Raw genomic sequence first — 57,671 nt, 5'->3', positions numbered from 1 at the left:
GGCATCAGCAGGCAGAATCTCTTTTTCCCCAGACCAGGTGAAACCGCCATCCGCAGATGAAATCACATTTAAGGAAGACGGACCTTTATCGTACATTTCTTTTTCAAACACATAGTATAAAATGCCATTTTCATACAAAATGTCCCCGTCCTCTAAATTGTTTTGACAGGTAAGAGTGTCAGAATGATATTCCCAGTTTTTTAAATCTTTTGAAGTATAAGTATGTACCGTGTAAGTTCCATTTGCTGCATTGGAATCGGCGTTTCTGGATAATGGTAGGGTCAATCATAAGGTTTTCACTGGTAAAGAGGGTCTGGTATTCCGACAGATTTCCGTCTTTATCCAGAGAAAAGGAACAGATTTCTTTGTTAAAGTTTCCGGCAATTATGAAATTGGAGTTTTCCAGAGGATAGAGCCAGTTGACTTTCACATCTGGATATTCCTGAAGCAACTGGCCATTTTGGTCAAAAATAACTAGGTGAAAGAAAATAGAACAGAAAGCAAAATAGGGGTAAAAAATAGACCTTTGTTTTTCATAGTTGATTCCCCTGTTAAAATAGTAATATGATAGAACAAAAGTATTATTACACCTTTAAAAGAGAAAAACAAGTAGAAAGGAAAACACATCATGAAATTTGTATTTGCACCCGATTCCTTTAAGGGAACTTTGTCATCAGAACAGCAGATTGGTATTTTAAAACAAAAGGCACAAGAAATTTTTCCGGAAGCAGAAACCGTAGGAGTTCCCATAGCAGACGGAGGAGAAGGCACTATGAGGGCAATATGGAATACGGCAGGAGGAAAACTGAAAAAATGCCGGGTAACAGGGCCGTTAGGGGCAGCTGTAGAGGCGGAATATCTGATTTTGGACGAAGACAGGGTCTTCATTGAAATGGCGCAGGCCTCAGGCATTACCCTGATTCCCTATAAATCCGGAAATGCAGGAAAGACGACTTCCTATGGTACGGGGGAGCTTATCCGCAATGCTCTGGAAGCGGGATACCGGAAAATCACGGTTTCCATTGGCGGAAGTGCGACAAATGACGGTGGAGCAGGTATGCTGGCTGCTCTGGGAGTAGAGTTTTACAGCAAAGACGGAGAAAGGTTTATACCCGTTGGAGAGACGCTGGGAAACATAGAAAAAATAGATTGCAGCGGTATCCTGTCTGAAATGCGAAATGCTTCCTTTTGTGTCATGTGTGACGTGACGAACCCTCTTTTGGGAATCCAGGGTGCAACCTATGTTTTTGGGCCGCAGAAAGGCGCGTCAGACAGGGATTTGGAGATTTTGGAAAGAGGAATGGTACACTATGCTGAAAAAATAGAAGTGCTTTGCGGCCGTAAAGTTTCTGAAATTCCGGGTGCCGGTGCAGCAGGAGGTATGGGTGCTGCCCTTCTGGCTTTCTGCAATGCCAGACTGCAGTCAGGAATTCAGACGGTATTGGAGATGGTGGATTTTGAAACTATGATTGGGGATGCGGATTTGATTATTACCGGAGAGGGCAGAATTGACGGCCAGTCTGTCTGCGGAAAGGTGCTGGATGGAATAGGAACCTGTGGGAAGAAAAAGGGAATCCCGGTGCTTGCACTTGCGGGAGCCATGGGAGAAGGTGCAAAGGCAGTTTATGATTGTGGAATTGACAGTATTATGACAACGCAAAACAGTCCTATGTGTCTTGAAGAAGCTTTGAAACAGGCAGAAATGCTGTATGCAGATGCCGCAGAACGTCTGTTTCGCATTTTAAGAGCAGGAATTACCATAAATAAGAAGAATATACAATAAATGGATAAAAAATAATCTTGCCAAAATCTCTCCGATATGTCATCTTAGGATGGCATGTCAATTATTTAACAAATGAAAGTGACTGGAGGAAGACAGAACATGTGGAAAAAGAAGAAAAGCGGATTCCCCGGAGGAATCCACCCCACAGACGGTTATGACAAAGCCATGACCATGAATCTGCCTGTCCGTGAATACTGGCCTGAGACAGTAACCATTCTGACAGAACAGTCCTTTGGAGGCAAATGCTCTCTGCTGGTAAAGCCAGGGGATAAAGTTCTCAAAGGAAGTCAGATTGGAAAGCCGGAGGCATTTATGGCAGCACCTCTTCACGCAAGCGTCAGCGGAGAGGTATTGGACGTGAAAGAAGTGCGTCAGCAAAACCGCATGGTTTTGAGCTGCATAATAAAAAATGAAGGAGAAAAGGGGAGAGAGGCTCAAAAGTATGAGACAGAAATGGTGAGCCTGGAATCCTATTCCCAAGAGATGATTTTGGCAGGAATTCGGGATGGCGGTCTTACCGGTATGGGAGGCGCGGGATTTCCAACTCATAAAAAATATGAAACGGATAAATCCATTGACAGTCTTTTGATAAACGGTGCAGAGTGCGAACCTTTTCTGACCTGTGATTACCGATTGATGTTGGAGCAGGGATATGGAATTTTAAATGGTATCTGTCTGCTTTTAAAGGCTTCAGGAGCCAGGAAGGCGTATCTTTGCATTGAAGATAATAAGCCGGAGGCCATCCGCAGTCTTCGCAGAATTTTAGAAGCTGCAAAACAGAGCGGAAAGATAGAGGAAACCCAAAAACTGGAAATCAGAGAACTTCCGGCAAAATATCCCCAGGGTGGTGAGCGTCAGCTCATACAGGCGGTCCTGGGACGAGAAGTACCCCAGGGCGGACTGCCGGCAGATGTGGGCGTGATTGTTTCCAATGTGGGAACAGCGAAGGCCGCTGCCGATATGATACTGGGAGGGATGCCGCTGATTCAGAGAATTGTCACCGTTACCGGATGTGTGAAAGAGCCGGGAAACTATTTGGTGCCTGTAGGTACTTCTGCAAAAGAACTGCTGACTCTTTGCGGCGGTGTGACCGCAGAGAAAAACAGAATCATTGCCGGAGGCCCTATGACAGGACCCTGCGTGGCATCGGACTGGACGGAAGAAGAGGAACTTTTTTATGTGACAAAGAATACCTCCGGTATTCTGGTGCTGCCGGACAGCCGGCAGGAGGAATCGCCCTGTATGCGCTGTGGCGGTTGTGAAAACGTGTGTCCGGCGGGTCTGACTCCCTATGCCATTGATTTTGCCTTCCGTGAAGAGGACTATGACTTGTGTGAAAGTCTGTATGCCAGTGAGTGTATTGCCTGCGGCTGCTGTTCTTATACCTGCCCGGCAAAAAGGGAACTTTCTGTCAGTACCAGAATGGCAAGAGATATGGTGAAACAGAGAATGAGAGAAAGGGCGGTGCAGAAAGCATGAGTGAAGCAAGAGTGATAAACGGACCTCACATCCGGACACAGAGAACCACCAGAGCAGTCATGATGGATGTAGCCATTTCTTTGGTACCTGTGCTTTTAGGAGCAATTTACTATTTCGGAATCCGCGCGCTGTATCTGGCGGGGCTTTCCGTGGCGGTCTGTGTATTGACCGAGTATATCTGGCAGAAACTGGCGAAAAAACCAGTGACAGCGGGAGATTTCAGTGCTGTGGTAACGGGACTTTTGCTGGTATTTAATATGCCTGTAACCGTACCGCTATGGGTGTTGGTTGCAGCAGATGTTTTCAGTATTCTGCTGGTGAAGCAGATGTTTGGCGGACTGGGGAATAACTTCGTAAATCCGGCGCTTATGGGAAGACTGCTGGTTATGGTGGCATGGCCCCAGGCAGTCATGCAGTATGTGGTGCCCAAAACCGTTTCTGTGGACGCAGTTTCCGCGGCAACCATACTGGGCAGTGTAAAAGGGGGAAATACCCCGGAATACAGTTATTTACAGATGTTTCTGGGAGAAATGCCAGGCGCTATGGGCGAAACCAGCAAGCTGCTGCTTCTGGTGGGCTTCGGCTATCTGTGCTATAAGGGCGTGGTGAATGCAGAAGCGGCCTTTACTTATATTGCTACCGTAACGGTACTGACTTTTATATTTGGACCGGAAGGTCTTTTTACAGGAGATATTTTGCTGAATCTCTTTGGCGGCGGGCTGATTATGGGCGGCTGCTATATGCTGACAGATTATGTATTTGTATCCAGAAGGGGAAAACTGCTTTATGCAGCCACAGCCGGTGTGATTACGGCTTTCATACGAATTTTCAGTGTGTACCCGGAAGGTATCTGTTTCGGTATTTTAACAGCAAACTGTATGGCGGGAATGTTGTCCCTGCTCTATAAAAAACATGTATACGGCATCAGGAAAATTAAGGCTTAACGGAGGAAAAGAGATGAAAAATAAAAATGTAAGAGGAATTCTGGCACTGGCAGTTGTGACCGCCCTTTCTTTTGGTGTGATTCTGGGCTCCAAGGCTCTGGCACAGGACACCGAAGGCGAGAGCGCAGAAGCAAAAGTTACGGAAGAACTGGATACCAAGGGTGCAGAAGGCATTGAAAGCGCCTCTAAAACAGAAGACGGCTATCTGGTATCTGTAAAGACAAAGGGATACGGCGGAGATATTTTCCTAAACGTTTCCTTTGATAAAGCAGGAAAGAAAATTACAAAGGTGGAAGTGACCGAGCAAAAAGAAACAGAGGGTCTGGGTGCCAAAATTGCCGAATCAGAATTTCTGTCACAGTTTGAAGGTGCAGAAGCCCCGGTATATCTCCCTGGCATGAGTCTGGAGGAAAAAGAGGAGATTTCTCTGGAAGATAGGACATTGGCCGATGGAGATTATGAGGCAAAAGCAGATGGCCCGGATAATAACGGATTTACAGACCAGGTAACCATGACGGTAAAAGACGGAAAAATCACAGCTGTAAACTGGGAATCTGTAGGAGCGGATGGCAGTAAGAAGAGTGTGCTTTCCGAAAACGGCGAATATGTGATGACAGAGGACGGCTTTACCTGGAAAGAACAGGCAGAAGCGCTGTCTGCAGCCCTTATTGAAAAGCAGTCCCTTAGCTTTTTAAATGTGAATGAGCAGGGAAAGACAGACGCAGTATCTGGTGTCAGCATTGCAGTAGGCGGCTTTGTAAACCTGGCAGAGCAGTGCTTGAATCAGGCAGCAGGCGAAGAAACTGAGACACAGGAACCACAGAACGGCACACAGGTAGATGCAGTAGCAGGAGCAACCATTTCCTCTACTGCAGCAGTGGAAGGTATCAATGCTGCTTATGAGTTTCTGCAGTCAGTAAAATAGAAAGTGGAGGACAGGATTTGATGAAAATAAAATATCCGGCGGAAGCCTTTGCCCTGGGTATGGTACTGTTTTCTGCCGGCATGAAGGAAGCGTTTGCGGCGGGTATTCTGGTGATTCTGGCAGTTGTGTTTGCAGAAGTGCTGAAAAACCTGCTGGAATCCCGGATTCCCCGCTGGAGCCTCATGGGCTGCGTGTGCGTGGGGACAGCAGCGATTAGCTCCAGCGCCTTTTTGCTGGGCTTTTCAGCTCTTGGTCTGGAAATGGAATGGGGAACCTGGCTTATGACCCTGATTCTGGGACTGTTTGCGGCAAAGCATGTAATCTCAGAGAATATAGATGCAGAGTATGGAGAACTGCTGTGGGAATCTGCAGTCTGCTGGGGATTCTGGATACTGTTTGCCATTGGCAGAGAATTTTTCGGGACAGGCGAAATCTTTGGCAATTTGATTATGAAAGCAGAATTTCAGTCTGGTATTTTCCAGGACGTTATTTTCGGATTCCTCACAGCGGGAATTTCCCTGGCTTGCGCGAACAGTGTGCTGAAGAAGAACCACACAGATACGAGAACCCTTTGGCTGGTCATTCCGCTGGCTCTCTTTATGCGTCCCTTTGACATGGAGAGTTTTGGACAGGTGGCAGGTCTTATCTGGACGGCAGCCGTACCCGTGGTGTTGTTCTGGTCTGTACAGAAAACACTGAAATTTGCCAATACAGGGAAAGCCTTCCGGGGCCTTCCGGTGGAAATGCTTTCCATGGGATTTATTTATATGATACTTAGTATTTATTGAGAAAAGAAAGAAGTGCTGCAGGCCGGAAAATCACCTGTGCACTTCTTTCTTTTGAGTTATGCTGTTATTTTTCTATTTTACATCGGCCATAGAAATTTCTTCTTCAAATCCGTCGCTGTAATGCAATTCATAATCATCTGTGATAAACACGGCTTGTACATCCGGCAGGCTGTTGATGAGTTCCATGCCTTTGTCCAGTCCCAGTGCAAAGCAGGAGGTGCTCAGTCCGTCCCCATCCACGGATTTATCGGAAATAATGGTGACGGACACCAGATGGTTGTCATAGGGATACCCCGTAGCAGGATTTAAAATATGGTGGTAAATTTTCCCGTCCTTTTCAAAATATCGTTCATAAATTCCGGAGGATACCACAGATTTATCTGAAATATTCATAACTGCAATGGTTTCGCTGCGGTCTGAAAAGGGCTTCTGGATACCGATTTTAAATGGGGTGCCCTCTGGCTTTTCTCCTACACAGAGAACGTTGCCGCCCAGGTTGATGGTGGCGCTTTTTACGCCCTGTTCCAGAAGATAATCTTTGATGCGGTCTGCAATATAGCCCTTGGCAATGGCGCCCAAATCCAGTCCCATGCCTTCTTTGGCAAAGGTCAGCAGATTTCCGTCAAGCTGCACATCTTTGTAATTGACCAGAGGCAGGGCCTTTGAGATGTCTTCCTGAGAAGGGATGTCCTTTTTTCCGGAAGTAAAATCCCAGAGAGAGGATACGGGTTCTATGGCAATGTCAAAAGCTCCGTCAGAAACTTTTCCGTATTCCAGTCCTTTCTGAATCAGTTTTGCAGTTTCCTCGCTTAATACAAAGGCATTTCCCTCTTTTGGCAGAGTACCGTGGTTCAGCTGATACAATTCGCTGGATTCCATCGTGCGGCTGAACAGCTTTTCGTATTTGTCGCACAGAGCTACGGCTTCATCTGCCAGTTTCTGATTTTTGGAATCGTAAATGGTTACTGTGACAATGGTATTCAGTTTAAAGGCCGTTGCGGATATTGATTCTGCCTGCTTTTCTTTTTTCTGGTAGAAGACGGCAAAGGCTATAAGCACCGCCAGTCCCAGCAGACAGCAGACAACAGTCATAGTTTTTCGATTTGTCATAAACGCTCCTTACTTTTTTTGTCAAGATTCAAAAATATTGTAATGGGAGGGAAAGATTCTGTCAAGAGCAGGATTCTGCCTGCAGAAGGATTTCCAGCGAAAATAAAAAGAAACACTGCATATATTATTATAGAAGAAAGAGGATAGGCAGAGAACGTAGAATATGAAAAAGTGGATAACACTCCTGTGCATGCTGTTATTTCTGGCAGTTTTGGGATATGCAGGAAATGGAATGGAAAAAGCCAGGGAGACGGCAGGGGAGCTTTTGGATCAGGAACACCCCCGGATTGCGCTGACCTTTGATGACGGCCCTCACAGCGTTTATACAGAAAAACTGCTGGACGGATTAAAGGAAAGAGACATTCGCGCCACCTTTTTCCTCATTGGGAAAAATATTGAGGGAAATGAGGATGTTGTGAAGCGTATACAGGAGGAAGGACATCTGATTGGCAATCACACCTATCACCATGTAAATCTGAAAAAACTTTCGGAATCCCAGGCAGAGGAGGAAATTCTGCTGACCTGCAATAAAATTTATGAAAATACGGGAATTTGTACCTCCTTTGTCCGTCCTCCTTTTGGCGCGTGGAAAAAGAATCTGGATTTTGAAATTACCATGATTCCGGTGTCCTGGAATGTGGATTCTCTGGACTGGACAACGGAAAATACAGAAAAAATTGTGAAAAGGGTAGTGAAAGATGTGCAGGAAGGTGATATTATTTTAATGCACGATATTTTTCAGTCCTCTGTAGATGCGGCTTTGCAGATTGCAGATATACTGAAAAAGCAGGGTTATGAATTTGTTACAGTAGATGAACTGCTGTTGGAATAGGAGAAGCGTATGGATTTATTTGATTATATGAAAGAACAGACTCTGGAAAATGAATCTCCTCTGGCGTCCCGCATGCGGCCGCGCACCTTAGAGGAGGTGGCAGGGCAGGAACATATTATCGGAAAAGATAAACTGCTCTACCGTGCCATTAAGGCGGATAAACTGGGAAGCGTGATTTTTTACGGTCCGCCGGGAACCGGAAAAACGACGCTGGCCAAGGTCATTGCCAATACCACCAGTTCCCGGTTTCAGCAGATTAACGCCACAGTTGCCGGAAAAAAAGATATGGAGGAAGTGGTGAAGGAGGCGCAGCAGCACCTGGGTATGTACGGAAAGAAAACCATTTTGTTTGTAGACGAAATTCACCGATTCAATAAGGGACAGCAGGACTATCTGCTTCCTTTCGTAGAGGACGGCACGTTGATTTTAATCGGTGCTACCACGGAAAATCCCTATTTTGAGGTAAATGGAGCTTTGATTTCCCGTTCTATTGTCTTTGAACTAAAGCCTTTGAAAAAAGAAGACATCTGCAAACTGCTGGAGAGGGCTGCCACAGATACGGAGCGGGGAATGGGAAGCTATGGCGCTGTATTGGAGGATGAGGCCAAAGAATTTCTGGCAGATATTTCAGGAGGCGATGCCAGGGCGGCCTTAAACGCCTTGGAACTGGGAGTTTTAACCACGGAAAAGAGCGAAGACGGGAAAATCCATATCGATTTGGAAACAGCGTCTCAGTGTATTCAGAAACGGGTGGTGCGCTACGACAAGACAGGGGACAACCATTATGACACCATTTCTGCTTTTATTAAAAGTATGCGGGGCTCTGACCCGGATGCAGCGGTATTTTACCTTGCTAAAATGCTGTACGCAGGGGAAGACATTAAATTTATTGCCCGCAGAATTATGATTTGTGCGGCAGAGGATGTGGGAAATGCAGACCCTCAGGCACTGCAGGTAGCAGTAGCGGCAGCTCAGGCCGTAGAACGCCTTGGCATGCCGGAGGCACGGATTCCCCTGGCTCAGGCAGTCACTTATGTAGCCAGTGCGCCTAAGAGCAATGCGGCTTATCTGGCCGTGGACGAGGCCATGGAAGCAGTGCGCTCTGTGAAAACCACCGTGCCGGTCCATCTTCAGGATTCTCATTACAAAGGGGCAGCCAAAATGGGGCATGGAATAGGATACCAGTATGCTCATGATTATCCCAATCATTATGTAAAGCAGCAGTATCTGCCCTCTGAATTAGAAGGCAGAGTCTTTTATCGTCCAACAGACAATGGGTATGAGCAGGAGATACAGGAATATTTCCGAAAGATTCGGGAAAACAGTTGAGTTTCCCAGACTAAAGTGATAAAATCTATTGTTATAAAAAAGAAAACGAGGGCAGAAATATGAGAACATTTCAGAAATCATCAAAACTGGACAATGTATGTTATGACGTAAGGGGACCGGTTCTGGACGAAGCGAACCGGATGCAGGAAAGCGGAATTGATATTTTAAAACTGAATATCGGCAATCCTGCGCCGTTTGGGTTCTCAGCCCCGGAAGAAGTCATTCTGGATATGATTTATACCTTGAGAGAAAGCCAGGGATATTCTGATTCTAAGGGGATTTTTGCAGCCCGAAAAGCCATTATGCAGTATTGTCAGCTTAAAAAGATTCCCAATGTGTCTATCAATGATATTTATACAGGAAACGGCGTCAGTGAGTTGATTAATATGGCTATGCAGGGATTGGTGGACAGCGGAGACGAAATTCTGGTGCCTTCCCCGGATTATCCCCTCTGGACCGGCTGTGTGACTCTGGCAGGCGGAAAAGCGGTACATTATATCTGTGATGAGCAGTCGGAGTGGTATCCGGATGTAGAGGATATTAAGAGCAAAATTACAGATAAGACAAAGGCCATTGTCCTGATTAATCCAAACAATCCTACTGGAGCAGTGTATCCAAAAGAAGTGCTGCAGAAGATTGTAGACGTGGCAAGAGAACACGAACTGATGATTTTTTCAGACGAGATTTACGACCGTCTGGTTATGGACGGCATTACCCATACCTCCATTGCGTCTCTGGCGCCGGATTTGTTCTGCGTAACCTTAAACGGACTTTCCAAATCTCATATGATTGCAGGTTTCCGCTGCGGCTGGATGGTGTTAAGCGGGGCAAAGGAAAAGGGAAAGGGATACATAGAGGGCTTAAATATGCTTTCCAATATGCGCCTGTGTTCCAATGTGCCGGCCCAGGCAGTGGTGCAGACGGCTCTTGGCGGTTATCAGAGTGTGAACGAATATCTGGTGCCGGGAGGCAGAATTTATGAGCAGAGAGAGTTTATTTACAATGCTATTAAAGACATACCGGGACTTTCTGCTGTGAAGCCAAAAGCGGCTTTTTATATTTTCCCCAAGATTGACACAGAGAAATTCAACATTCATGATGACGAGAAATTTGCCCTGGATTTGCTTCATGAAAAGAAGATTCTCATTACCTGCGGAAAAGGATTTAACTGGGGACAGCCGGACCATTTCCGCATTGTGTATCTGCCTAATGTGGAGGTTCTTGGAAAGGCGGCTGATAAACTGGCAGACTTCCTGACTACTTACCGGCAGAAATAAAAGGTTTTTGAGATAGGAAGTGGAAATGTGGGTACAAGGGTAAAAACTCTGCACAGTGCAGAGGAACATGATTTTTCCAGAGGAAGTATGTTGGGAAATATTTTTCGGCTGTCTCTTCCTTTGATTCTGGCACAGTTTATCAATGTGCTTTATAATATTGTAGACCGGGTTTATATTGGCCGACTTCCGGGAGCCAGTGCGGCGGCCCTTACAGGTCTGGGGGTGGCGTTTCCTGTCATCACCGCCATTACGGCTTTTTCTTACCTTGTGGGAACCGGGGGAGCGCCCCTGTGTTCCATTGAAAGAGGGCGAGGAAATATGGAGAAGGCCGGGCGTATTATGGGGAATTCTTTTCTCATGACGCTTGTTATGGGTGTCCTTCTCACGGTGGTGGGATTTTTGATAAAAGACCCCCTATTGTACACGCTGGGAGCCAGCAGGGATACTTTCGGTTATGCGAATGACTATCTGAGTATTTATCTGCTGGGAACCGTCTGCGTGATGATAACCTTGTCCATGAATGGCTTTATCAACTGTCAGGGATTTGCCGGAACCGGTATGTGTACAGTGCTCATAGGCGCGGTCATAAATATTATTTTAGACCCGGTTTTTATTTTCGGTTTTCACATGGGGGTAAAGGGAGCAGCAGTGGCTACGGTGATTTCTCAGACAGTGTCAGCTTTATGGGTGGTATTTTTCCTCAGGGGAAAGAAGACGCTTTTGAAACTGCAAAGACGGTATATGAAGCCGGATTTTGGCTGCATGAAGGAGATTCTGGCACTGGGGCTTTCCGGGTTTATTATGGCGGCAACCAACTGTGCCGTACAGGTGGTCTGCAATGTTACGCTTCAGTCCGTTGGCGGAGATGTGTATGTGGGAATTATGACGATTGTTAATTCTGTGCGAGAGGTGTTAAGCGTGCCTTCTCAGGGATTTACCCAGGGGGCACAGCCGGTGCTGGGATTTAATTACGGAGCACGGGAGTATGGAAGAGTACGGACAGGGATTAAGATTATGTCTGTGGTATGCATGGCATACACTACGGTGGTCTGGATTTTTACTATGCTGTTTCCGGCTGTGTTTATCCGTCTTTTTAACGGAGGGGAAGAACTTTTGAAGCTGGGCGTGCCGTCCATGCGGATTTATTTCTTTGGATTTTGCTTTATGTCTCTGCAGTTTGCGGGACAGAGTGTGTTTACCGCATTGGGAAAAGCAAAGCAGGCAATCTTTTTCTCGCTGCTTCGCAAAGCGGTGATTGTCATACCGCTTACCCTGTGGCTGCCCTCTGTGGCAGGACTTGGAGCCAAAGGCGTTTTCCTGGCAGAGCCCATTTCCAATTTTATCGGTGGAACGGCCTGCTTTGTCACCATGCTCTGTGTAGTGCTGCCGGAGCTGTCAAGAGGAGGGAAACGCCCTTAGAGCGCATGCAGGATATCCTCACAGATTTGCCCAATATTTTTATTGTCAGTGGAAATAACCAGATCAGCAGCAGCCAGATATTTTTTCTGGCGTTTTTCCATCAATTCGGCAATATCCGCAACGGTTTTGCGATTTTTTAAAATAGGACGGGAATTGTCATACTTCACCCGATTCAGAATGGTCTGGGGTTCGGCTGTCAGCAGTATGACTTTTCCGTTTTTTTTCATTTCGGCTACATTTTCTGCACGAAGGGCAGCGCCGCCGCCGCAGGAAATGATTTTATTCGTTTCTTTTTGTAATTCTTTTAAAAGACCGGTTTCCAGATTCCTGAAATAGGCTTCTCCCTGCTGCTGAAAGATTTCAGGAATACTCCTCTGCTCCCGCCGGACAATTTCTTCATCCATTTCAATAATTTCCATAGCGCATTTTTTCCCTAAACAGCGGGCAACCGTGCTTTTTCCTGTTCCCATAAAGCCGATAAGTATGAGATTAAAGGGGAGAGAGCCTTTGTTCTTTGTCTGTGACATATGAAATCCTGCCTTTCTAAATACAGATACTTTTTCGAGTTAAACTGTGAAAATGTTATACTTATTATAACAGGACACACACACGGGTGCAAGAGCGAAATGATACTGTTAGATGACTAATTAATTTTTTGGGAGTAATTTCTAAAAAAAGTGTAAAATATAAAAATGTGACTTGCAATTTAGTAAAATGTGACATAATATAAGTTAGTCGACTAACTAAGAAAGGAGAATCGGAATGATAGATATGGAAAAAGAAGACAGCATTCAGGCAAGAGTTGTAAAGCTGACGCACCTGTATTTCCGCAATACTTTCTGTCTTCTCAGCGAAACAGGGATTCATCCCAAGCAAATGCCCTTGTTGATGCAGCTGAGCAGAAAAGAAGGGATGAGCCAGAAGGAAATTTCGGAAAATCTTCATATCAGCGCGCCTACGGTGGCAGTTTCTATGAAGCGTCTGGAAAAAAGCGGTCTTATAGAGCGGAAAAGTGACGAACAGGACCAGAGAAGAATCCGCATTTATCTGACCGAACGGGGACGAGAACTCATAGAAAAGGCCCAGCGCCAGGTAGAGAAAAGTGAAAAAATCATTTTTAAGGGCTTTTCCGAAAGTGAAAGGTGTCTGATGAAGCGTTTTTTTGACCAGATGATTGCGAACCTGGAGGCGGAAAATAATTTAGAAGGTGACAGCCAGCAAAGGAGGACTTTATGTTAAAAATGTTTCATTATATGAAGGAACGGTGGCACTATATTGTCATGATTATCCTTCTTTTATTTGTTCAGGCATTTTGTGATTTATCTCTGCCGGATTACACATCCAAAATTGTCAATGTGGGTATCCAGCAGAAGGGCATTGAAGACGGAGTGCCGGAAACCCTGCGAAAAGAATCCATGGAGCAGGTCTGTCTGTTTATGGATGAAAAAGATGCCAAAAAGGTAAAAGATTTTTATAAAGAAGATGGAGATGTTTACCGGTTAAAAGATGTAACAGAGGAAGAACGGGAAGACTTGAATCAGATTCTGGGGATTCCCGAAATGGTAGTCAGCGGACTTTGGGATGATTCCTCTGCAGAAGTAACCAAGATAAAAGAACAGCTGCAGGTACCAAAGGAGACCAATTTACTGGAACTGTTTTCTCAAATGCCAAAGGAGCAGCTGCAGGCCATGACAAAAGGCATGACGGAGAAGTTTGAAGACATGCCGGAGTCTATTATCACCCAGAGTTCCGTGCTTTTTGTGCAGAGTGAATATGAGGCGCAGGGAAAAGACCTGGATGCCATGCAGACACAGTACATTTTAGGCAGCGGATTGAAAATGCTGGGGCTGGCGCTTCTGGCAATGGCAGCAGCAGTTACGGTAACGTTCCTGTCTTCCCAGGCTGCGGCAACCCTTGGAAAGAATCTGAGAAATCAGGTATACAGAAAAGTTATTTCCTTTTCCGGCGGGGAACTGAATCATTTTTCTACAGCTTCCCTGATAACCAGAAGCACCAATGATGTGCAGCAGGTACAGCTTTTGTTCACACTGCTGTTCCGTATTGTACTGTATGCTCCCATTCTGGGACTCGGCGGTGTGTATAAGGTATTTCAGACCGACGCATCCATGACATGGATTTTAGGACTGGCAGTGGTATTAATTATACTCTTTGTGGCCTTTTTGTTTAAAATTGCCATGCCCAAGTTTACGAAGCTGCAGTACCTCATTGACGAATTGAATCTGGTAGCCAGAGAAATTCTTACCGGTGTGTCTGTTATCCGTGCCTTCAGCCGTGAGAAACATGAAGAAGAACGTTTTGAAGACGCCAATGTAAAACTGATGAAGACCAACCTGTTTGTAAACCGCTGCATGACCTTTATGATGCCGGTGATGATGCTTTTGATGAACTGCGTTACGGTATTAATTGTATGGAATGGTTCTCATGCAGTGAATGACGGTACTATGCAGGTAGGTAATATGATGGCGTTTATGCAGTACGCTATGCAGATTATTATGGCGTTCCTGATGATAACCATGATGTCCATTATGATTCCGCGTGCAAAGGTATCTGCAACCCGTATCAACGAAGTGCTGGAAACCGAAGTCAGTATTCATGATGCAGAGGAGACACAGGAAGTCAACACAGAATTAAAAGGAGATGTGGTCTTTGAGCATGTGGGATTTACGTATCCCGGTGCGGACGGGGCTTCTTTAACCGATATTGATTTTCACGCCAAAAAGGGTGAGACGGTGGCTTTTATCGGAAGCACGGGAAGCGGAAAAAGTACCCTGGTAAATCTGATACCGAGATTCTTTGATGTGACTTCCGGACGGATTCTGGTAGACGGTGTGGACATACGGAAGATAAAACTCCATGACTTGCGGCAGCGCATTGGCTATGTGCCTCAAAAGGGTGTGCTTTTCTCAGGAACCATTGATTCCAATATCCGTTACGGAAAGCCGGAAGCCACAGAAGCAGAAGTAAAAAGAGCAGCAGAGATTGCCCAGGCCTGGGAATTTATTCAGGATAAAGAAGATGGTATGGATTCTGCCATTGCCCAAGGAGGTTCCAATGTATCCGGCGGTCAGAAACAGCGTCTCTCCATAGCCAGAGCCATTGCCAAAGAACCGGAAATTTATATTTTTGATGACAGTTTTTCTGCTCTGGATTATAAGACGGATGTAGTTTTAAGAAGAGCCTTGAAGAAAGAAACAAAAGACGCCACAACCTTGATAGTAGCCCAGAGAATCAGTACCATTCTCCATGCGGATAAGATTCTGGTTCTGGACGAAGGAAAAGTGGTTGGACAGGGAACCCATAAAGAGCTTTTAAAATCCTGTGATGTCTATCGTCAGATTGCTATGTCACAGTTGTCAGAGGAGGAATTGGCAGATGAGTAATGCAAGACCAAGAGGGCCTATGGGCGGACATGGCGGCGGCATGTCTGCAGAAAAGGCAAAAGACTTTAAAACAGCTATGAAAAGACTGCTTTCCTATATGAAAAGGTACCGCATACAGCTTATGTGCATGATTGTGTTTGCCATTGGAAGTACCGTTTTCAATATTATCGGACCGAAGGTGCTGGGAAAAGCTACCACAGAACTGTACAGCGGCCTGGTATCGAAAATCAACGGAGGAAGCGGCATTGATTTCGGAAAAATCGCCTCATTTCTTTTGTGGGCGCTGGGACTGTACGTAGTCAGTGCGCTGTTTTCCCTGATTCAGGGATTTATTATGACGGGAATTTCCAATAACGTTACCTATAATTTGAGAAAAGATATTTCAGGAAAAATCAACAGAATTCCTATGAAATATTTTGAGAGCAGAACGCATGGAGAAATTCTTTCCAGAATTACCAACGATGTGGATACCCTTCAGACCAGTATCAACCAGAGTTTTACCCAGCTTATTACATCGGTGACCACTCTTATCGGTGTGTTCATTATGATGCTGTCTATCAATGTGTGGATGACCCTGGCAGCGCTTTTGATTCTGCCGGTTTCCATGCTGATTATCGGAAAGGTTATGAAACACTCTCAAAAATATTTCCAGGCACAGCAGAAATATCTGGGTGAGGTTAACGGACAGGTGGAAGAAATCTACAGCGGCCACAATGTGGTAAAGGCCTTTAACAAAGAAGAAGACGTTATCCGTACCTTTGAAGAAACCAACGAAAAGCTGTATACTTCCGGCTGGCGTTCTCAGTTTTTCTCCGGTATGATGATGCCGATTATGCAGTTTGTGGGAAATCTGGGATATGTTATGGTAGCACTTCTGGGTGGTTTTATGGTCATTAAAGGCGATGTAAAGGTGGGAGATATTCAGGCGTTCTTCCAGTATATCCGAAACTTTACCCAGCCCATTCAGCAGATTGCCCAGGTGACGAATATGCTGCAGTCTTCTGCAGCCGCTGCAGAGCGTGTCTTTGAATTTCTGGATGTAGAAGAAGAAGACCAGACTGTGGAAAATCCTGTGGACATCAGCAGTATTGAAGGAAACGTGGTAGCAAACCATGTAGCATTCGGTTATAATCCGGAACAGATGATTATTCACGATTTCAACGGCGTGGTAAAAGCAGGACAGAAGGTGGCTATTGTAGGACCTACAGGGGCCGGAAAAACTACGATGATAAAACTGCTCATGCGTTTCTATGACGTCAATTCTGGGGAGATTCTCATTGACGGACACAATCTGAAAGACTTCAACCGAATGGATTTGCGGGAACTTTTCGGCATGGTACTTCAGGAAACCTGGTTGTTCCACGGCACCATTATGGAAAATATTCGTTATGGAAGACTGGACGCTACAGATGAGGAGGTTATCGCTGCAGCAAAGGCAGCTCATGCCCATCACTTTATTATGTCTCAGCCAGGCGGTTATCAGATGGTATTGAATGAAGAAACCAGCAATATTTCCCAGGGACAGAAGCAGCTGCTCACCATTGCCAGAGCCATTTTGGCAGACAATAAGATTCTGATTCTGGATGAAGCAACTTCTTCTGTGGATACCAGAACCGAAGAACAGATTCAGGCTGCTATGGATAATCTCATGAGGGGCAGAACCAGCTTTGTCATTGCCCACAGACTGTCTACCATTCGTGACGCAGATTTGATTCTGGTTATGAAAGACGGCGATATTATTGAACAGGGAACCCATGAATCCCTGTTGGCCGCCAACGGCTTCTACGCAAACCTGTACAACAGCCAGTTTGAGAAAGCTGAGGCTGTTTAAAGGAACAGCCCTGGCGGTCAGAAAACATGGAAAAAGAGATAATACAGTTTTTTTCTGGGGGAGCAGGAAGCAAAGAATAGCTTCCTCTCCCTTGCATAGATATGACGCAGTTTGCGGATATCCTGTTTTTTAGGTGTGTCCGCCCCGAAACAGAAGCATTCGGCCAAGGTGTAAAGCTGGTCAAAGAGAATTCGTGTCTCTTCCGGCAGTTTCTGGCCGAAGAGGACAGGAAATTCCGGCTGCTGGGGATTCAGGGCAGGAATGTGGAACCGCACTTTCCATAAATCCAGAATACTGTTAAATACACAGAGAAAGCATGCTTCCCGGCTGCGGCAGAAAATGCCCATCCGTTTGCGGAAGAGAAGGATTCGTCTGAAATACAGCAGAAAAAACAAAAGAGCAGCAGTTATAAAAAATACCATTGCAAAAAAGAGGATTTTTGTCAGAACAGGCAGAAAGCCTCTTTTTTCTGTGTCTGAGGATGGGGAAGGCTGGTCTTTTTTGCTGTCTGGGAGGTTCTCCTGTTTTACCGTCTGCATATTCTCCTGGCGGGCTGTCTGTTCTGTCTGTACGGTCTGAGATGTGTCCGAAGCAGCCGGGGTGACCTCCACGGGAACCCAGCCTCCTTCACCCAGATAGATTTCTGTCCAGGCATGGGCACTGGAATCCGGCACGGCAAAGGAATAGCCGCCTTCGCTTTCTTTCTGTAAATCTTCAGGGGTAATGACGTATCCGCTGACGTACCGGGCCGGAATACCGTACATGCGGAAAAGCAGGGTTCCGGCTGTGGCAAAGTGAACGCAGAAGCCTTTTTTCTGTTCATAGAGAAAGTTGTCCAGCAGATTGCTGTCTGCGGGAACAGGGGAGAGCTGCAGACTGTAGGAGGCATGGCTGGAGAGGAAACTTTGAATTTCTCCGGCTGCCTTCAGCACCTGGTCATAGGAAGGATTTTCCGGCAGAGAGGAATATACTGGCAGGTGCTGTATGTCCTCCAGAAGCCGGGCTGTTAAGTCTTTGTCATACCAGGTATAGGTGTTTTGCACAAATTCCCTGTATAGACCTTCTGCAGAGGTTTGTGCGGAAGGAAGAGAAGGCGCTCTTAAAAATGGAGAGGAATCCAGGGAAAGAGGATAGCAGTCAAAGGTCAGCCTGGAAGGAAACTTTTCTGTCAGCACATTGCCATCTCCAGTGCTGAACCCCTTCGGTATGTCAGCCCCGTAAGGCAGATAAGTAAAGGAAGGGGAAAAGGCAGGCTTTAGGCTCATTTGTGCAGAGGCAAGAGAAGTCTGTGCTTTTCCGGCTTCATAAGGAATGGAAGGAAGCTGCTTCTGCAGTTCGTCTGACAGTCCGTAACTGCTGCAAAAAGACTTCCACTGCTTTTCGTCCAAAGCTTCCCAGACCCCGTCTGTGTAGGTGAATCCGGTAAAGCCGCGCAGGTAAACAGGTGTGTCAAAAATCCGGCTCGTGTGGAACGTAAACATAGTCTGATTGCTGTAAACAGGGGCTGTATTGTCCAGAACTTCCTTGTCTGTCTGTGTGGAAACCGTATTTTGATTGCTGTTTCCGGATGCGGTAGGACGGGTTTTCGATGTACGCGTCGCTCTGTCAGCGGAATTTGCATGAAAAAGGGCGCCAAACTTTGCAGAGGCCTCATTGACCGTCTGAAATAACGAAGAAGTGGATTGGAAAGCCAGAGCAGAAAAGCCGGGGGTCAGCACAAGGGCGCAGAAACAGTAAAGCCCGAAAAGAAGTCCGGTCTGAAGGAATCCAGAGGAGGTTTCCTTTGCAGACAGACAGTCCCACAGGAAAAAGCAGACCAAAAAACAGCCGGCGGAAAGGAAAGAAGGACGGATTTCTGTAACAAACTGTGCCACCGGTGCCAGCAGAAGCAAGAAGAGAAAAAGTACTTTTTTTCTGTACCATAGGGTGAGGCAGACCAGAATCAGGAATAACAGGGTACAGAAAAAGAAGAAAAGGGAGTTATCCGCAGCAGAGCCGGAAAAATCCGAAAATAGGGAAATACCGTAAAACCGTTCCAGCCGGGCGTGGAGATAGCCCAAAAAAGAGCTTCCCTGTGCCAGCAGAGCCTTTCTCTGAAAGAGAAGAAGACTGCAGAGCAGCCCTCCGCTAAGAAGCAGAGCCAGCCTTTTCTTTTTGTGCAGAAGAAAAAGCCCAAAGAGAAAGGTAAGAAGCAAAGCCACGCCTGCCAGGGGGAAAATCCAGAAAGAAACGGCGCCGGGAACCGCAGACATATCCTTCACACTGGAAAAGAAGCCCAGTCCGCCTAAAAAGAGCAGCGCAAAGCAGCCTGTCAGAGAAAACAGAAGGTTTTTGGGGCGGACGGGGGAATCCGCTATACGGGTAAGAACAGAAATTGTTTTTTCTTTTTTCATAAAGGCTCCATTCCGCCGTCTAAATGGACGGCACAGACTCTAGATTTTCCGGCTGACCGTTTTTATAAAATTCCAGCCGTGTATGGAGTAAAAGCGTGGTGCAGAAGGTATCGGAAGGATACTGCTGCCGGTACAGTTCACAGATATCTCCCGGTACAGGCTTTACATCTTCCAGCAGGAGGCAATAGGTGCAGAGGTCTAAATCCTCTTCCCGGCGAATGGGAAAACGAATGAGTTTTTCCTCCCGGTGATGGTACCAGATTACAAAATGGCGGCACCCCGACTGGAGAAGAGAAAACGATAAGGATACGGCAGTTTCCAGAAAACGGCTGTACGAAGCCGTGAAATCCTTATCCGGCAGAGGTTCAATGAAAAGGAATAAAAGTACAGGAAATCCCTGTTGTATACCCATGTCCCGCACCAGCAGACTGTCCGTTCTGGCACTGAGTTTCCAGTGTATCTGACGGACTCTGTCGCCGGGGCTGAAATCCCGAACCTGGTTTACAGGTGTTTGAAAGATACCGGGAAGAATCTGTTCTTCCTCCCCGCTTTCTGCGGAGAAATATCGGACTTGTTCGCTGACAGTGAGGGGAAGGGATGTGATTTTCGGGTAAAAAAGCAGTTCCTTTGGGCAGTCTTGAGAAAGCTTTCGGCTGAAAAGATGGCCGAAGCTGTAAAGGCGCACAGCCTTCACCAACAACAGGAAACGTCCGCAGCAGGGACTTTCTAAAGTTCCTCCGGGGCGGATTTCCTGCCTGCTTTTGACTGAAAAATACAACTTTTGAGTCTGGCAGACCTGTCCTTGCAAATCCTGGACCGTCAAAAGGATACAGCCTCGGAAGAGGGGAAGGATTCCCGTATTTTTTACAGACAGAGCAAACGCGATTTCCCGGTCCTGGGATTTAGCGGCAGAGGCCTGCAGAATTTCCGTCTTTATTTTCCCGGAGAGATACCAAAGCTGCAAAAAAGAGGCTGTGCCGTAAAGAACCAGAAACAGAAAAACAGCACAGGCAGCTGTACTCTGGTACAGAATCGCCAGATACAGACAGAGAAGGATACCGATTACACTAAAAATATTTGCTGCCATACAGAGCTTCCTTTCTGGGTTTTATAAAGATGTCTTTTTCCGTACAGAAGGCGCCGGAGTGGTCTTCAAAATTTCCTCCAGAAGAGAAAGCGGAGAAACGTGACTGATACGGGCCTTGGAGTTTAAAATCAGCCGGTGTACACAGACATCGGCAAACACAGACTGTACATCTTCGGGAAGCACATGGCTGCGCCCGGAAAGAAAAGCCCCTGCCTGCGCCATTTTCGTCAGTGCCAGAGTGCCTCTGGGGCTGACACCCAGTGCAATGAGCTCATGGTTTCTGGTGGCCTGTACGAGAGCGGCAATATAGCTGTAAATCCGGTCATGGACAAAAATCTCCTGACATTCCTTTTGAAGGGACAGAAGCTGAGTGACGTTCAGTACAGGCCGTACGGTTTCTATAGTGCTCTGGGCAATTCGACCCTTTAAAATGGCAATTTCTTCTTCCATGTCGGGATATCCAAGCCTAAGACAGATACAGAAACGGTCCAGCTGGGACTCCGGCAGAAGCTGGGTGCCAGCAGAGCCGGAGGGATTCTGGGTAGCAATGACGATAAAAGGCTTTGGCACGGGATAGGTACTGCCGTCCACGCTGACCTGCCCTTCCTCCATGACTTCCAGGAGGGCAGACTGGGTTTTGGGCGAGGTGCGGTTGATTTCATCGCCCAGAAAGAGATTGCACATCAGGGCACCGGGATGGAAATAAAATTCTCCGGTTTCTTTCCGATACATGGTAAAGCCTGTCAAATCTGCAGGCAGCACGTCCGGTGTAAAAGTCAGACGCTTTTCTTTCAGACTCAGTGCTTTGGAAAAAGCCAGAGCCATGGTTGTTTTGCCCACACCGGGAATATCCTCCAACAGAACGTGTCCGCCGCTTAAAATAGCCATCATCACTTTGCGAACCCGGTCTTCTTTCCCGATAACGGCTTTTTGTACCTCTTGAATTACCTGATAGGCCAGTTGGCTGCGAAGATTGGTAGTATTAGACATTTGTTTACCCCTCATCTGTAAAAAAATTCTGAAAAATAGAAATAATTCTTCAAATAATTATAATATAAAACGGCTGACATCACAATACACAACCGATTTTTTAACAAAGATTTCAAAAAACACTTAAACGCTTTAAATTGTTAAAATTTCGGTTGACAAATAGGAAAGGCGGTTATATGATAAGATTAGTTTAAAAGAAAGGGCAGGAAGAAATCATGATGCAGAAACAGGCAGTTTTTAGCGGAAACAAGGATTCTTATTACGCTTACCTGGGCTATTTTTACGGCGCAGGCTGCTTTCGCTGCAAAAGATTCTGATTCCTTTCACACAGGAAAAGAGAAAACAGCGGTGTTTGCAGCAGCAGGCATCGCTTTTTTTATGAAAACAGGAGGGCACAGCATGATTGTAGTATTGAAAAAAGGGGCGGACGAAGAGAAAGTAGACGCTTTAAAACAGGAACTTACCCATATGGGATTGCAGCTTCATTTGTCAGACGGGGTGAACACTTCCCTGATTGGTCTGGTAGGAGACACCACAGAAGTAGATGCCGAGTGGTTGTCTGCCCTGGACGTGGTAGAGTCTGTAAAGCGAATCAAAGAACCGTATAAAAAAGCCAACAAAGATATGCATCCCAAGGATACGGTGGTAGATATTGCAGGCAGAAAAATCGGAGGCGGATTTTTCCAGGTAATTGCAGGTCCCTGTTCTGTGGAAACCAGAGAACAGATGACAGAAGTAGCCTTAGATGTGAAAAAAGCAGGAGCAGGTCTTCTAAGAGGCGGTGCTTTTAAGCCCAGGACTTCACCTTACTCTTTCCAGGGACTGGGGGACGAAGGATTAAAAATGCTGCTAGAGGCAAAGAAAGCCACGGGACTTCCCATTGTGACAGAAATTATGAGCACAGACCATCTGCCCCTTTTTGATGAGGTGGATGTGATTCAGGTAGGTACCAGAAATATGCAGAATTTCCAGCTTTTAAAGGAACTAGGTAAGGTGGATAAGCCGATTTTGCTGAAAAGAGGAATGGCCAACACCTTGGAAGAACTTTTAATGAGCGCGGAATACATTATGGCAGGGGGAAATGAAAAGGTTATTCTCTGTGAAAGAGGTATCCGCACCTTTGAAACCTCTATGAGAAACACTTTGGATGTTTCCGCCATTCCCATGCTGAAATCCAAAACCCATCTGCCGGTCATCGTAGACCCCAGCCATGCGGCAGGACTGCGTTTTATGGTGGAACCGCTGACCATGGCAGCTATTGCAGCAGGAGCAGACGGTGTGATGATAGAGGTGCACAACAACCCGGAGAAGGCTCTGTGCGACGGCAAACAGTCTTTAACTCCTCAGGCTTTTTCTGATTTAATGAGCAAGGTGAGCAGGACAGCTGCCTTTTTCGGAAAAGATATGCAGGAGGCTGGCGAATGAAAACACTGGTTTTAGCAGAAAAGCCTTCCGTGGCAAGAGATATTGCCAGAGTGTTGAAATGCAGCAAAAAGCTGAACGGTGCTTTGGAAGGAGAACGCTATATTGTAACCTGGGCCCTGGGACATCTGGTCACTCTGGCAGACCCGGAGGAATATGACAAAAAATACAAAGAGTGGAATATGGAAGTCCTGCCTATGATGCCGAAAAAGATGGAACTGGTGGTTATCAAACAGACTGCAAAGCAGTATCAGGCAGTGAAAACCCAACTCTGGCGCAAGGATGTGCAGGATATCGTTATTGCCACAGACGCAGGAAGAGAAGGAGAACTGGTTGCCCGCTGGATTCTGGAAAAGGCCCAGTGCAGAAAGCCCATCAAACGCCTTTGGATTTCATCGGTAACGGATAAGGCCATCCGGGAAGGCTTTGCCAGCCTAAAAGACGGAAGAGCCTATCACTCTCTCTATGACGCGGCGGTGTCCAGAGCCGAGGCAGACTGGTTAGTGGGTATCAATGCCACCAGAGCTTTGACCTGCAAATACAATGCCCAGCTTTCCTGCGGACGTGTCCAGACGCCCACCCTTGCTATGATTGCGGCAAGAGAGGCAGAAATCCGCAGTTTTAAACCGCAGGAATACTATGGACTGACCCTTCTGGCAGGAAAAAACCGCTGGACCTGGCAGGATAAGAAAAGCGGCAGTATCCGTTCGTTCCAGAAAGAACGCATGGAAGAGAAAAAAGGGGCGGTGCAGTCGGATTTGCTGCAGGTAGTTTCTGTGGACAAGAGCCGGAAGAAAACGTATGCTCCTGGGCTGTATGATTTGACCGAGCTGCAGAGAGATGCCAACAAAAAATTCGGTTTTTCCGCAAAGGAAACGCTGAATATTATGCAGAGACTTTATGAAAATCATAAAGTGCTCACTTATCCGAGAACCGACTCCAGATACATTGGCAGCGATATTGTGTCCACCATTAAGGAAAGGCTGAAAGCCTGCGCGGTAGGTCCTTACCGCTCTCTGGCAGGGTCCCTGTCCATGAAGCCGGTGAAAGTATCCAAATCCTTTGTGGACGACAAAAAGGTCAGTGACCACCACGCCATTATTCCTACAGAGCAGTTTGTGCAGTTGGACCACATGACAAACGAAGAACGGAAAATTTACGATTTGGTAGTCAGACGGTTTTTAAGCGTGTTGTATCCGCCTTTTGAGTACGAACAGACCACCATGAAAGCCTCAGCCGGGGGAGAAATCTTTACGGCAAAAGGGAAAATCGTGAAGCAGGCCGGATGGAAAGAGGTTTATGAAGGCACCTGGACAGAAGAAGAGGAGGAGGAGGATTTCCAGAAGCTTTCCGATATACAGGAAGGTGAGAAGCTGAAAATCGAGAGAGTGGAACTCACAGCAGGAAAAACCAAACCTCCGGCCCCTTTTACAGAGGCAACCCTGTTGTCTGCCATGGAAAATCCGGTGAAATATCTGGAGAATGCAGATGAAAAAGCGGCAAAGACCCTGGGAGAAACCGGAGGTCTGGGAACCGTTGCCACACGGGCAGATATTATTGAAAAGCTGTTTCACACGTTCTTAATGGAAAAACGGGGAAATGATATTTACCTGACTTCAAAGGCAAAGCAGCTTCTGGAACTGGTTCCGGAAGATTTAAAGAAACCCGAACTGACGGCAGACTGGGAGATGAAGCTGTCAGAGATTTCCAAGGGAAAATTGCAAAAAGACTTGTTTCTAAAGGAAATCCGGGGGTATACGGAGGACCTCATCCGGGAAATTAAGACAGGAGAAGGCACATTCCGCCATGACAATCTGACCAATACGAAGTGTCCGGTGTGCGGAAAACGGATGCTGGCAGTGAACGGTAAGAACAGTAAAATGCTGGTGTGTCAGGACCGGGAATGCGGACACAGAGAAACCATTTCCCGTCTGACCAATGCCAGATGTCCCAACTGCCACCGGAAAATGGAGATGTATGTCAAGGGAAAAGAGGACACCTTTATCTGCAGCACCTGCGGTTATAAGGAAAAACTTTCCAGTTTCCAGCAGAGAAGAGCCAAAGAAGGGGCAGGGGTCAGCAAAAAAGAGGTGCAGCGTTACCTGAACAAACAAAAGAAAGAGGCCCAGGAACCTGTCAATAATGCTTTTGCAGATGCACTGGCTAAATTAAATCTGAAATAAATGGTTCATAAATTTTTTAGAAAAAATTTTCTTGTCACCCCTTATCTCATGTGTTAAAATGTTATCATGCTAAAGCGAAAAACAGATAAGGGGGAATCAAAATGTCCGATTTTAATATGAATGTTACTCCGGAAATTGAAATGCTTACGGAAATCTGTAAAGAAAACAGCCGCATAGATGCATCCCTGTATCCGAAATACGATGTCAAAAGAGGGCTTCGTGACATTAATGGAAAAGGTGTTCTGGCAGGTCTGACCCAGATTTCCAATATTGTTTCCAAAAAGGTGATTGACGGTGAAGAGGTTCCCTGCGAAGGCGAATTGTATTATCGCGGAATTAATGTAGAAGACCTGACGAAAGGCTTTCTGGATGAAAAGCGTTTTGGATTTGAAGAAGCTACTTACCTTCTTCTTTTCGGACGTCTGCCCAGCCGGAAAGAACTGGATGATTTCTGCAAGATTCTGGCTGCCCAGAGAACGCTTCCCACAAACTTTGTCCGGGATGTCATTATGAAGGCACCCAGCAAAGATATGATGAATACCCTTTCCAGAAGCGTTTTGACTCTGTATTCTTATGACGAAAATCCGGAAGATATTTCCCTTCCCAATGTTCTCCGTCAGTGTATCAACCTTATCAGCGTGTTTCCCATGCTTTCCGTATACGGTTATCAGGCGCATAAACATTACAATTTGGACGACAGTCTTTATATCCATAATCCTGAGAAAAACCTTTCCACAGCGGAAAATATTCTGCTGATGCTGCGTCCGGATAAGCAGTACTCACCTTTAGAGGCGTCTATTTTAGACCTGGCTCTGGTACTTCATATGGAACACGGCGGCGGAAATAACTCCACTTTTACCACTCATGTGGTATCCTCCTCCGGTACGGATACGTATTCTGCCATTGCAGCAGCCCTGGGTTCTTTAAAAGGACCTAAACACGGAGGCGCCAACATTAAGGTGGTCAGTATGTTCCAGGATATGAAGGAACACTTAGAGGACTGGAGTGATGAAGAGGAAATTAAGGGATATCTGACGAAGCTGCTTCATAAAGAAGCTTTTGATAAGCGTGGGCTTATCTATGGAATAGGGCATGCCGTTTATTCCATTTCTGACCCCAGAGCGCAGATTTTCAAGAAATTTGTCCGCCAGCTTGCAGAAGAAAAAGGCAGAATGAAAGACTATGAACTCTATGCCACCGTGGAACGTCTGGCTCCGGAAGTCATAGCAAAAGAGCGGCGCATTTACAAAGGTGTCAGCGCTAATGTGGACTTTTACAGCGGTTTTGTGTACAGCATGCTGGGACTTCCGCTGGAACTGTATACACCGATGTTTGCCATTGCCCGTATTGTCGGCTGGAGTGCGCACCGCATGGAAGAGTTGATTAACACAGATAAAATTATCCGTCCGGCTTATAAAAATGTGTTGGAAGAAATGTCCTATGAGCCTTTAAAGAGCAGAGGATAATTTGACAAATACCGCCTGTACCTGTTACCATAGAGAAAATGCAGAGTGTTTTACAAAGCGGGTACAGGAAAGGAAGAAAATATGTTTCAGAAATTTTTCCCGGATGAATATCTGGATTCTACTTATCTCATAGATTTCGATGCTCTTTACAAAAAGGGGTACAGAGGCGTCATTTTCGACATTGACAATACTCTGGTTCCCCACGGGGCACCGGCAGACGAAAAGGCAGAGGCTCTTTTTGCCGGACTGAAAAACACAGGCTTTCAGTGCTGTCTGTTGTCCAATAATCAGTATGAGCGTGTCAGCTCTTTTAACCAGAACATTCAGGTACATTTTATTGAAAACGCCCATAAACCTTCCAGGAAGAATTACCGAAAGGCCATGGAACTTATGGGAACTTCTCTGGAAAACACGATTTTTGTGGGAGACCAGCTTTTTACAGATGTTTACGGGGCAAAGAGAACGGGAATTTACAATATTTTGGTAAAGCCCATTCATCCAAAAGAAGAGATTCAGATTGTATTAAAGCGGAAACTGGAAAAAATCGTGCTGTATTTTTATAAGAAAGAGAAAAGAAAGAGAAAAAACAGTTGAAAATTGCCCGGATGTATTATAAAATGAAGTACAGTGGAAAAAACACAGGTTTTCCCAATGGACGAAATAAGGAGGAATATCATTATGATATCAGCAGGAGATTTTAAAAATGGTCTCACACTGGAAATTGATGGTAACGTAGTACAGATTATGGAATTCCAGCACGTTAAACCAGGTAAAGGTGCTGCATTCGTTAGAACAAAATTAAAAAATGTTATCAGTGGCGGAATTATTGAAAGAACTTTCAGACCAACTGAAAAATTCCCACAGGCTCGTATTGAACGTGTGGATATGCAGTATTTATACAGCGATGGCGATTTGTTCAACTTCATGAACAATGAAACTTATGACCAGATTGCAATCGGCCAGGATACAGTAGGCGATTCTCTGAAATTCGTAAAAGAGAACGAAACTGTAAAAGTATGTTCTTACAACGGAAGCGTATTCGCGATTGAACCGCCATTATTCGTAGAACTGGAAATCACAGATACAGAGCCGGGCTTTGCCGGAAATACAGCGCAGGGCGCAACAAAACCTGCAACTGTAGAGACAGGAGCCACAGTATATGTACCTCTGTTCGTAAACCAGGGCGATGTTATCAAAATCGATACAAGAACAGGAGAATACCTGTCCAGAGTATAAGACAGATATAAGAATCCGGGGGCGGTGTCTTTGGCGTATCCGTCCCGCGGATTTGACTTGAAATTCTTTTTACATTTCTGATTTTATTTTTATTCACACACATTCGTGAAAGATTTTTCCAGATACAAACAGGAAGTGATATAAAGCAGCAGCAGGGAAAGTCCGTCTGGCACACCAGGTACTTTTTCTGTTCTGATTTATATAAATAATTATTTCAGAAAGGAAAAATATGTATGGACTATGAAACTTTCAAAACAGAACTATTGGAGGTGCTGCAAAGAGCCGCAGGAGAAAAAAAGGAAGTATCTTTGCACCAGATAGAGAAAAATAACGGCGTTTTACTGGATGGCATTATTATCCGTAAGGAGGGAAAAAACATAGCCCCCACCCTTTATCTGGAAGAACTGTATGAGGCCTGGGAAGAAAACGCCTCTATGGAAGAACTGGCAAAGGAAATTCTGGCATTTGAAGAATTGCAGAAGCCGGAGACAGAGATTTCCATGGAGAATTTTGAAGATTACGGACAGGCCAGAACCAGAATTTATTATAAACTGATTAATTACGAAATGAATCGGAAACGCCTGGACAAAATGCCGCATATAAAATATCTGGATTTGGCAGTGGTTTTTTATTACCGGGTGGAAGGGGGAAACTTTCACGGGGCCACGGTGTTAATCCACAACTGCAATCTGGAAGCCTGGGGCATTACCAGACGTTGTCTGCTGGAAGACGCCGTGCACAATACCAGCCGGAAGCTTCCCTACACACTTCAGGGAATGGAAGCCCTGATTGCAGAGCTTACCGGAGAAAGCCCGGAATTTTCAAGGGAAGAGGAACTGATGTATGTGCTGACCAACAAAGAAAAATGTTTTGGCGCAGCAGTTATCCTTTATCCTCATGTCTTAAGTCATATCGCAGGTCTGCTGCGGGGGAATTTCTACATTCTTCCAAGCAGCGTTCATGAATGTATTCTCGTCCCGGACCGGGGACAGTATTCCCGTTTGGAGTTAAAGAAAATGGTGAGAGAGGTGAATGAAAAACAGGTAGAAGAGGAGGAGATTCTCTCTAATGAGGTTTATTATTATGACAGGAAAAAAGCCGCTCTTATGATGTAAAAGTGGGGGCTGACACCCTGTTTTTGGGATGAACAGGGTGTCATTTCCCAAAAATGCGTATAGGTCTTTACATTTTCCAAAATGTGTGGTATGATAACCAAGATGTAACAATCGCAGGCACTCGTAGCTCAGGGGATAGAGCAGTGGTTTCCGGTACCACGTGTCGGGGGTTCGATTCCCTCCGGGTGTGTTTTGTGCTTTGGGGAGAGCATAGGGATAAGGGAATATAAGGAGGAAAGGTATGTTAGACAATTTCAGAGAATGGCTCTCAGATAATCTGAGGTATATTCTTCTGGGTCTGGCAATTCTGCTTGCTCTTGTCTTATTATTTTTTGGCGTCAAAGCTTTAACCGGAGGATTTTCTGATGAAAAGCCAAAAGATACGGAGAAAAAGACAGAGCAAAAGAAAGATTCCACAGATTCCGATGAAGCAGAGAAAGACGATGCGGATAAGGAAGATGAGAATGCTCTTGAAAAGAATGCATACCCTGAAGTAAATGCCCTGATTGAGTCCTTTTATACAGCATGGGGACAGAAAGACGTCGCCAAGATGAAAGAATTAACGGATAACTTCGATGCCACAGATGAGGCAAAGGTAACCAATGCGACGTATATTGAAAGCTATGATAATATTGTAGTTTACACCAAGCAAGGACTGGAAAAAGACAGCTATGTAGTTTTTGTTTCCTATGACTTGAAGTTTAAGGATGTGAAAACAGCAGCGCCGGGACTTTCAGAGCTCTATGTTATCAAAAATGACAGCGGAAATTATGTGATTCACAACGATGACAGTGATGCGGAAGTACAGGAATGTATCGAAAAGACCAGACAGGAAAAAGATGTGATGACGCTGATTGAAGATGTGGAGAATAAACTGAATGAAGCTATGGCGTCTGATGCAGAGTTAAAAGCCTTTGAAGAAAAGTTAGGTAAGGAAGTGAATACCGCGCAGATGGCAGACAACGGCGATATGCTCACGGCAAAGGAAGACTGTAATGTGCGTGCGGATTCCACGACTAATGCAGAGATTCTGGGAAGGCTGAAAGCCGGCGACCAGGTGAAGAAGCTGGAAAACGGAGAAGACAACTGGATTAAAGTGGAGTATAACGGGCAGGAAGCCTATGTATATGCGGATTTACTGCAATAAGAGTATAGAAAAGAGAAAATGAGGAACAGGAATTTCCTGCTCCTCATTTTTTTGCAGTGGCGTCCAAACTGCCGTCTTCTTTCAGAAAATAGGATTTTCCGTCAATGGTAATCCAGCCTGTGGCCATGGTGCCGTCTTCATTAAAATAATATTGTTTGTTGTCGATTTTTCTCCAGCCTGTCATAAGCTGTGCATTGGCAAGATAATATTTTTTGCCGTTTTGTTCTACCCAGCCGTTTTTCAGTTCGCCTTCTGCAGTAAGGAAGTACCATTTTCCACTGTCCTGGAACAGTCCGGTTTTGGCGCTGCCGTCTTTGTCAATGAAGTACCATTTATTGTCCTGTTTCATCCAGCCGGAAGATGCCAGAATACCTTCTTCATTGAGAAAATATTTCTTCCCGCTGACGGTTACCCAGCCTTTTAATTCTTTGCCGTCTTTGTCTACGAAATGCTTTTGTCCTTCCTCTTCAATCCAGGCATTGGTTACCTTGGAACCGTCCTGGTCCATATAGTAGCGGTCATTGCCGTTGGTAATCCAGCCTGTAGCCATAGTGCCGTCCTCCCGGAAGTAATAAGTTTTGCCGTCAATATCCTTGAATCCTACAGTCAGGGCACCGGTATCATCACGATAGTATTTTTTGCCGTCATCTTCCGCCCAGCCGGAGGATACAGAGCCGTCCTCATTAAAGAGATGCTGTGCGCCGTCGATTTCCGTCATGCCCACAGCCATGACGCCATTGCTTTGAAAATAATATTTTTTATTTTCAATATCTGCCCAGCCGATGGTGGGAGAGCCGTCTTCTAGCAGGTAATATTTCCCGTTTTCGTCTTCAAACCAGCCGGAAACCGGGGAACCGTCAGAATTGCGGTAATAGAGCTTGCCCTTATCCTGCACCCAGCCTGTTTTCACATAGCCTTTGGAATCAAAATAGTAGGTCACATTGTCCAGTACCTTGCTGTCATTTTGAATCACAGAGCCGTCATGGTAGACATAGCGTTTACCGGTTGCATTGTAAACCCAGTGGTCCTCCTTCATGGCCTCCTGCCTGTTTTCGTAAGCAACCAGATAGTTTCTTACCAGTACACAGGCAAAGGGCGGGGCCAGAACAAAAAAAGCACCCAGAAGAAGAACGAACACGGTAAGAAAAAATCCCTTTTTTGTAACTTTCATGCTGTCTCCTCTTTTGTCAGTCAGACTGTCCTGTCAGTCCGCCTTAAAGTTTTCGTTGCCGTTCTTATTATACCTTGAATCATGGGAAAATAGCAACCGGGTTTGGAAGAAATCTTTCCTTTACCGGGGAAATTGTGGTATAATAGTCCCACATTGTGCAGACCGTATACCAGCGTTGGGCGGTAAAAAAAGGGAGATATTATGCGTTTAAATAAGTATTTAAGTGAGGCAGGAGTCTGTTCCAGAAGAGAGGCAGACCGTCTGGTGCAGGAGGGCAGAATTCTCATAGACGGCGAACCGGCGGCCTTAGGAACCCAGGTGGAAGACTCCAGCCGGATTCTCATAGATGGGAAAGAAATCCGCAGAGAAGAGAAAAAGGTGCTTTTGGTTTTTCATAAACCCAGAGGAATTGAGTGTACCACAGACTTGCGTGTGAAAAAAAACGTGATTTCTTATATAAATTATCCAATACGGGTATATTATGCAGGAAGGCTGGATAAAGACTCCGAAGGACTGCTGCTTCTGACCAATCAGGGCGAACTGGTGAACCGAATGATGAAAGCAGGCAATGGCCACGAAAAAGAGTATGTGGTTACCGTAGACAGGCCGGTGACGGAAGAATTTTTGGCGGCCATGGGAAAGGGTGTCCCCATTCTGGGAACCGTTACCAGAGCCTGCAAAGTTACAAAGGAAGGAGAGCGCAGTTTTCGGATTGTGCTGACCCAGGGTTTGAACCGGCAGATACGGCGAATGTGTCATTATCTTGGATATGAAGTGAAGCGTCTGAAACGTGTGCGGATTATGAATGTCTGTTTGGGAGACCTGGCTGTAGGACAGTATCGGGCAGCCACCGGGGAAGAAATGGAAGAGCTCACCCGGCTGTTAGAGAAACGTGAGCAGGAGAAAAAGGCAGGAAAAGTGCAGGAAACCTATACCGGAGGAAAGCCTGTAAAAAACGCGGGAAAATACAGAACCCCTGTCAAAGACAGGAAAGGACTACATCAGGGACAACAAAAACGGAGGTTTGAGAAACATGGATAAGATGCAGAGAATGAAAGAACTGATTCCCATGCTGACGGAGGCCGCAAAGGCCTATTATCAGGAAGACCGGGAAATCATGAGCAATTTTGAATATGACAGATTGTATGACGAACTGGTAAAGCTGGAGGAAGAGACAGGAGTCACCCTTGCAGGAAGTCCTACGGTCTCTGTGGGATATGCGTCATTAGAAGAACTGCCGAAAGAGGCCCACGAAAGTCCTATGCTTTCCCTGGATAAGACGAAAGACCGGGAAACGCTGCGGCAGTTTGTGGGAGAGCATAAGACCCTGCTTTCCTGGAAACTGGATGGCCTTACCATTGTACTGACGTATCGGAATGGAAAACTGGAAAAAGCAGTCACCAGGGGAAACGGAACCGTGGGTGAGGTGATTACCAACAATGCCAGAGTGTTTAAAAACATTCCTCTGCAGATAGGATATCAGGGAGAACTGGTGCTTCGGGGAGAGGCCATTATCACGTATTCTGATTTTGAAAAAATCAACCGGCAGATAGAGGATGTGGATGCCAGATATAAAAATCCGCGGAATCTGTGCAGCGGTTCAGTACGGCAGTTAAATAACGAGATAACCGCCAGGCGAAATGTGCATTTTTACGCGTTTTCTCTGGTAAAGGCTGAGGATGTGGATTTTCAAAATTCCAGAGAGCAGCAGTTTCTGTGGCTGAAAGAACAGGGCTTTGAAGTGGTGGAATACCGGGTGGTGACGGCAGCTGCTCTGGATGAGGCTATGGAGTATTTTGCCCATCAGGTCGCAGAGAACGATTTCCCTTCCGATGGACTGGTGGCGCTGTATGACGACATTGCCTATGGAGAATCTTTAGGAAGTACGGCAAAATTCCCCAGAAATGCCTACGCCTTTAAGTGGCAGGATGAAATCCGGGAAACTGTGTTAAGAAAAATTGAGTGGAGTCCCTCCAGGACGGGTCTTATTAACCCGGTGGCCATATTTGACCCTGTAGAACTGGAGGGAACCACTGTCAGCCGGGCCAGTGTGCACAACATCAGTATTATGAAAGAAATGCAGTTGGGAATTGGGGATAAGATACAGGTTTATAAGGCTAACATGATTATCCCACAGATTGCGGAAAACCTGACCCGCAGCGGAAATCTGGAAATTCCCAATATCTGCCCGGTGTGCGGACAGGAAGCCAGGGTGCAGAAGACCAATGAAGTAGAATCTCTGTACTGCATGAATCCCCAGTGTCAGGCAAAGAAAATCAAGTCTTTTACCTTATTTGTCAGCAGAGATGCCATGAACATTGACGGGCTTTCCGAGGCTACACTGGAAAAATTTATTCAGAAAGGCTTTATTAAGGACTTCGGAGATATTTTTGAAATAGACCGGTACCGGGAAGAAATTGTGGGAATGGAGGGCTTTGGCGAGAAGTCTTATGAAAATCTCATGGTAAGTCTGGAGAGAGCCAGACACACCACACTGCCCCGGCTTTTGTACAGTTTGGGAATTGCCAATATTGGACTGGCCAATGCCAAGGTTATCTGTAAAGCCTTTGATTATGATATAGAACGGCTCATTGCAGCTACAGGGGAAGAAATCAGTGACATAGAAGGCATTGGGCCTGTGATTGCCAAAACCTATACCGAATATTTTAAGGATGAGGAAAATCAGAGAAAGCTTCGTCATCTGCTGTCTCATCTGGAACTGGAAACTGTGAAAAAAGAGGAAAATTCCTCTCTGGAAGGCAAACAGTTCGTGATTACCGGCAGTGTAGAACACTTTGCCAACCGGGCACAGCTAAAAGAATATATTGAAGAGAGAGGCGGCAAGGTGACGGGAAGCGTAACCTCCAAAACCCATTATCTGATTAACAATGATACAACTTCCAATTCTTCCAAAAACAAAAAAGCCAAGGATTTGGGAATTCCTATACTGTCGGAGGAAGATTTTTTGAAAATGGCAGGAGAGTGACAGGGCATGATAGACAAAAACGAAATGAAAAAAAAGGGCATGAAAGGGGTAAAAACCATTATTTTTGGAAGAACCTTGATTGTGGTTTTTGCGTTTTTGGTACAGTTTGCCCTTCTGACAGCCATTTATATATGGCTGCGGGAGTACAGTTATATTTTTTATCTGATATTTATTGTGCTCAGCGTCAGCGTTGTGCTCCATTTGTTTAACAGCAGCGGCAGTCCGGAGTTTAAACTGGTCTGGATGCTTCCGCTGATTATTTTTCCGGTATTCGGCGCCTTATTTTACCTTTATGTGTATACACAACTGGGAACGAAAATGCTGTTTCGGAGACTGCGCTTTCTCTCCGGGTATACAAAGCAGTACGTACCACAGAATATGCAGGTAAAGGCCCGGCTGAAAGAGCGGAATCCGCAGATGGGGCATTTTGCAGATTACATGGAGGAATATGACAACTCACCGGTCTATGACCACACGCAGGTTACCTATTATCCTCTTGGGGATGACCAGTTTGTAGATATGCTGGAGGAACTGAAAAAGGCAGAGAAATTTATTTTTCTGGAGTTTTTCATTGTGGAAGAAGGGGAAATGTGGAACAGTATTCTGGATATTCTAAAGGAAAAGGCGAAAGCAGGCGTAGAAGTCAGAGTCATGTATGACGGTATGTGCGTGTTGGCTCTGCTGCCTTACTTTTATCCAAAGGTTTTGCAGGCTCAGGGAATCCAGTGTAAGATGTTTGCCCCTATCCGTCCTGTTTTTTCCACTTATTACAACAACAGAGATCACAGGAAAATCATGGTAATTGACGGAAAAGTTGCTTTTACAGGAGGAACGAATCTGGCTGACGAATATATCAACCGCAAAGTACGCTTCGGACACTGGAAGGATACGGCTGTGCGGCTGAAGGGGAAGGCAGCGGAGCGTTTTACTTATATGTTTCTGGAAATGTGGAACGTTACCGAGATGAAGGAAGAACATTATTTGCGTTATAAGACTCCGGAAAATTTTTCCATGCCCAATGACGGTTTTGTGATACCTTATGAAGTAAGCCCTTATGGAAAAGAGCGAGTGGGTAAAAAAGTTTATCTGGATATTTTAAACACAGCCGAGAAATATGTACATATTATGACGCCGTACCTGATATTGGATTACGAAATGATAATGGCTCTGACCTATGCGGCAAAAAGGGGCATTGACGTGGCTATTATTATGCCTCATATACCAGATAAAATATATGCCTTCGCAGTGGCGAAAACGTATTACAATGAACTTTTGGACGCAGGTGTGAAGATTTACGAATACGAGCCGGGATTTGTACATGCCAAGGTATTTGTTTCTGATGACACAAAGGCCGTGGTGGGAACCATCAATCTGGATTACAGAAGCTTGTTCCATCATTTTGAATGTGGGGCGTTGCTGTATGAAAATTCTCAGATTGCTGCGGTAGAGGAGGATTTCCGGAATACCTTGAAAAAATGTATCAAAATTAAGGCCGGAGATTATCAGAAGCAGAAGCTGTACATGCGTGTAATAGGAAAGGTGCTTCGTATGTTTGCGCCGTTGATGTAGTTTGAAACGAAGGGTTCAGAAATATTTCAAATACAATGAAAAAATGCAGTGGAAAGGAAGAAAAAATATGCCTATTAAAATACAGAGTGATTTACCCGTAAAGGAGATTCTGGAAAAGGAAAATATTTTCGTCATGGACGAAAAAAGAGCAGTACACCAGGATATCCGTCCCATTCAGATTTTAATTTTAAATCTGATGCCCTTAAAAGAGGAGACAGAGCTGCAGCTTTTGCGTTCTCTGTCAAATACACCGCTGCAGGTGGATGTTTCCTTTATGATGGTCAGCAGCCATACCTCGAAAAATACGGCAACCAGTCATCTGAATAAATTTTATCAGACTTTTGAAGACGTAAAGGGACACAAATACGACGGAATGATTATAACAGGGGCGCCGGTAGAGCAGATGGAGTTTGAAGAAGTGGACTACTGGGAAGAAATGAAGAAAATCATGGAATGGACGAAAACAAATGTAACTTCCACCATTTATCTTTGCTGGGCGGCTCAGGCAGGACTGTATTATCACTACGGACTGCGCAAACGGCAGATGGACCATAAGGTCTTCGGGCTTTTCAACCATAAGGTACAGAACCGGAAAATACCTCTGGTAAGAGGATTTGACGATGTTTTTCTGGCTCCTCATTCCCGTCACACAGAAGTTCCGGCAGACGATATTCACAACTGCAAAGAGCTTACCGTGTTGGCAGAATCCGAGGAGGCAGGGGTGTTCCTGGCTATGGCGAAAGAAGGACGGCAGATTTTCGTTATGGGACATCCGGAATATGACCGGGTGACTCTGGATGGAGAGTACAAACGGGATTTGGGAAAAGGACTGCCTATTGATATGCCTAAGGGATATTATCCGGGGGATAATGCAGACAATAAACCGCAGCTTTTGTGGAGGTCTCATGCCAATAATCTGTATACCAACTGGCTGAATTATTACGTCTATCAGATGACTCCATATGATTTGGAGGGAACCCCGTTTTCAAGTGGGAATCAGGAGAACTGTTAAACCCAGAAATATCGTAGAAGCAAGAGTGCAAAAAAGCATGATATCAATAGCGATGTAAAGCGGGTCAATACATATCAAAAATATTTGATTTATATATTGACAAGAAAATGAAAAAGTATTAATATAAACACATCAAAAATATTTGATGTGAGGAGTGAGGATAATGACTGATTTTTCAAAGGATGCTAAAATCTTCAAGGCTTTTTGTGATACAAAAAGGCTAACGATTTTAGATTACTTAAAAAGTGGCGAAAAATGTGCGTGTGTTCTAATTGAAAAAATGAACATAGGACAGTCAGCATTATCTTATCACATGAAGATACTTTGCGACTCTGGTATTGTTACAGCACGGCAAGACGGCAAATGGACGCATTACAGTCTTAGCAAAAGTGGAAGCGAATATGCGTCAAAACGATTGTTAGAATTAACGACACCAAATAGTGAAAATCAGTCAAACTGTTGTAAATAAAGGTCATCGAGAGGTGGCTTTTATAAAACACTTTCACATCAAAAAAAGTTGATATGTTAAAGGAGAGATTTTTTGGAAGCATTAAGTTCAATGTGGTTATTTTTCCAAGACCAAATATTAGGTATGAAATGGTTGAATGATTTTATTGGTAACGGACTGTCACTGCTAGGTTTAGACCTGAACGGTCGCTTAGGCGGAAGTGTTCAATTCTTCTTGTATGATGTAATCAAGATTACCATTTTGTTATGCCTGTTGATTTTCTTTATCTCGTATATACAAAGTTATTTTCCGCCAGAACGAAGTAAGAGAATATTAGGTCGTTTTCATGGTATAAGAGCAAATATGGTATCTGTATTATTGGGAACTGTTACACCTTTTTGCTCATGTTCTTCTATCCCCTTATTTATAGGATTTACAAGTGCAGGACTGCCGCTGGGAGTAACTTTTTCTTTTTTGATTTCATCCCCTATGGTTGATTTAGGAAGTCTTGTATTGTTAATGAGTATTTTCGGCGCTAGGGTTGCTCTTGCTTATGTCATGGTTGGTCTGATAATTGCTGTGATTGGCGGTACTTTGATTGAAAAATCGCATATGGAAAGGTATGTAGAAGATTTTGTGAAAAATGCAAGCAGCGTTGACATTACCTCTCCTACCTTAAACAAAAAAGACAGAGTTCAATATGCGAAAGAACAAGTTGCAGGAACATTCAAAAAGGTATTTGCATATATTCTGATTGGCGTGGGGATAGGAGCAATGATTCATAACTGGATACCTGAAACATGGATTGAAAGTATTTTAGGAAGTAACAATCCATTTGGTGTTATTTTAGCCACACTGGTAGGAATTCCTATGTATGCTGATATTTTCGGAACAATTCCGGTTGCAGAAGCTTTGCTTGCCAAAGGTGCTGAATTAGGTACGATTTTATCCTTTATGATGGCAGTGACAACATTAAGTTTACCGTCCTTAATTATGTTAAAGAAAGCAGTAAAGCCAAAACTATTAACGTTATTTATTGCCATTTGCACATTTGGCATCATAATTGTAGGTTATCTTTTTAATTTTTTTAGTACACTATTTATGTAAAGGGAGCGAATAAAATGAAATTGTTTGGAAAGAAAAAAGAAACAAAAGCATGTTGCTGTGGTGGAAACGGCACATCACAAACTATGCGAAATGCAGAAAACAAGAAGCGTGAAAAAGGAATTAAAATACTCGGTTCGGGTTGTGCAAAATGTATGGAATTGGAAAGAGCAACCAGAACAGCATTATCTGAACTTCAGTTAAATTATGAGGTTGAACATATTACAGATTTTGCAGAAATTGCAAGTTATGGAGTGATGGCTACACCGGCATTCGTGCTTGACGGCGAAGTTATATCGTATGGAAAAGTGTTGACAGTAGAAGAAGTTAAAGTATTATTGACAAAAAAATAAAACAGTGAAAGGCAGTTATTTATATGAAAAAACCTAAAGTAGCTTTTTTGTGTGTTCATAACTCTTGCCGTAGTCAAATTGCGGAAGCATTGGGGAAACATCTTTCTTCCAATGTCTTTGAAAGTTATTCAGCAGGAACAGAAACAAAGCCACGAATCAATCAGGATGCAGTTCGCCTAATGAAAAAAATGTATCAGATAGATATGGAGAAAACACAATATTCCAAACGGTTATCTGAAATACCGCAAGCAGATATTGTGATTACCATGGGGTGCAATGTAAATTGTCCTATAATACCATGTAAATACAGAGAGGATTGGGGCTTAAATGACCCTACTGGAAAGGACGATGTTGAATTTTCAAAAACGATACACAAAATCCATTCAAATGTACTGGAGTTGGCTAAAAAAGTAGAAAGTGGACTGCTTACTTAAAGTTTGGCAATAGGATGAGCCATATCAGTACGCCAGTATGACGGAAATGCATGTTCTTTATCTGCCCTATGTAAAGAAGGAGATGAGCAGAAGCAATCCTTTTTTGTATCAAAATTACCGTCTTTTATACATCATGGTGTTTTAAAAAGACTTTTATAGTATAATCAGATTGTAGTATGCATTATGCTCAAAAAGTTGAAAGAAGGGATTTCATGAAAGTGGAAAAAAGCAAAGGGGATAAGCTGGCAGATATTTTTTGTATTTTGCTGCTTATCAGTCAGATGTTATATGTGCTGGTATCCTGGGGAAAGTTTCCGGATACCATACCGGCACATTACAATGCTGTTGGAGAAATAGACCGTTGGGGTGGAAAAGGGGAAATTCTGATAGAGCCGGCGCTGTCCTGCCTGCTTTATCTTTTTCTGCGAGTGGCAGAACGGTATCCTCAGATATGGAATACAGGGGTTACTGTGACAGAGGCCAACAGAGAAAGAGTCTATGGTGTTTTGCAGCACCTACTCAGTACCATGAAAGCAGAAACCGTTTTTATATTTACGGTTCTTACCATAAAAACAGTATCTGGAACCGCGCTATCTGTGTGGTTTTTTCCTATCACGATGGGAATGCTGTTTGGCAGTCTGTTTTTCTGGATTTGGAAGCTTGTGAAAGTAAAATAAGATATACGGTTTGATACTTGACAAGTCAATTATGGATTATTATAATGAGAATTGACTTGTCAAGAAAAAGGAGGAAATATGGAAAACCGTGTATTGGGAAGAAGTATTGCCATTCTTCATCGGCGAGAGCAAAAGTATATGATTCAGACCATGAAGGAATACGGTATTGGCTATTCCAGTTATAATTTTTTGTTTTATTTATCAGCAAATCCGGGCTGCAGCCAGAAGGAAATGTGTGAAAACATGGCAGTAGATGAAGCTTTGGCAGTGAGAATGATGAAAAAGCTTCAAGAGCAGGGATTAATTGAGAGAGAGAAATCTGTAGAAAACGGAAGATCTTATGCTATTTATCTGACTGAAAAAGGAGAAGAGATTATTCCAAGACTGCGAAATGCCCTTGCCGGATGGTGGACACAGGTTTTATCCATACTGTCTGAGGAGGAACAGCAGAGGATGATAAGCGGTGTGGAAAAAATGGCACAGCAGTCTCGGGAAGTTCTGCAAAATGCAAAAGAACGGAAAGCAGAAAATACCATAAAAATGCAGGAGGAAGGAAAAAGAACAGATGGGAGAAAAACAGAATAATCCATTGGGGACAGAAGCTATAGGAAGTTTGCTTGCCAGATTTGCCGTTCCCAGTATTATCGCTATGCTGGTAAGCTCGCTGTATAACATTGTGGACCAGTTTTTTATAGGCAGAAGCGTGGGAATGCTGGGAAATGCAGCGACAAATGTGGCTTTTCCTTTGAGCATTACCTGTACGGCGCTGGCGCTTTTATGCGGCATCGGAGGCGCAGCAAATTTTAACCTTTCTATGGGACGGAATGAAAAGGAGAAGGCAGTGAAATTTGCCGGAGGTGCTATTGGCATGATGCTGACGTTGGGAATTTTGCTGTGCATACTTGTCCGGATATTTCTGGAGCCTATGATGCGGGCTTTCGGAGCTACGGACCAGATTTTGGATTATGCGCTGACGTATACGGGAATTACCTCTCTGGGATTTCCGTTTTTGATTGTTACGACAGGGGGCAGCAATCTTATCCGGGCAGACGGCAGTCCTAAATTTTCTATGATTTGTACTCTGACAGGAGCAATTATCAATACGATTTTAGACCCGTTATTTATTTTCGTATTGGATATGGGGATGGCAGGTGCAGCCTGGGCAACGATTATCGGACAGATTGTTTCGGGAATTATGGTATTGATATATTTTTCCAGATTTAAAACCGTGCATATTCCCCTGAAAACCCTGATTCCCTCTAAATCGGCCTGGATTCCTGTTATTTCTCTGGGAGTTGCACCCTTTTGCAATCAGCTTGCTATGATGATTGTGCAGATTGTCATGAATAATACATTGACGCATTATGGAGGACAATCTTCTTACGGAAGCGATATTCCACTGGCCTGTGCAGGAATTATTTCTAAGGTGGGTATGATTTTCTTTGCTATTGTCATCGGAATTTCCCAGGGAATCCAGCCGATTATCAGTTATAATTACGGCGCCGGAAATTATGAACGCGTCAAGCAGACCTATAAAAAGGCGGTGACAGCTGCTTTGGGAATTTCGATGGTGGCCTTTTTGCTTTTTCAACTGGCGCCAAGGCAGATTATTGGAATTTTCGGTTCTGGAAGTGAGGAATATTTTCTGTTTGCAGAAAAATTTTTCCGGATTTATATGTTTTTTACCTTTATTAACGGAATTCATCCTATTACGGCAAACACCTTTACGTCTATTGGAAAGGCAGGAAAAGGCGTTTTTTTGTCCCTTACCAGACAGATTATCTTTTTGCTGCCACTGCTGATTATCCTTCCCGTATTTGTGGGGATTGAAGGTGTTATGTTTTCTGCGCCTGTGGCGGACGGCATTGCTGCATTGTTGTGTATTTTCTTTATTACGAAAGAATTTAAGCATATGGGAACTGTGGCTGGAACCGTGTGATAAAAGATTTTCAGGTATACAAGAAACCTGTGGGGAAACGAAAGTGTGTCGCATTTTTCCCCACGGGTTTGTTTATTATTCCGATATTTTCATGAATGGAAGTTCATGCTATAATGTAAAAAAGCATTATTTTCTTAAAATCATCTATACGCAGAGCATACTTTTGTTTTGCAGGTCTTATTACAATTCTGTTTTCGGAAAATTCATGCTTTCATCCAACAGCAAGCAGGAGATTCCGAAAAGCGAATCTCCAGAAAATAAAAAAGAGGAGGATTCGTATGAAATTGCAACCAGAAGCTGCAAAAAAGGGCAGTGAGCAGTTGTTACAATGGCATCCTGCATTTTTTGCAGGCCTTCAGATTGAATTTGGGAATGAGGCAAAGTATCTGCAGTTTGAGCAGGAACATCAGCTGGGAACAAAGCCTATGTCCATTGACGTTCTGATAAAAAAAGATAGAAACCGAAGTATTCATAAGAATATTGGAAGAATTTTTCGGGAACACAATATTATAGAATATAAAGGACCGGGAGACTATTTGAGTGTAGATGATTTTTACAAGGTGTATGGCTATGCCTGCTTTTATAAGGCGGATGCGACCAGAGTCAATGAAGTCAGAATAGAAGAATTAACGATTTCCTTAATCAGTGAGGGCTATCCTAGAAAACTCCTAAAGCATTTACAGGAGGACAAAGGGCTGCAGGTCATAAAAAAGGAAGAGGGAATTTACTATATAACGGGAGATAAAATTCCTATGCAGTTGATTGTCACTGGAAAATTGTCGGCAAAAGAGAATTTATGGCTGCGAAATCTCACCAATCATTTGGAGGGAAGACAGGCAGCCAGGGAATTGTTGGAAGACTACAAAAATCATGATAAGAATCCACTGTATAAGTCTGTTATGAATATTATTGTACGCGCGAATAAAAAGGAATTTCAGGAGGTAAAAGATATGTGTGAGGCATTAGAAGAATTGATGCACGATGAACTGGAGGAGAGAAGACGGCTGGGAATGCAACAGGGAATACAACAGGGAATACAGCAGGGCGAAAACAGAGTAAATGATTTGAATATGCGTTTATCCAAACTGGGAAGGACAGATGATATTCTGAAAGCTGCAGCGGACAAGGGGTACCAGAGAAAACTGTTCCAGGAATTCGGTCTGTAAGGTGGAGTGTTTGACTGCAATATTCAGGTGCCTGAATTGTAAAAAGGTGCTGTCTCCCGGGAAACAGCACCTTTTTACTCTAAGCCATATATTTTTTCAAAGTAGCTCTTACTGCGCCTTTTCCGGCGATTTCTTCTAAGAACATTTCTTCAATTCTTTCACCGATTCCAGCTTTGTATAAGTCAATACCGAAGATGTTTTCATTGGAAAGAATGGATTTTAACTGTCCGTTGTAGGAAGCAGGATTTCCAACTTCAATTCCGTCCAGAGCTTTTGTCAGTTCTTCCAGCATGGGGTCAGCGGAACGTTCAAAAGTATTTCCTTCATCATCTACACCCAGAAGATATCTGCACCAGCCTGCGATAGCCAGAGGAATTGCAGTTAATTTCTTTGCATCTCCGTACTGAGCCACATAGGACTTGATAGTTTCACCGTAGCGGATACCAACTTTCTGTGAAGTATCGGTTGCAATACGCTGTGGTGTGTCAGGCATAAACGGGTTCGGAATACGAACATTGATGACTTCGTTTACAAAATCAGCAGGAGAGAGGATACCAGGGTCTGTTACAACCGGCATGCCTTCTACAGGACCGATTTCGTGAACCAGCTTGTTTAACTGTTCGTCTTTCATTTCATCTGCAATGAGAGTGTAGCCTAATACACAGCCGTATACAGCCAGAGCCGTGTGCAGTGGATTCAGGCAGGTAGTAACTTTCATACGCTCTACTTTGTTTACCGTATCGCGGTCTGTAAGGTAGACGCCTGCTTTTTCCAGAGCTGGTCTTCCATTGGGGAATTTGTCTTCAATTACCAGGTACTGTGGTCCTTCTGCATTTACGAAAGGTGCAATGTAAGTTCTCTTGGAAGTAATGACAGGGGCGATTTCTTCTACGCCTGCTTTTTCCAAGTCTGCACATACAGAATCTGCTGGTCTTGGTGTGATTTTATCAATCATGGACCATGGGAAGGAAACCTGTTTTTCGTCAGACAGGTATGCTACAAAGCCTTCTTCTACAAAGCCTTTTGCAGCCCATTCTTTTGCCATAGTTAAGATGGAATTCTGCAGTTTTTCACCGTTGTGAGAGCAGTTATCCATGGAAACAACAGCCAGAGGCGCTTTGTTTGCTTTGTAACGCTCATTTAACAGCGCACATACAACAGCCATAGCAGAACCTGCTTTTTCAGGACCGTTGTCAATATCTGCCTGAATGAATGGGAAGAAGTTTCCGTCAGCGCCCTTTAAAGCATATCCTTTTTCTGTGATAGTAAAGGATATCATCTGCAGCACTGGATTTACAAAAATTTCTTTCAAACGATTCCATTCTTCCGGAACATTAGACTGTGCTTTGATAGCTTCTGTAAGAGAACCAAGCACTTTTTTATCTGTAGAGCCGTCTGCTTTTAAAGTAACGGCCAGTACCAGATTGTCGTATGGTTTGTAGATTTTATCTACTACGTCAAAGTCAAAAGTTTCCACGCAGGTAATACCTTTGTCGGCTTCTCCCTTTGCAAGAAGTGTGTCAGCCAGTCCGCCGATGAAAATACGGAAGATGTTTCCTGCACCAAAGTGTACCCATGTAGGCGCGTTCTTTGTGTTCGCTACAACTTTTTCTACATCATAGGAAGGGAGAGCAATCCCTGCTGCTTCCCATTCCTGTGTATTTTTCAGACCTTCTAAAGTTAATTTCATGATTTTTTCCCTTTCTTATTTGGATTCTTTGCAGGCTGCTTCCCATAAGCCGCACAGGTAAGCGGCACCAAGAGCGCGGTCATATAAGCCGTATCCGGGCATTGCTTTTTCGCCCCAAATCATACGTCCGTGGTCTGGGCGGATTGGTCCGTCAAAACCTGTGTCATGAAGGGCTTTCATAACTTTGTACATATCAAAGGTTCCGTCCGCGCTTAAGTGAGCGCTTTCTTCGAAGTCACGCATACCATCGTTGAAACGAAGGTTTCTTACATGTGCAAAGTGGATTCTGCCTTTTAACATGTGGATAGTGTCGATTAAATCGTTGTTCAGGTTTGTTCCGTAAGAGCCCATGCAGAAAGTAACACCGTTGTGTTTGTTTGGAACCATGTCCATCATACGTTTCAGTTTTGCCTGAGAAGAGATAATACGAGGCAGTCCGAATACGCTCCAGGATGGGTCATCCGGGTGAATAGCCATGTTGATGTCATATTTGTCACATACCGGCATAATCGCTTCCAGGAAATATTTCAGGTTGTCAAATAATTTGTCTTCGTCAATGTCTTTGTAAAGTTCAAAGAGTTCTTTTACTTTTTCCATACGTTCCGGTTCCCAGCCAGGCATTACGGTTCCGTTCATATTGTCTTTGATGGAATCGAACATGTTGTCTGGGTCCATTTTGTCTACCGTGTCCTGATTGTAAGCAAGAACAGTAGTTCCGTCTTCTCTCATTCTGGCCAGTTCTGTTCTTGTCCAGTCAAATACGGGCATGAAGTTGTAACATACCATATGAATATCTGCTTTTCCGAGATTTTCCAGTGTTTCAATGTAAGCGGCAATGTCTTTATCTCTTTCCGGTGCACCTGTCTTGATAGCATCGCTTACGTTTACACTTTCGATACCTGCAAGGTGAAGCCCTGCATCTTCTACTTCTTTTTTCATTGCCAGAATTTCTTCCAGTGTCCATACTTCTCCAGGCAATTTGTCATAAAGAGTTGTGATGATTCCTTTTACATAGCAGCTCTGCTTAATCTGCTCCAGAGTTACAGTGTCGTGTCCTGTGCCGTACCAGCGCATTGTCATTTCCATAGTCAAGTTCCTCGCTTTCGCATGTATTTTTTATAGTTATTATTATAGATTATCCGAAAAAAATTCCTATTGATAAGATTGTTGTATATATTGTAAAAGTTGCGGTTTTGTATTAAAATAGGTGCATAAAGAAGAGAGGAGTGTGCCTCATTATGAAAAAAAACTATAAGACAGAATTTTTAAAACGCCAATATATGTTGTCCAGAGATTATGAAATCTATTATTACAGCGACAGTCATTTGGGCAATGTGGACAGCCATATACATAAATATTATGAAATGTATTTTTTCCTGGAAGGCAGTGTGTCTATTCTGATTCGCGATAAGCTGTATAGACTGGAGCCGGGAGATGTGGTTATTCTGCCGCCGGGAATTCCCCATAAAGCAGTGATTCACGACCAGGAACATCCTTACAGCCGCTTTGTATTCTGGATTAGTGTGGAATATTATCAGCGTTTGCGGCAGATGTCAGAGGATTATTATTATCTGGTTCAGCGTGCAGCGGAAAAGAAGCAGTATGTGTATCACAACAGCACAGTGGAATTTTCCGGTATCCAGTCTAAAATATTTCATCTGATGGAGGAGATTCATGCAGAGCGCTATGGAAAAGAAGCGCGGATTTTCATCAATATCTGTGATTTGCTTCTCCATTTGAATCGTATGGCCTATGAAAAAAACAACCCGGGGAAAATAAAGGAGGACCAGAACCTTTACCGGAATATTCTGCAGTACATTGACGACCATCTGGAACAGGATTTGTCATTAGAGTATCTGGCCGGAGAGTTTTATGTGAGTAAATATCATATTGCCCATATTTTTAAAGAAAATACAGGAATTTCGATTCACCAGTATATTATGAAAAAACGTCTGGCTGCTTGTCAGGACGCTATTTTGGGAAACATCAGTATCAGCCGGGCCTATCTGATGTTTGGTTTTAAGGATTATTCCAGTTTTTACCGGGCTTTTAAAAAAGAGTTTGGGATTTCGCCAAAAGAATACAAAGACTTGAAAATACAGATAGGAATGAAAGAAGAAAAACTGCCGCATTAAGTTGCTTTTGCTTCATGCGGCAGCTTCGGGAAGTTTAGTTGTCTTCCTCGGTCATAGTGTAAACCTGACGTTTTCTTGCCATTTCATCGCTTGCAAGATATTCGTCGTAAGTGGTAATTTTGTCAATTAATACGCCGTTTGGAAGAATTTCCATAATACGGTTTGCAGTGGTCTGTACAATCTGGTGGTCGTGAGAGGCAAAGAGAATCACACCTGGGAATTTCATCATACCGTTGTTTAAGGCTGTGATGGATTCCATATCCAGATGGTTGGTAGGTTCATCGAAAATCAGAATGTTTGCCCCGGAAATCATCATTTTGGACAACAGACATCTTACCTTTTCCCCACCGGAGAGTACCCGGACTTTTTTCACACCGTCTTCTCCGGGGAAGAGCATACGGCCAAGGAAACCACGGACATAAGTGGCGTCCTTGATTTCAGAATATCCGGTGAGCCAGTCTGCAATGGTTAAATCATTGTCAAATTCTTTGGTGCTGTCTTTTGGGAAATAGGCCTGTGTGGTGGTAACGCCCCATTTGTAAGTACCTTCATCCGGTTCCATTTCTCCCGTTAAAATCTGGAACAGAACAGTTTTGGCGCGTTCATTGCCGCCTACAAAAGCCACTTTATCCTCACGTCCCAGAGTGAAGGTCAGGTTATCCAGAATTTTTACACCGTCAATGGTTTTGGACAGACCTTCTACCATAAGTACTTCGTTTCCGATTTCGCGGTTTGGACGGAAGTCGATATAAGGATATTTACGGCTGGAAGGACGCATGTCGTCTAACTGAATTTTTTCCAGCGCACGTTTTCTGGAAGTTGCCTGCTTGGATTTGGAAGCATTGGCGGAGAAACGGGAAATAAATTCCTGCAGTTCCTTAATTTTTTCCTCTTTCTTACGGTTGGCTTCTTTCATCTGTTTGATGAGAAGCTGGCTGGATTCATACCAGAAATCATAGTTTCCGGCATAAAGCTGGATTTTGCCGTAGTCAATATCGGCAGTATGGGTACAGACTTTGTTTAAGAAATAACGGTCATGAGATACCACGATGACCGTATTTTCAAAGTTAATCAAAAATTCTTCCAGCCATTCGATAGCGTCTAAGTCCAAATGGTTCGTAGGCTCGTCCAGAAGCAGAATGTCAGGGTTTCCAAACAGGGCCTGGGCCAGAAGAACTTTCACCTTTTCACTGCCTTTTAAGTCAGCCATAAGGGCATAGTGCAAATCAGTGTCAATGCCCAGTCCGTTTAAGAGCATAGCGGCGTCAGATTCTGCTTCCCAGCCGTTCATTTCTGCAAATTCGCCTTCCAGTTCACTGGCCCGGATGCCGTCTTCGTCTGTGAAATCTTCTTTTGCGTAAATGGCTTCTTTTTCCTTCATGATGTCATACAGACGCTGATTTCCCATAATAACTGTGTCAAGGACAGTGAAAGCGTCGTATTTGAAGTGGTCCTGCTGCAGGAAGGAGAGACGCTGTCCCGGTGTAATGGTAATATTCCCGTTCGTGGTTTCCAGCTGTCCGGAAAGGATTTTTAAGAATGTGGATTTTCCGGCTCCGTTGGCACCAATAAGACCATAGCAGTTTCCTTCTGTAAATTTAATATTGACATCTTCAAACAGTGCTTTCTTACCGATTCGTAATGTGACATTATTTGCTGCAATCATGTTTTATTCATACCTCACTTAATCAAAAACAATTTTAATGCGTAATCTCTTTTATTTTACCGTAAAACCTGGATTTTGCAAGTGTTTCTTGCGAAAAATACTTGATAAATACAGTACAGATAGTTATAATTACATTTATATTAGGAAGTTAACAACAAAAGAAGGGGAAATATCATGCTGATTACGAGAGAATGTGACTATGGCGTAAGGATTGTCCGTGCCCTGGCAAATGGTGAAAAGATGTGTGTCAACCAGGTATGTGACCAGGAGGGGCTTACACCGGCGTTCGTATATAAAATACTGAAAAAACTGGAAAAAAAGGAAATTGTAAAGTCTTTTCGGGGAAGCAACGGCGGCTATGCGCTGAAGCGGTCCATAGAGGAGCTGACGCTTCTGGATATTTATCTGGCGGTAGAGCCGGACTTTTATATGATAGAATGTATGAATCCCAAGAAGCCCTGTGTACACAATCAGGAGGACTGTGGCTGCAGGGTGCACAGGGAATTGGAAAGAATACAGGGTGTTTTGCTGCGGGAATTGTCTGCAAAATCTATTGCGGAAATTATGGCAGGGGAAGTTTCAGAAGAAAAATAAGCCAAAAGCAGGAGAGGGCATGTTTTTTTGGGAAAACATTTGATTTTCTTATGTTTTACAAATGGACATGCACTTGAAATCGTGCTATAATTTCTTATAGACTTCGTGAGCGAAGTGGAATATTGTTAAAAAAACAACAATTTTCAAGGAGGAAAAAAATCAAATGGCTAGAAAGATGAAAACCATGGATGGTAACCATGCAGCAGCTCATGCTTCATATGCTTATTCAGATGTTGCGGCTATCTATCCGATTACCCCTTCATCCGTAATGGCAGAAGCTACAGATGAGTGGGCAACACAGGGAAGAAAGAACATTTTCGGACAGGAAGTACAGGTTACAGAAATGCAGTCTGAAGCTGGTGCTGCTGGTGCAGTTCACGGCTCTTTGGCAGCAGGTGCCCTGACTACTACATATACAGCATCTCAGGGTCTTCTGTTGATGATTCCAAACCTTTACAAAATCGCTGGTGAGCAGTTACCGGGCGTTATCAACGTATCTGCTCGTGCTTTAGCAAGCCATGCACTGTCTATCTTCGGAGACCACTCTGATGTTTATGCATGCCGTCAGACAGGCTGCGCTATGTTATGTGAATCTTCTGTACAGGAAGTTATGGACTTGACACCGGTTGCTCATTGCTCCGCAATCAAAGGGAAAGTTCCATTCATTAACTTCTTCGACGGATTCCGTACATCTCATGAAATCCAGAAGATTGAAACATGGGATTACGAAGATTTAAAAGACATGGTAGATATGGACGCTGTTGACGCATTCCGTAAACACGCTTTAAATCCAAATCACCCATGCCAGAGAGGTTCTGCTCAGAACCCGGATATCTTCTTCCAGGCAAGAGAAGCATGTAACCCATACTATGATGCATTACCTGCATTAGTACAGGAATACATGGACAAAGTAAACGAAAAAATCGGTACAAACTATAAATTATTCAACTACTACGGTGCTGAAGATGCTGAACACGTAATCATCGCTATGGGTTCTGCTTGTGAAACAATTGAAGAAACCATCGATTACTTAATGGCAGCAGGCAAAAAAGTTGGTCTTGTTACAGTTCGTCTTTACAGACCATTCTGCGCGGAAGCATTAGTAAACGCTATTCCGGATTCTGTAAAACAGATTTCTGTATTAGACAGAACAAAAGAACCAGGTGCTCTTGGTGAACCATTATACTTAGACGTTGTTGCTGCATTAAAAGGCACAAAATTCAACGATACACCAATCTTCAGCGGACGTTACGGATTAGGTTCCAAAGATACAACACCGGCTCAGATTGTTGCTGTATACGAAAACACAACAAAAGAAAAATTCACAATCGGTATTGTGGATGATGTTACAAACTTATCTCTGGAAGTTGGCGCTCCTCTTGTTACTACACCGGAAGGAACTATCAACTGCAAATTCTGGGGATTAGGAGCTGACGGTACTGTTGGTGCGAACAAAAACTCCATCAAGATTATCGGTGACAACACAGATATGTATGCACAGGCATACTTTGATTATGACTCTAAAAAATCCGGTGGTGTTACAATGTCTCACCTTCGTTTTGGTAAGAGCCCAATCAAATCCACATATCTGATTAGACAGGCAAACTTTGTTGCATGTCACAACCCGTCTTATGTGAACAAATACAATATGGTTCAGGAATTAGTGGACGGCGGTACATTCTTATTAAACTGCCCATGGGATATGGAAGGCCTTGAAAAACACTTGCCGGGACAGGTAAAAGCATTTATTGCCAACCACAATATCAAATTCTATGTAATTGACGGTATTAAGATTGGTAAAGAAATCGGACTTGGCGGACGTATCAACACAGTTCTTCAGTCTGCATTCTTCAAACTGGCTAACATCATTCCGGAAGATCATGCTATCGAATTAATGAAAGCTGCTGCAAAAGCAACTTACGGAAGAAAAGGTGACGCTATCGTTCAGATGAACTATGACGCTATCGATGCAGGTGCAAAACAGGTTGTTGAAGTTCAGGTTCCGGAAAGCTGGAAAGACTGCGTTGATGAAGGTCTGTTTATGGCACATGCAGAAGGCGGACGCGGCGACGTTGTTGATTTCGTAAACAACATCCAGGCAAAAGTAAATGCTCAGGAAGGTAATACATTACCTGTATCTGCATTCAAAGATTACGTTGACGGTACTACCCCATCTGGTTCTTCTGCATTTGAAAAACGTGGTATTGCAGTGGATATCCCTGTATGGCAGCCGGAAAACTGTATCCAGTGTAACCGTTGTGCATATGTATGTCCTCATGCTGTTATCCGTCCGGTTGCTATGACTGACGAAGAAGTAGCAGCAGCTCCGGAAGGAATGAGAACATTGCCTATGACAGGTATGGCTGATTACAAATTCGTTATGACTGTATCTGCTTACGACTGTACAGGATGTGGTTCTTGTGCTAATGTCTGCCCAGGTAAGAAGGGTGCAAAAGCGCTTGTTATGGCAAACATGGAAGCAAATGCAGGCGAGCAGAAATTCTTCGATTACGGTGTAACATTACCGGTTAAAGAAGATGTTATCGCTAAATTCAAAGAAAATACAGTAAAAGGTTCTCAGTTCAAACAGCCGTTACTTGAGTTCTCAGGAGCTTGTGCAGGTTGTGGAGAAACACCTTACGCTAAATTAATCACACAGTTATTTGGTGACAGAATGTACATTGCTAACGCAACAGGCTGTTCCTCTATCTGGGGTAACTCCTCACCATCTACACCATACACTGTAAACGCAAAAGGACAGGGTCCTGCATGGTCTAACTCTCTGTTCGAAGATAACGCTGAATTCGGATACGGTATGTTATTAGCTCAGAAAGCTATCCGTGGCGGATTAAAAGAAAAAGTTGAGTCTGTAATGGCTTACGAAGGATCTTCTGAAGAAGTAAAAGCTGCTTGTCAGGAATGGTTAGATACATTCGGAAGCGGAATTACAAACGGTGCAGCTACAGATAAATTAGTTGCAGCATTAGAAGGTGTTGATTGTGACGTATGCAAAGACATCGTTAAGAACAAAGACTTCTTAGCTAAGAAATCCCAGTGGATCTTCGGTGGTGACGGTTGGGCATACGACATCGGTTTTGGTGGCGTTGACCACGTATTAGCTTCCGGACAGGATATCAACGTTATGGTATTCGATACAGAAGTTTACTCCAACACAGGTGGACAGTCTTCTAAATCTACACCGACAGGTGCTATCGCACAGTTCGCAGCAGGCGGTAAAGAAGTGAAGAAGAAAGATATGGCTTCTATCGCTATGAGCTATGGTTATGTATACGTTGCTCAGATTGCTATGGGTGCAGACTTCAACCAGACTGTAAAAGCAATTGCTGAAGCGGAGGCATATCCGGGACCATCTCTGATTATTGCTTACGCTCCATGTATCAACCATGGTATCAAGAAAGGTATGAGCAAAGCTCAGACAGAAGAAGAATTAGCAGTTAAATGTGGATACTGGCACAACTTCCGCTTCAACCCAGCAGCAGAAAACAAATTCTCTCTGGATTCTAAAGCACCAGCAGCAGAAGGATACCAGGAATTCTTAGACGGAGAAGTTCGCTACAATTCTCTGAAACGTTCTAATCCGGAAAAAGCAGCTAGACTGTTTGCTAAGAATGAGTCTGAAGCTAAGGAAAGATACGAATATCTGAACAAACTGGTTACTCTGTACGGAAAAACAGAAGAGTAATTCCATTAACTGAAATGTTATAAATGTGTCCAAACGGTTGAAAGGACTCCCTCCCGCAGGCGACTGCGGGGAGGGAGTCCTTTTTGATAAGAGGAGATATTTACGCCAGCGTGACCGTAGTCTCCCCAATGCAATGATTCTCCACCGTATGTACTTGTATTTTCAGTCCATCAGCCTCACAGGTGAAGCTTTCTCCGCGGTTTGGGATTCGTCCTATAATATCACAGACATACCCGTTATAAGTATCGTAGCGTTCAACAGGCAGCTTGATACCTACGGCTTCTGCTACATCGTCAAGACTGGCGCTGCCCAGAATGTTCCAGGTGTTTTCTGATATCTGTATAATTTCCGGACGCTGCAAATCATCTTCCAGTTCATACAAGTCACCAACCAGAGCCTCAATCAGGTCGTGAAGGGTGATGATTCCAGACATGCCGCCATATTCGTCTATCAGCACGGCAAAATATTTTCTGGATTTCTTCATTTCCTGGAACAGTACGTTTGCCTTAATGTTCTCGGGTACAAACCAGGGAGTATCCAAGGCATGTTTCAGAATATATTCTCTTGTTTTGGTGTTTGTTCTAAAGTAGTCCTTGGTATCCAGAATACCTACGATGTTGTCCGTATTTTCCCGATAGACAGGGTAATAAGTATGACGGCTGTCAAAAATAATAGTTTCCCATGTATTTAAACTGTCTTCGTAATTTAGAGAAAGTACGTCAATTCGATGTGTGCAAATCTGTTCTGCACTGGTGTCATTAAAGTCAAAAACATTCTGAATCATTTCTGTTTCGTCTTTGGCAATGGTACCTTGCTGACTGCCTTCTGAAAGCATCATACGGATTTCCTCTTCGGTTACCTGTTCTTCCGTTTCTTCCGGATTTATGCCGAGCAGTTTTAAAACTACATTGGTAGATACCGTTAAAAGAGATACCAGAGGGGCGGTGATTTTAGAAACCGTATACAGAATCCCCGCCAGGGATAAGGCCAGAGTTTCTGCCTTTTTCATAGCAATTCGTTTCGGTACCAGTTCTCCGAAAACCAGGCTGAAATAAGATAGAACAATGGTAATGACAATAACAGACAGCGAACTTAACACCTGTTCCGAGATGGGCACGCCTGCCTGCAGAAGCGTGTCCACCAGAGGCTGGGCAAAATAGTCCGCTGCAAAGGCACTGCTTAAAAAGCCTGCCAGGGTAATGGCTACCTGAATGGTTGCCAGAAAACGTGCCGGCTGTCGGGTTAGCTTCGTCAGTTTTACAGCCTTCTTGTTTCCCTGTTCTGTGAGCATTTTCAACTTTGTTTCATTCATGGAAATGACTGCAATTTCCGCACTTGCGAAAACAGCATTTAGTAAAATAAGTATTGCTAATAAAAAAAATGAACTAATCATAATGTTCCTCCTGTAAGATAAAATTGTAAAGTTTGTGAAATAAAATGCAAAACGGAACAGCCCCACAGACAGTAATGCTATCTGTGCAGCTGTTCCGTTATCTATTCATAATCTCACATGGAGAGGAAATCAGTGTTTTAATACAATTCGTATCAGGATCGTCGTCCATGAAAATCTTCACTTCCTTTCATTTTTTGATTAAGCAATAAAATAGCACATTACTTCCAGATAGTCAAGAAAAAATATAAAAGAAAAGATTTTTGTTTCTTTTGCATAAAAACCGTGATATAATTAAATTATCAGAAAATTTGAGGGCGAATAGCAGAAAAAAGAGATATTCTGTCAAAAGATGGGAGGGATTTTTATGGATATGGAGGCAAGAATGTTTAAGGCGTATGCAAAAGGGGACGAAAAGATTCAGCTGAAAATTATATCGGGACATTTTATAACGTCCCAGTCCCATATCACTCATTATCTGGATATGACCACGATGAAAACCAGATGTGCGGAGGCGGCCCAAATTGCAAGGCTGCTGTCTGCCAAATATGAGGCGACAACACCGGTAGACAGTATTATTTGTCTGGACGGATTGGAAGTTGTAGGTGCCTTTCTGGCAGAGGAACTGGCCAAAGCCGGTGTTTTATCCATGAATGCGCACAAGACCATTTACATTGTAACACCGGAATTTCATGCCAATGGGCAAATGCTTTTCAGGGATAATACGCAAAACATGGTAAAAAACAGGAATACGGTGATTTTGATGGGTTCCATTACTACGGGGACAACACTGCGGCAGTGTATGGAAACCGTGCTGTATTATGGGGGCAAAATACAGGGAGTCTCCGCAATTTTCAGTGCGGTGAACAAAGTGGCGGGAATTGAAATAAATGCAGTATATGATAAGCAGGACATTCCCGATTATGAATCTTATCCGGCGGAAAAATGCCCCATGTGTCAGCGAAAAGAAAGGATAGATGCCATTGTAAATGGATACGGTTATTCAAAATTGTAAATGAAAACAAAATGCAAAAAGGCGGCCTGGACATCGGCATTTTTGAAATGCGGGTGGCTTTGGCTGCCTTTTCTGATAGGAAAACCCCTATCAAGAAAACATAAATTGTGTTATACTATATGCTATGTATGAAGACAGAAAAGAATACGGAGGAAAGACTATGAGAATCGAGCAGGTTCCGGCTTATGAGCTGGTATTGACGCAGGATATCCCGGATATTCATTCAAAAGGTTATCTGCTGAAACATAAAAAAAGCGGTGCAAGAGTGATGCTTCTGGAAAACGATGATGACAATAAAGTATTTAATATCGCTTTCCGCACCCCGCCTTCCGACAGTACTGGTGTGGCGCATATTTTGGAACACAGTGTATTGTGCGGTTCCGAAAAATACCCGTTAAAAGACCCCTTTGTAGAACTGGTGAAGGGTTCCTTGAATACATTTTTGAACGCCATGACGTATCCGGATAAGACCATGTATCCCATTGCCAGCTGCAATGAACAGGATTTTAAAAACCTGATGCATGTGTATCTGGACGCGGTATTTTTTCCAAATATTTATGAAAAAGAAGAAATTTTCCGTCAGGAAGGCTGGCACTATGAACTGGAAGAGGAAGACGGGCCGATTACGTTAAATGGCGTGGTTTATAATGAAATGAAGGGCGCTTTTTCCTCACCGGAGGACGTGTTGGAAAGAGAAATTTTCAATTCTCTGTTTCCGGATACTCCTTATGGTGTAGAGTCCGGCGGCGACCCGAAATATATTCCTGAGCTGAAGTATTCCGACTTTCTTTCTTTCCATAGCCGCTATTATCACCCGGCCAACAGCTATATTTATCTTTACGGAAACATGGACATGGAAGAGCGGCTGAACTGGATGGACAAGGAATATCTGGGCAAATATGATGAAATTCCCGTACACTCGGAAATTCCCCGGCAAAATCCCTTTGAGGCGGTGCGGGAACTGGAAATGGAATATTCTATTACAGAAAATGAGCCGGAGGAAAATAATTCCTACCTTTCCTACAATGTGGTTGTGGGAGACAGCCTGGATGTGGAAACCTGTACAGCCTTTGAAGTGCTGGATTATACCCTTCTAAGCGCACCCGGGGCGCCTTTAAAGCAGGTGCTTTTAGATAAGGGAATCGGAAAGGATATTATGGGCTCTTATGAAGACGGTATCTATCAGCCCTTCTTTTCCATTGTAGCGAAAAATGCCAGACCTGAGGATAAGGAACGCTTTGTGTCTCTGATTCAGGATACACTGAAAGAGATTGTGAAAAACGGAGTAGACAAAAAGGCCATTGCAGCGGGCATTAATTATATGGAATTCCGTTTCCGTGAGGCGGACTTCTCCTCCTTCCCCAAAGGACTGATGTACGGCATTGACGTGTTTGACAGCTGGTTATATGATGATAACCGGCCTTTTGACCAGGTAATGCGTCTGGATATTTTCGAAAAATTGAAAGCAAAAGCAGATACCGGATACTTTGAAGAACTGATTGAAAAATATCTGTTGGAGAATACCCATGCTTCTATTGTAGTGGTAAATCCCAAAAGAGGACTGGCTGCGGAAACAGACAAAAAGCTGGAAGAAAAGCTGGCGGCTTACAAAGCATCTTTAAGCAAAGAGGAAATCAGCAAAATTGCTGCAGATACCAGACACTTAAAGAAATACCAGGATGAGCCGGAGACAGAGGAAGCCCTTCGTACCATTCCACTGCTGAAAAGAAGCGATATCGGCACAGAAGCGGCAAAGCTATACAATACAGAAAAAAAGGTGGGAGATACCCGGATTCTTCACCACAACCTTTATACTAACGGCATCGGGTATCTGGATTTGCTCTTTGATACAAAACAGGTACCTCAGGATTTGATTCCCTATCTCGGAATTCTGAAATCCGTGCTAGGTTATGTAGATACGGAACATTACAAATACGGAGAACTGTTTAATGAAATCAATGCCAGAAGCGGTGGAATTGCCTTTGGAATTCAGGTATTCGGAGATGCAAAGGACAACCAAAAGACCACACAAGTGATGGGGATTCGGGCGAAAACTTTGTATAAAGATTTACCCTTTGTTTTTGAAATGATAAGAGAAATTCTTTGTACCTCTCATCTGGATGATGAAAAACGGCTTTATGAAATCCTTGCAAAAATGAAATCCAGACTGCAGATGAACCTGGCTTCTGCCGGACACAGCACAGCAGTTATGCGGGCACTTTCCTATTTTTCTGAAAATTCTAATTTCCAGGAAAGAGTAGCAGGCATTGATTTTTACAAATTTGTAGATGAGATGGAAAAGAATTTTCAGGAGAAAAAGCAGGAGATTATTGCAAATCTCAAAGGATTGATGCACTATGTTTTCAGACCGGAAAATCTGTTGGTAAGCTATACGGCAGATGAGGAGGGATATGCATATCTGGAAAAAGAAGTAGAGCAGTTAAAGGGCGTTCTTTATACTT

Annotated in this window: 48 protein-coding genes and 1 tRNA gene (2 of these 49 cut by a window edge); 37 read left to right on the top strand and 12 right to left on the bottom strand. The window is 44.0% G+C overall.

Annotated features, from left to right (window positions below; translation table 11 throughout):
* Positions 1-138, bottom strand: the 5' end (the start) of a protein-coding gene (locus tag WKT17_RS06295; RefSeq protein ID WP_173747727.1) for a hypothetical protein. Its footprint begins 285 nt before the window's first position; only the first 138 of its 423 coding nucleotides appear in the window; its start codon is at positions 136-138; the stop codon falls past the left edge of the window.
* A gap of 40 nt (positions 139-178) precedes the next feature.
* Entirely contained in the window at positions 179-430 is a 252-nt protein-coding gene (locus tag WKT17_RS06290; RefSeq protein ID WP_173747725.1) for a hypothetical protein, read from the bottom strand.
* Between the two features lie 198 nt (positions 431-628).
* On the opposite strand from WKT17_RS06290, the gene WKT17_RS06285 reads away from it, so the two are divergent.
* From WKT17_RS06285 to WKT17_RS06265, 5 genes are all read left to right on the top strand, one after another.
* Entirely contained in the window at positions 629-1,783 is a 1,155-nt protein-coding gene (locus tag WKT17_RS06285; RefSeq protein WP_173747723.1) for a glycerate kinase family protein, read from the top strand.
* A 99-nt stretch (positions 1,784-1,882) separates the two neighbouring features.
* Positions 1,883-3,262 (top strand): electron transport complex subunit RsxC, encoded by a 1,380-nt coding sequence (rsxC, locus tag WKT17_RS06280; protein WP_173747721.1) that lies wholly within the window; start codon positions 1,883-1,885, stop codon positions 3,260-3,262.
* Complete coding sequence (locus WKT17_RS06275) at positions 3,259-4,206, top strand: RnfABCDGE type electron transport complex subunit D (protein ID WP_291681382.1); 948 nt, start codon at positions 3,259-3,261, stop codon at positions 4,204-4,206. The genes rsxC and WKT17_RS06275 overlap by 4 nt, the downstream gene beginning before the upstream one ends.
* Before the next feature lie 13 nt (positions 4,207-4,219).
* A complete protein-coding gene (locus WKT17_RS06270) occupies positions 4,220-5,131 on the top strand; it encodes an FMN-binding protein (RefSeq protein ID WP_291681380.1) in 912 nt (303 codons plus the stop codon).
* A gap of 20 nt (positions 5,132-5,151) precedes the next feature.
* Positions 5,152-5,919, top strand: coding sequence for a hypothetical protein (locus tag WKT17_RS06265; protein ID WP_291681472.1), 768 nt, complete (start codon positions 5,152-5,154; stop codon positions 5,917-5,919).
* 72 nt (positions 5,920-5,991) lie between these two features.
* Here WKT17_RS06265 and WKT17_RS06260 read toward each other — a convergent pair whose 3' ends face one another.
* Positions 5,992-7,029, bottom strand: coding sequence for an FAD:protein FMN transferase (locus WKT17_RS06260; RefSeq protein WP_291681378.1), 1,038 nt, complete (start codon positions 7,027-7,029; stop codon positions 5,992-5,994).
* Positions 7,030-7,192: 163 nt separating this feature from the next.
* Here WKT17_RS06260 and WKT17_RS06255 point away from each other — a divergent pair, with 163 nt between their 5' ends.
* The 4 genes from WKT17_RS06255 to WKT17_RS06240 all read left to right on the top strand — a co-directional run bounded on the left by WKT17_RS06255 (position 7,193) and on the right by WKT17_RS06240 (position 11,886).
* Complete coding sequence (locus tag WKT17_RS06255) at positions 7,193-7,861, top strand: polysaccharide deacetylase family protein (RefSeq protein ID WP_173747713.1); 669 nt, start codon at positions 7,193-7,195, stop codon at positions 7,859-7,861.
* Between the two features lie 9 nt (positions 7,862-7,870).
* A complete protein-coding gene (locus WKT17_RS06250; protein ID WP_173747711.1) occupies positions 7,871-9,190 on the top strand; it encodes a replication-associated recombination protein A in 1,320 nt (439 codons plus the stop codon).
* 59 nt (positions 9,191-9,249) lie between these two features.
* Entirely contained in the window at positions 9,250-10,467 is a 1,218-nt protein-coding gene (locus WKT17_RS06245; RefSeq protein ID WP_291681374.1) for an aminotransferase class I/II-fold pyridoxal phosphate-dependent enzyme, read from the top strand.
* An 87-nt stretch (positions 10,468-10,554) separates the two neighbouring features.
* Entirely contained in the window at positions 10,555-11,886 is a 1,332-nt protein-coding gene (locus tag WKT17_RS06240; protein ID WP_291681470.1) for an MATE family efflux transporter, read from the top strand.
* Here the strand turns inward: WKT17_RS06240 and WKT17_RS06235 are convergent.
* On the bottom strand, positions 11,883-12,413 hold the full coding sequence (locus WKT17_RS06235) for a shikimate kinase (protein WP_173747707.1): 531 nt from the start codon (positions 12,411-12,413) through the stop codon (positions 11,883-11,885). The two genes, WKT17_RS06240 and WKT17_RS06235, sit on opposite strands and share 4 nt — an antisense overlap.
* Before the next feature lie 235 nt (positions 12,414-12,648).
* Here WKT17_RS06235 and WKT17_RS06230 point away from each other — a divergent pair, with 235 nt between their 5' ends.
* Genes WKT17_RS06230 through WKT17_RS06220 form a run of 3 tightly spaced genes read left to right on the top strand, consistent with a single transcriptional unit; the run spans position 12,649 to position 17,118 of the window.
* Positions 12,649-13,125 carry a MarR family winged helix-turn-helix transcriptional regulator gene (locus WKT17_RS06230; protein WP_226853468.1) on the top strand — a complete coding sequence of 159 codons (477 nt, stop codon included), beginning with the start codon at positions 12,649-12,651 and terminating at the stop codon, positions 13,123-13,125.
* The gene (locus tag WKT17_RS06225) at positions 13,119-15,287 is read left to right on the top strand and encodes an ABC transporter ATP-binding protein (RefSeq protein WP_173747705.1); all 2,169 of its coding nucleotides are present in this window, start codon (positions 13,119-13,121) and stop codon (positions 15,285-15,287) included. The genes WKT17_RS06230 and WKT17_RS06225 overlap by 7 nt, the downstream gene beginning before the upstream one ends.
* Positions 15,280-17,118 carry an ABC transporter ATP-binding protein gene (locus tag WKT17_RS06220; protein WP_173747703.1) on the top strand — a complete coding sequence of 613 codons (1,839 nt, stop codon included), beginning with the start codon at positions 15,280-15,282 and terminating at the stop codon, positions 17,116-17,118. The genes WKT17_RS06225 and WKT17_RS06220 overlap by 8 nt, the downstream gene beginning before the upstream one ends.
* A 17-nt stretch (positions 17,119-17,135) precedes the next feature.
* Here the strand turns inward: WKT17_RS06220 and WKT17_RS06215 are convergent, their stop codons facing one another.
* Genes WKT17_RS06215 through WKT17_RS06205 form a run of 3 tightly spaced genes read right to left on the bottom strand, consistent with a single transcriptional unit; the run spans position 17,136 to position 21,588 of the window.
* The gene (locus tag WKT17_RS06215) at positions 17,136-19,511 is read right to left on the bottom strand and encodes a transglutaminase-like domain-containing protein (RefSeq protein WP_173747701.1); all 2,376 of its coding nucleotides are present in this window, start codon (positions 19,509-19,511) and stop codon (positions 17,136-17,138) included.
* A 19-nt stretch (positions 19,512-19,530) separates the two neighbouring features.
* Positions 19,531-20,598, bottom strand: coding sequence for a DUF58 domain-containing protein (locus tag WKT17_RS06210; protein ID WP_173747699.1), 1,068 nt, complete (start codon positions 20,596-20,598; stop codon positions 19,531-19,533).
* Positions 20,599-20,619: 21 nt separating this feature from the next.
* Positions 20,620-21,588, bottom strand: a complete 969-nt coding sequence (locus tag WKT17_RS06205) for an AAA family ATPase (protein WP_173747697.1) — start codon at positions 21,586-21,588, stop codon at positions 20,620-20,622.
* 399 nt (positions 21,589-21,987) lie between these two features.
* On the opposite strand from WKT17_RS06205, the gene aroF reads away from it, so the two are divergent.
* The 8 genes from aroF (at position 21,988) to WKT17_RS06165 (ending at position 30,157) form a co-directional block, all read left to right on the top strand.
* Positions 21,988-23,013 (top strand): 3-deoxy-7-phosphoheptulonate synthase, encoded by a 1,026-nt coding sequence (aroF, locus tag WKT17_RS06200; RefSeq protein ID WP_173747695.1) that lies wholly within the window; start codon positions 21,988-21,990, stop codon positions 23,011-23,013.
* Positions 23,010-25,193 carry a DNA topoisomerase III gene (locus tag WKT17_RS06195; RefSeq protein WP_173747693.1) on the top strand — a complete coding sequence of 728 codons (2,184 nt, stop codon included), beginning with the start codon at positions 23,010-23,012 and terminating at the stop codon, positions 25,191-25,193. The genes aroF and WKT17_RS06195 overlap by 4 nt, the downstream gene beginning before the upstream one ends.
* A 101-nt stretch (positions 25,194-25,294) precedes the next feature.
* Positions 25,295-26,659, top strand: coding sequence for a citrate/2-methylcitrate synthase (locus WKT17_RS06190; protein WP_173747691.1), 1,365 nt, complete (start codon positions 25,295-25,297; stop codon positions 26,657-26,659).
* An 81-nt stretch (positions 26,660-26,740) separates the two neighbouring features.
* Positions 26,741-27,253: a YqeG family HAD IIIA-type phosphatase gene (locus tag WKT17_RS06185; protein WP_173747689.1), complete on the top strand. Its 513-nt coding sequence runs from the start codon at positions 26,741-26,743 to the stop codon at positions 27,251-27,253.
* 84 nt (positions 27,254-27,337) lie between these two features.
* Positions 27,338-27,895 (top strand): elongation factor P, encoded by a 558-nt coding sequence (gene efp / locus WKT17_RS06180; protein ID WP_173747687.1) that lies wholly within the window; start codon positions 27,338-27,340, stop codon positions 27,893-27,895.
* A gap of 233 nt (positions 27,896-28,128) precedes the next feature.
* On the top strand, positions 28,129-29,010 hold the full coding sequence (locus WKT17_RS06175; protein WP_173747685.1) for a DUF5688 family protein: 882 nt from the start codon (positions 28,129-28,131) through the stop codon (positions 29,008-29,010).
* A gap of 117 nt (positions 29,011-29,127) precedes the next feature.
* Positions 29,128-29,200, top strand: a tRNA-Arg gene (locus WKT17_RS06170).
* A gap of 51 nt (positions 29,201-29,251) precedes the next feature.
* Positions 29,252-30,157: an SH3 domain-containing protein gene (locus WKT17_RS06165; RefSeq protein WP_173747683.1), complete on the top strand. Its 906-nt coding sequence runs from the start codon at positions 29,252-29,254 to the stop codon at positions 30,155-30,157.
* Positions 30,158-30,200: 43 nt separating this feature from the next.
* On the opposite strand, the gene WKT17_RS06160 is transcribed toward WKT17_RS06165, so the two are convergent.
* Positions 30,201-31,328 carry an N-acetylmuramoyl-L-alanine amidase family protein gene (locus WKT17_RS06160; protein ID WP_173747681.1) on the bottom strand — a complete coding sequence of 376 codons (1,128 nt, stop codon included), beginning with the start codon at positions 31,326-31,328 and terminating at the stop codon, positions 30,201-30,203.
* Positions 31,329-31,529: 201 nt separating this feature from the next.
* On the opposite strand from WKT17_RS06160, the gene WKT17_RS06155 reads away from it, so the two are divergent.
* The 12 genes from WKT17_RS06155 (at position 31,530) to WKT17_RS06100 (ending at position 43,016) form a co-directional block, all read left to right on the top strand.
* Complete coding sequence (locus tag WKT17_RS06155) at positions 31,530-32,369, top strand: pseudouridine synthase (RefSeq protein WP_173747679.1); 840 nt, start codon at positions 31,530-31,532, stop codon at positions 32,367-32,369.
* The gene (gene ligA, locus WKT17_RS06150; protein WP_173747677.1) at positions 32,362-34,314 is read left to right on the top strand and encodes an NAD-dependent DNA ligase LigA; all 1,953 of its coding nucleotides are present in this window, start codon (positions 32,362-32,364) and stop codon (positions 34,312-34,314) included. Before WKT17_RS06155 ends, ligA begins: the two co-directional genes overlap by 8 nt.
* A 6-nt stretch (positions 34,315-34,320) precedes the next feature.
* A complete protein-coding gene (cls, locus tag WKT17_RS06145) occupies positions 34,321-35,883 on the top strand; it encodes a cardiolipin synthase (protein ID WP_330489618.1) in 1,563 nt (520 codons plus the stop codon).
* Between the two features lie 67 nt (positions 35,884-35,950).
* Positions 35,951-36,895, top strand: a complete 945-nt coding sequence (gene metA, locus WKT17_RS06140; protein ID WP_173747675.1) for a homoserine O-acetyltransferase MetA — start codon at positions 35,951-35,953, stop codon at positions 36,893-36,895.
* Positions 36,896-37,058: 163 nt separating this feature from the next.
* Positions 37,059-37,364 carry an ArsR/SmtB family transcription factor gene (locus tag WKT17_RS06135; protein WP_173747673.1) on the top strand — a complete coding sequence of 102 codons (306 nt, stop codon included), beginning with the start codon at positions 37,059-37,061 and terminating at the stop codon, positions 37,362-37,364.
* Between the two features lie 90 nt (positions 37,365-37,454).
* Positions 37,455-38,450 carry a permease gene (locus WKT17_RS06130; RefSeq protein ID WP_420314200.1) on the top strand — a complete coding sequence of 332 codons (996 nt, stop codon included), beginning with the start codon at positions 37,455-37,457 and terminating at the stop codon, positions 38,448-38,450.
* Between the two features lie 14 nt (positions 38,451-38,464).
* Positions 38,465-38,800 carry a thioredoxin family protein gene (locus tag WKT17_RS06125; RefSeq protein ID WP_173747669.1) on the top strand — a complete coding sequence of 112 codons (336 nt, stop codon included), beginning with the start codon at positions 38,465-38,467 and terminating at the stop codon, positions 38,798-38,800.
* A gap of 23 nt (positions 38,801-38,823) precedes the next feature.
* Positions 38,824-39,234: an arsenate reductase ArsC gene (locus tag WKT17_RS06120; RefSeq protein WP_173747667.1), complete on the top strand. Its 411-nt coding sequence runs from the start codon at positions 38,824-38,826 to the stop codon at positions 39,232-39,234.
* A gap of 212 nt (positions 39,235-39,446) precedes the next feature.
* A complete protein-coding gene (locus WKT17_RS06115; RefSeq protein ID WP_173747665.1) occupies positions 39,447-39,911 on the top strand; it encodes a DUF1648 domain-containing protein in 465 nt (154 codons plus the stop codon).
* Positions 39,912-39,989: 78 nt separating this feature from the next.
* On the top strand, positions 39,990-40,496 hold the full coding sequence (locus WKT17_RS06110) for a MarR family winged helix-turn-helix transcriptional regulator (RefSeq protein WP_173747663.1): 507 nt from the start codon (positions 39,990-39,992) through the stop codon (positions 40,494-40,496).
* Entirely contained in the window at positions 40,477-41,850 is a 1,374-nt protein-coding gene (locus tag WKT17_RS06105; protein ID WP_173747661.1) for an MATE family efflux transporter, read from the top strand. Before WKT17_RS06110 ends, WKT17_RS06105 begins: the two co-directional genes overlap by 20 nt.
* 278 nt (positions 41,851-42,128) lie before the next feature.
* On the top strand, positions 42,129-43,016 hold the full coding sequence (locus WKT17_RS06100) for a 3-isopropylmalate dehydrogenase (protein ID WP_173747659.1): 888 nt from the start codon (positions 42,129-42,131) through the stop codon (positions 43,014-43,016).
* A 79-nt stretch (positions 43,017-43,095) separates the two neighbouring features.
* On the opposite strand, the gene WKT17_RS06095 is transcribed toward WKT17_RS06100, so the two are convergent.
* Positions 43,096-44,706: a mannitol dehydrogenase family protein gene (locus WKT17_RS06095; RefSeq protein WP_291681339.1), complete on the bottom strand. Its 1,611-nt coding sequence runs from the start codon at positions 44,704-44,706 to the stop codon at positions 43,096-43,098.
* A gap of 15 nt (positions 44,707-44,721) precedes the next feature.
* A complete protein-coding gene (uxuA, locus tag WKT17_RS06090; protein WP_173747655.1) occupies positions 44,722-45,792 on the bottom strand; it encodes a mannonate dehydratase in 1,071 nt (356 codons plus the stop codon).
* A 152-nt stretch (positions 45,793-45,944) separates the two neighbouring features.
* On the opposite strand from uxuA, the gene WKT17_RS06085 reads away from it, so the two are divergent.
* Entirely contained in the window at positions 45,945-46,841 is an 897-nt protein-coding gene (locus tag WKT17_RS06085; RefSeq protein ID WP_173747653.1) for a helix-turn-helix domain-containing protein, read from the top strand.
* A 34-nt stretch (positions 46,842-46,875) separates the two neighbouring features.
* Here WKT17_RS06085 and WKT17_RS06080 read toward each other — a convergent pair whose 3' ends face one another.
* Positions 46,876-48,507, bottom strand: a complete 1,632-nt coding sequence (locus WKT17_RS06080; RefSeq protein ID WP_173747651.1) for an ABC-F family ATP-binding cassette domain-containing protein — start codon at positions 48,505-48,507, stop codon at positions 46,876-46,878.
* A 174-nt stretch (positions 48,508-48,681) separates the two neighbouring features.
* Between WKT17_RS06080 and WKT17_RS06075 the strand changes: the two genes are divergently transcribed.
* Together WKT17_RS06075 and nifJ are read left to right on the top strand one after the other, a co-directional pair.
* Positions 48,682-49,101, top strand: a complete 420-nt coding sequence (locus WKT17_RS06075; protein ID WP_173747649.1) for an RrF2 family transcriptional regulator — start codon at positions 48,682-48,684, stop codon at positions 49,099-49,101.
* A gap of 163 nt (positions 49,102-49,264) precedes the next feature.
* Positions 49,265-52,804, top strand: a complete 3,540-nt coding sequence (gene nifJ / locus WKT17_RS06070) for a pyruvate:ferredoxin (flavodoxin) oxidoreductase (RefSeq protein WP_302702842.1) — start codon at positions 49,265-49,267, stop codon at positions 52,802-52,804.
* A 100-nt stretch (positions 52,805-52,904) separates the two neighbouring features.
* On the opposite strand, the gene WKT17_RS06065 is transcribed toward nifJ, so the two are convergent.
* The gene (locus WKT17_RS06065) at positions 52,905-54,197 is read right to left on the bottom strand and encodes a hemolysin family protein (RefSeq protein WP_173747645.1); all 1,293 of its coding nucleotides are present in this window, start codon (positions 54,195-54,197) and stop codon (positions 52,905-52,907) included.
* Positions 54,198-54,567: 370 nt separating this feature from the next.
* Here WKT17_RS06065 and WKT17_RS06060 point away from each other — a divergent pair, with 370 nt between their 5' ends.
* Together WKT17_RS06060 and WKT17_RS06055 are read left to right on the top strand one after the other, a co-directional pair.
* Entirely contained in the window at positions 54,568-55,209 is a 642-nt protein-coding gene (locus WKT17_RS06060) for a phosphoribosyltransferase (protein ID WP_173748001.1), read from the top strand.
* 160 nt (positions 55,210-55,369) lie between these two features.
* Positions 55,370-57,671: the 5' portion of an insulinase family protein gene (locus tag WKT17_RS06055; RefSeq protein WP_173747643.1), read on the top strand. Its footprint extends 617 nt past the window's final position; the window shows 2,302 of its 2,919 coding nt (coding positions 1-2,302); the start codon lies at positions 55,370-55,372; its stop codon lies off the right edge, out of view.

The sequence above is a fragment of the Blautia sp. HCN-20427 genome (genome assembly GCF_037890365.1).
Classification (GTDB): Bacteria; Bacillota; Clostridia; order Lachnospirales; family Lachnospiraceae; genus Blautia.
Note: the sequence above shows the minus strand (reverse complement) of the source record. Positions and strands in the feature narration are given on the sequence as shown.

Bases quoted from the DNA above. Each gene is read 5' to 3' on its own strand.
- metA (WP_173747675.1), top strand. From the start codon at position 35,951: ATGCCTATTAAAATACAGAGTGATTTACCCGTAAAGGAGATTCTGGAA.
- WKT17_RS06135 (WP_173747673.1), top strand. From the start codon at position 37,059: ATGACTGATTTTTCAAAGGATGCTAAAATCTTCAAGGCTTTTTGTGAT.
- ligA (WP_173747677.1), top strand. From the start codon at position 32,362: ATGGATAAGATGCAGAGAATGAAAGAACTGATTCCCATGCTGACGGAG.
- efp (WP_173747687.1), top strand. From the start codon at position 27,338: ATGATATCAGCAGGAGATTTTAAAAATGGTCTCACACTGGAAATTGAT.
- WKT17_RS06175 (WP_173747685.1), top strand. From the start codon at position 28,129: ATGGACTATGAAACTTTCAAAACAGAACTATTGGAGGTGCTGCAAAGA.
- WKT17_RS06105 (WP_173747661.1), top strand. From the start codon at position 40,477: ATGGGAGAAAAACAGAATAATCCATTGGGGACAGAAGCTATAGGAAGT.
- WKT17_RS06275 (WP_291681382.1), top strand. From the start codon at position 3,259: ATGAGTGAAGCAAGAGTGATAAACGGACCTCACATCCGGACACAGAGA.
- WKT17_RS06240 (WP_291681470.1), top strand. From the start codon at position 10,555: ATGTTGGGAAATATTTTTCGGCTGTCTCTTCCTTTGATTCTGGCACAG.
- rsxC (WP_173747721.1), top strand. From the start codon at position 1,883: ATGTGGAAAAAGAAGAAAAGCGGATTCCCCGGAGGAATCCACCCCACA.
- WKT17_RS06235 (WP_173747707.1), bottom strand. From the start codon at position 12,413: ATGTCACAGACAAAGAACAAAGGCTCTCTCCCCTTTAATCTCATACTT.
- WKT17_RS06065 (WP_173747645.1), bottom strand. From the start codon at position 54,197: ATGATTAGTTCATTTTTTTTATTAGCAATACTTATTTTACTAAATGCT.
- WKT17_RS06245 (WP_291681374.1), top strand. From the start codon at position 9,250: ATGAGAACATTTCAGAAATCATCAAAACTGGACAATGTATGTTATGAC.
- WKT17_RS06205 (WP_173747697.1), bottom strand. From the start codon at position 21,588: ATGTCTAATACTACCAATCTTCGCAGCCAACTGGCCTATCAGGTAATT.
- WKT17_RS06155 (WP_173747679.1), top strand. From the start codon at position 31,530: ATGCGTTTAAATAAGTATTTAAGTGAGGCAGGAGTCTGTTCCAGAAGA.
- WKT17_RS06285 (WP_173747723.1), top strand. From the start codon at position 629: ATGAAATTTGTATTTGCACCCGATTCCTTTAAGGGAACTTTGTCATCA.
- WKT17_RS06270 (WP_291681380.1), top strand. From the start codon at position 4,220: ATGAAAAATAAAAATGTAAGAGGAATTCTGGCACTGGCAGTTGTGACC.
- WKT17_RS06080 (WP_173747651.1), bottom strand. From the start codon at position 48,507: ATGATTGCAGCAAATAATGTCACATTACGAATCGGTAAGAAAGCACTG.
- WKT17_RS06125 (WP_173747669.1), top strand. From the start codon at position 38,465: ATGAAATTGTTTGGAAAGAAAAAAGAAACAAAAGCATGTTGCTGTGGT.
- WKT17_RS06185 (WP_173747689.1), top strand. From the start codon at position 26,741: ATGTTTCAGAAATTTTTCCCGGATGAATATCTGGATTCTACTTATCTC.
- WKT17_RS06195 (WP_173747693.1), top strand. From the start codon at position 23,010: ATGAAAACACTGGTTTTAGCAGAAAAGCCTTCCGTGGCAAGAGATATT.
- WKT17_RS06220 (WP_173747703.1), top strand. From the start codon at position 15,280: ATGAGTAATGCAAGACCAAGAGGGCCTATGGGCGGACATGGCGGCGGC.
- WKT17_RS06085 (WP_173747653.1), top strand. From the start codon at position 45,945: ATGAAAAAAAACTATAAGACAGAATTTTTAAAACGCCAATATATGTTG.
- WKT17_RS06120 (WP_173747667.1), top strand. From the start codon at position 38,824: ATGAAAAAACCTAAAGTAGCTTTTTTGTGTGTTCATAACTCTTGCCGT.
- WKT17_RS06100 (WP_173747659.1), top strand. From the start codon at position 42,129: ATGAAATTGCAACCAGAAGCTGCAAAAAAGGGCAGTGAGCAGTTGTTA.
- WKT17_RS06110 (WP_173747663.1), top strand. From the start codon at position 39,990: ATGGAAAACCGTGTATTGGGAAGAAGTATTGCCATTCTTCATCGGCGA.
- WKT17_RS06160 (WP_173747681.1), bottom strand. From the start codon at position 31,328: ATGAAAGTTACAAAAAAGGGATTTTTTCTTACCGTGTTCGTTCTTCTT.
- WKT17_RS06060 (WP_173748001.1), top strand. From the start codon at position 54,568: ATGGAGGCAAGAATGTTTAAGGCGTATGCAAAAGGGGACGAAAAGATT.
- WKT17_RS06075 (WP_173747649.1), top strand. From the start codon at position 48,682: ATGCTGATTACGAGAGAATGTGACTATGGCGTAAGGATTGTCCGTGCC.
- nifJ (WP_302702842.1), top strand. From the start codon at position 49,265: ATGGCTAGAAAGATGAAAACCATGGATGGTAACCATGCAGCAGCTCAT.
- WKT17_RS06225 (WP_173747705.1), top strand. From the start codon at position 13,119: ATGTTAAAAATGTTTCATTATATGAAGGAACGGTGGCACTATATTGTC.
- aroF (WP_173747695.1), top strand. From the start codon at position 21,988: ATGATTGTAGTATTGAAAAAAGGGGCGGACGAAGAGAAAGTAGACGCT.
- WKT17_RS06095 (WP_291681339.1), bottom strand. From the start codon at position 44,706: ATGAAATTAACTTTAGAAGGTCTGAAAAATACACAGGAATGGGAAGCA.
- WKT17_RS06115 (WP_173747665.1), top strand. From the start codon at position 39,447: ATGAAAGTGGAAAAAAGCAAAGGGGATAAGCTGGCAGATATTTTTTGT.
- WKT17_RS06130 (WP_420314200.1), top strand. From the start codon at position 37,455: ATGTGGTTATTTTTCCAAGACCAAATATTAGGTATGAAATGGTTGAAT.
- uxuA (WP_173747655.1), bottom strand. From the start codon at position 45,792: ATGGAAATGACAATGCGCTGGTACGGCACAGGACACGACACTGTAACT.
- WKT17_RS06215 (WP_173747701.1), bottom strand. From the start codon at position 19,511: ATGAAAAAAGAAAAAACAATTTCTGTTCTTACCCGTATAGCGGATTCC.
- WKT17_RS06255 (WP_173747713.1), top strand. From the start codon at position 7,193: ATGAAAAAGTGGATAACACTCCTGTGCATGCTGTTATTTCTGGCAGTT.
- WKT17_RS06260 (WP_291681378.1), bottom strand. From the start codon at position 7,029: ATGACAAATCGAAAAACTATGACTGTTGTCTGCTGTCTGCTGGGACTG.
- cls (WP_330489618.1), top strand. From the start codon at position 34,321: ATGATAGACAAAAACGAAATGAAAAAAAAGGGCATGAAAGGGGTAAAA.
- WKT17_RS06250 (WP_173747711.1), top strand. From the start codon at position 7,871: ATGGATTTATTTGATTATATGAAAGAACAGACTCTGGAAAATGAATCT.
- WKT17_RS06210 (WP_173747699.1), bottom strand. From the start codon at position 20,598: ATGGCAGCAAATATTTTTAGTGTAATCGGTATCCTTCTCTGTCTGTAT.
- WKT17_RS06230 (WP_226853468.1), top strand. From the start codon at position 12,649: ATGATAGATATGGAAAAAGAAGACAGCATTCAGGCAAGAGTTGTAAAG.
- WKT17_RS06265 (WP_291681472.1), top strand. From the start codon at position 5,152: ATGAAAATAAAATATCCGGCGGAAGCCTTTGCCCTGGGTATGGTACTG.
- WKT17_RS06165 (WP_173747683.1), top strand. From the start codon at position 29,252: ATGTTAGACAATTTCAGAGAATGGCTCTCAGATAATCTGAGGTATATT.
- WKT17_RS06190 (WP_173747691.1), top strand. From the start codon at position 25,295: ATGTCCGATTTTAATATGAATGTTACTCCGGAAATTGAAATGCTTACG.